Origin of the sequence: Microbacterium sp. KR10-403 (genome assembly GCF_040196215.1) — a bacterium.
In the GTDB taxonomy this organism is placed as follows: domain Bacteria; phylum Actinomycetota; class Actinomycetes; order Actinomycetales; family Microbacteriaceae; genus Microbacterium.
Genome location: NZ_JBEGDC010000001.1, coordinates 112296 through 168968 on the forward strand (window position 1 = coordinate 112296; position 56673 = coordinate 168968).

The 56673-nt window shown below is 71.0% G+C and carries 52 protein-coding genes; 33 read left to right on the plus strand and 19 right to left on the minus strand.

What is annotated here, in order from left to right; all coding sequences use genetic code 11:
- Positions 1-93: 93 nt before the first annotated feature.
- The gene (locus tag ABMQ42_RS00555; protein WP_349720634.1) at positions 94-795 is read right to left on the minus strand and encodes a FadR/GntR family transcriptional regulator; all 702 of its coding nucleotides are present in this window, start codon (positions 793-795) and stop codon (positions 94-96) included.
- Positions 796-872: 77 nt separating this feature from the next.
- Positions 873-2108 carry an ROK family protein gene (locus ABMQ42_RS00560; protein WP_349720636.1) on the minus strand — a complete coding sequence of 412 codons (1236 nt, stop codon included), beginning with the start codon at positions 2106-2108 and terminating at the stop codon, positions 873-875.
- A gap of 123 nt (positions 2109-2231) precedes the next feature.
- On the opposite strand from ABMQ42_RS00560, the gene ABMQ42_RS00565 reads away from it, so the two are divergent.
- Entirely contained in the window at positions 2232-3491 is a 1260-nt protein-coding gene (locus ABMQ42_RS00565) for an MFS transporter (protein WP_349720637.1), read from the plus strand.
- On the plus strand, positions 3491-4945 hold the full coding sequence (locus ABMQ42_RS00570; protein WP_349720638.1) for a carboxylesterase/lipase family protein: 1455 nt from the start codon (positions 3491-3493) through the stop codon (positions 4943-4945). The genes ABMQ42_RS00565 and ABMQ42_RS00570 overlap by 1 nt, the downstream gene beginning before the upstream one ends.
- A gap of 88 nt (positions 4946-5033) precedes the next feature.
- Here ABMQ42_RS00570 and ABMQ42_RS00575 read toward each other — a convergent pair whose 3' ends face one another.
- Positions 5034-5927 carry an Lrp/AsnC family transcriptional regulator gene (locus ABMQ42_RS00575; protein WP_349720639.1) on the minus strand — a complete coding sequence of 298 codons (894 nt, stop codon included), beginning with the start codon at positions 5925-5927 and terminating at the stop codon, positions 5034-5036.
- Between the two features lie 214 nt (positions 5928-6141).
- Here ABMQ42_RS00575 and ABMQ42_RS00580 point away from each other — a divergent pair, with 214 nt between their 5' ends.
- The 5 genes from ABMQ42_RS00580 (at position 6142) to ABMQ42_RS00600 (ending at position 13353) form a co-directional block, all read left to right on the plus strand.
- Complete coding sequence (locus ABMQ42_RS00580) at positions 6142-7482, plus strand: MFS transporter (protein WP_349720640.1); 1341 nt, start codon at positions 6142-6144, stop codon at positions 7480-7482.
- Positions 7482-9152 (plus strand): amidohydrolase, encoded by a 1671-nt coding sequence (locus ABMQ42_RS00585; RefSeq protein ID WP_349720641.1) that lies wholly within the window; start codon positions 7482-7484, stop codon positions 9150-9152. The genes ABMQ42_RS00580 and ABMQ42_RS00585 overlap by 1 nt, the downstream gene beginning before the upstream one ends.
- Positions 9149-10753, plus strand: a complete 1605-nt coding sequence (locus ABMQ42_RS00590) for a thiamine pyrophosphate-binding protein (protein WP_349720642.1) — start codon at positions 9149-9151, stop codon at positions 10751-10753. The genes ABMQ42_RS00585 and ABMQ42_RS00590 overlap by 4 nt, the downstream gene beginning before the upstream one ends.
- On the plus strand, positions 10746-11693 hold the full coding sequence (speB, locus tag ABMQ42_RS00595; RefSeq protein WP_349720644.1) for an agmatinase: 948 nt from the start codon (positions 10746-10748) through the stop codon (positions 11691-11693). Before ABMQ42_RS00590 ends, speB begins: the two co-directional genes overlap by 8 nt.
- A gap of 136 nt (positions 11694-11829) precedes the next feature.
- Positions 11830-13353, plus strand: coding sequence for a S53 family peptidase (locus ABMQ42_RS00600; protein ID WP_349720646.1), 1524 nt, complete (start codon positions 11830-11832; stop codon positions 13351-13353).
- Between the two features lie 35 nt (positions 13354-13388).
- Here ABMQ42_RS00600 and ABMQ42_RS00605 read toward each other — a convergent pair whose 3' ends face one another.
- A complete protein-coding gene (locus ABMQ42_RS00605) occupies positions 13389-13682 on the minus strand; it encodes a hypothetical protein (protein WP_349720648.1) in 294 nt (97 codons plus the stop codon).
- Positions 13683-13843: 161 nt separating this feature from the next.
- Positions 13844-17071 (minus strand): ExeM/NucH family extracellular endonuclease, encoded by a 3228-nt coding sequence (locus ABMQ42_RS00610; RefSeq protein WP_349720649.1) that lies wholly within the window; start codon positions 17069-17071, stop codon positions 13844-13846.
- A gap of 278 nt (positions 17072-17349) precedes the next feature.
- On the opposite strand from ABMQ42_RS00610, the gene ABMQ42_RS00615 reads away from it, so the two are divergent.
- Positions 17350-18519 (plus strand): acyl-CoA dehydrogenase family protein, encoded by a 1170-nt coding sequence (locus tag ABMQ42_RS00615; protein WP_349720650.1) that lies wholly within the window; start codon positions 17350-17352, stop codon positions 18517-18519.
- A 256-nt stretch (positions 18520-18775) separates the two neighbouring features.
- A complete protein-coding gene (locus ABMQ42_RS00620) occupies positions 18776-19072 on the plus strand; it encodes a DUF503 domain-containing protein (RefSeq protein ID WP_349720651.1) in 297 nt (98 codons plus the stop codon).
- A gap of 2 nt (positions 19073-19074) precedes the next feature.
- Here the strand turns inward: ABMQ42_RS00620 and ABMQ42_RS00625 are convergent, their stop codons facing one another.
- The 4 genes from ABMQ42_RS00625 to ABMQ42_RS00640 form a co-directional block, all read right to left on the minus strand.
- Positions 19075-19440 carry a DUF5615 family PIN-like protein gene (locus ABMQ42_RS00625; protein WP_349720653.1) on the minus strand — a complete coding sequence of 122 codons (366 nt, stop codon included), beginning with the start codon at positions 19438-19440 and terminating at the stop codon, positions 19075-19077.
- Positions 19437-19859: a hypothetical protein gene (locus ABMQ42_RS00630; protein ID WP_349720654.1), complete on the minus strand. Its 423-nt coding sequence runs from the start codon at positions 19857-19859 to the stop codon at positions 19437-19439. The genes ABMQ42_RS00625 and ABMQ42_RS00630 overlap by 4 nt, the downstream gene beginning before the upstream one ends.
- Positions 19860-19945: 86 nt before the next feature.
- Positions 19946-20539 (minus strand): acyl-CoA-like ligand-binding transcription factor, encoded by a 594-nt coding sequence (locus tag ABMQ42_RS00635; protein WP_349720655.1) that lies wholly within the window; start codon positions 20537-20539, stop codon positions 19946-19948.
- Positions 20540-20691: 152 nt separating this feature from the next.
- Positions 20692-21348 (minus strand): GntR family transcriptional regulator, encoded by a 657-nt coding sequence (locus tag ABMQ42_RS00640; RefSeq protein ID WP_349720657.1) that lies wholly within the window; start codon positions 21346-21348, stop codon positions 20692-20694.
- Between the two features lie 107 nt (positions 21349-21455).
- Between ABMQ42_RS00640 and ABMQ42_RS00645 the strand changes: the two genes are divergently transcribed.
- The 10 genes from ABMQ42_RS00645 to ABMQ42_RS00690 all read left to right on the plus strand — a co-directional run bounded on the left by ABMQ42_RS00645 (position 21456) and on the right by ABMQ42_RS00690 (position 35283).
- Positions 21456-22745: an MFS transporter gene (locus ABMQ42_RS00645; RefSeq protein ID WP_349720658.1), complete on the plus strand. Its 1290-nt coding sequence runs from the start codon at positions 21456-21458 to the stop codon at positions 22743-22745.
- Between the two features lie 133 nt (positions 22746-22878).
- Positions 22879-25269, plus strand: coding sequence for a hypothetical protein (locus tag ABMQ42_RS00650; protein WP_349720660.1), 2391 nt, complete (start codon positions 22879-22881; stop codon positions 25267-25269).
- A 118-nt stretch (positions 25270-25387) separates the two neighbouring features.
- The gene (locus tag ABMQ42_RS00655) at positions 25388-26887 is read left to right on the plus strand and encodes an IS1096 element passenger TnpR family protein (protein WP_349720661.1); all 1500 of its coding nucleotides are present in this window, start codon (positions 25388-25390) and stop codon (positions 26885-26887) included.
- Between the two features lie 124 nt (positions 26888-27011).
- Entirely contained in the window at positions 27012-28286 is a 1275-nt protein-coding gene (locus ABMQ42_RS00660) for a M18 family aminopeptidase (RefSeq protein ID WP_349720662.1), read from the plus strand.
- Positions 28287-28503: 217 nt separating this feature from the next.
- A complete protein-coding gene (locus tag ABMQ42_RS00665) occupies positions 28504-28995 on the plus strand; it encodes a bifunctional nuclease family protein (RefSeq protein ID WP_349720663.1) in 492 nt (163 codons plus the stop codon).
- A 111-nt stretch (positions 28996-29106) separates the two neighbouring features.
- The gene (locus ABMQ42_RS00670) at positions 29107-30483 is read left to right on the plus strand and encodes an FAD-binding oxidoreductase (protein ID WP_349720665.1); all 1377 of its coding nucleotides are present in this window, start codon (positions 29107-29109) and stop codon (positions 30481-30483) included.
- Between the two features lie 190 nt (positions 30484-30673).
- Positions 30674-31849 carry an ROK family transcriptional regulator gene (locus tag ABMQ42_RS00675; protein WP_349720666.1) on the plus strand — a complete coding sequence of 392 codons (1176 nt, stop codon included), beginning with the start codon at positions 30674-30676 and terminating at the stop codon, positions 31847-31849.
- 144 nt (positions 31850-31993) lie between these two features.
- Positions 31994-33112 (plus strand): ABC transporter substrate-binding protein, encoded by a 1119-nt coding sequence (locus ABMQ42_RS00680; RefSeq protein WP_349720668.1) that lies wholly within the window; start codon positions 31994-31996, stop codon positions 33110-33112.
- A 69-nt stretch (positions 33113-33181) separates the two neighbouring features.
- On the plus strand, positions 33182-34000 hold the full coding sequence (locus tag ABMQ42_RS00685; RefSeq protein WP_349720670.1) for an ATP-binding cassette domain-containing protein: 819 nt from the start codon (positions 33182-33184) through the stop codon (positions 33998-34000).
- Positions 33997-35283, plus strand: coding sequence for a sugar ABC transporter permease (locus tag ABMQ42_RS00690; protein WP_349720671.1), 1287 nt, complete (start codon positions 33997-33999; stop codon positions 35281-35283). The genes ABMQ42_RS00685 and ABMQ42_RS00690 overlap by 4 nt, the downstream gene beginning before the upstream one ends.
- Positions 35284-35576: 293 nt before the next feature.
- On the opposite strand, the gene ABMQ42_RS00695 is transcribed toward ABMQ42_RS00690, so the two are convergent.
- Positions 35577-36737, minus strand: coding sequence for an ROK family protein (locus tag ABMQ42_RS00695; RefSeq protein WP_349720672.1), 1161 nt, complete (start codon positions 36735-36737; stop codon positions 35577-35579).
- A 112-nt stretch (positions 36738-36849) separates the two neighbouring features.
- On the opposite strand from ABMQ42_RS00695, the gene xylA reads away from it, so the two are divergent.
- The 8 genes from xylA to ABMQ42_RS00735 all read left to right on the plus strand — a co-directional run bounded on the left by xylA (position 36850) and on the right by ABMQ42_RS00735 (position 42447).
- Positions 36850-38037: a xylose isomerase gene (xylA, locus tag ABMQ42_RS00700; protein ID WP_349720673.1), complete on the plus strand. Its 1188-nt coding sequence runs from the start codon at positions 36850-36852 to the stop codon at positions 38035-38037.
- Between the two features lie 148 nt (positions 38038-38185).
- On the plus strand, positions 38186-39469 hold the full coding sequence (locus ABMQ42_RS00705) for a xylulokinase (protein ID WP_349720674.1): 1284 nt from the start codon (positions 38186-38188) through the stop codon (positions 39467-39469).
- 317 nt (positions 39470-39786) lie between these two features.
- Positions 39787-39954, plus strand: coding sequence for a hypothetical protein (locus ABMQ42_RS00710; RefSeq protein WP_349720675.1), 168 nt, complete (start codon positions 39787-39789; stop codon positions 39952-39954).
- Positions 39926-40408 (plus strand): SRPBCC family protein, encoded by a 483-nt coding sequence (locus ABMQ42_RS00715; RefSeq protein WP_349720677.1) that lies wholly within the window; start codon positions 39926-39928, stop codon positions 40406-40408. Before ABMQ42_RS00710 ends, ABMQ42_RS00715 begins: the two co-directional genes overlap by 29 nt.
- Positions 40401-41093, plus strand: coding sequence for a DUF4166 domain-containing protein (locus ABMQ42_RS00720; RefSeq protein ID WP_349720678.1), 693 nt, complete (start codon positions 40401-40403; stop codon positions 41091-41093). The genes ABMQ42_RS00715 and ABMQ42_RS00720 overlap by 8 nt, the downstream gene beginning before the upstream one ends.
- Positions 41090-41719, plus strand: a complete 630-nt coding sequence (locus tag ABMQ42_RS00725) for a DUF4166 domain-containing protein (RefSeq protein ID WP_349720679.1) — start codon at positions 41090-41092, stop codon at positions 41717-41719. Before ABMQ42_RS00720 ends, ABMQ42_RS00725 begins: the two co-directional genes overlap by 4 nt.
- A 41-nt stretch (positions 41720-41760) precedes the next feature.
- Positions 41761-42039 (plus strand): hypothetical protein, encoded by a 279-nt coding sequence (locus tag ABMQ42_RS00730; RefSeq protein WP_349720681.1) that lies wholly within the window; start codon positions 41761-41763, stop codon positions 42037-42039.
- Positions 42040-42042: 3 nt separating this feature from the next.
- Positions 42043-42447, plus strand: a complete 405-nt coding sequence (locus ABMQ42_RS00735; RefSeq protein WP_349720683.1) for a PIN domain-containing protein — start codon at positions 42043-42045, stop codon at positions 42445-42447.
- Positions 42448-42463: 16 nt separating this feature from the next.
- Here the strand turns inward: ABMQ42_RS00735 and ABMQ42_RS00740 are convergent, their stop codons facing one another.
- Positions 42464-43897, minus strand: a complete 1434-nt coding sequence (locus ABMQ42_RS00740) for a hypothetical protein (RefSeq protein ID WP_349720685.1) — start codon at positions 43895-43897, stop codon at positions 42464-42466.
- Positions 43897-44274, minus strand: coding sequence for a hypothetical protein (locus ABMQ42_RS00745; protein WP_349720686.1), 378 nt, complete (start codon positions 44272-44274; stop codon positions 43897-43899). The genes ABMQ42_RS00740 and ABMQ42_RS00745 overlap by 1 nt, the downstream gene beginning before the upstream one ends.
- 22 nt (positions 44275-44296) lie before the next feature.
- On the opposite strand from ABMQ42_RS00745, the gene ABMQ42_RS00750 reads away from it, so the two are divergent.
- Together ABMQ42_RS00750 and purB are read left to right on the plus strand one after the other, a co-directional pair.
- Positions 44297-44803, plus strand: coding sequence for a low molecular weight protein-tyrosine-phosphatase (locus tag ABMQ42_RS00750; RefSeq protein ID WP_349720688.1), 507 nt, complete (start codon positions 44297-44299; stop codon positions 44801-44803).
- A 30-nt stretch (positions 44804-44833) separates the two neighbouring features.
- Positions 44834-46210: an adenylosuccinate lyase gene (gene purB, locus ABMQ42_RS00755; RefSeq protein ID WP_349720690.1), complete on the plus strand. Its 1377-nt coding sequence runs from the start codon at positions 44834-44836 to the stop codon at positions 46208-46210.
- Positions 46211-46416: 206 nt separating this feature from the next.
- Here the strand turns inward: purB and ABMQ42_RS00760 are convergent, their stop codons facing one another.
- The 3 genes from ABMQ42_RS00760 to ABMQ42_RS00770 all read right to left on the minus strand — a co-directional run bounded on the left by ABMQ42_RS00760 (position 46417) and on the right by ABMQ42_RS00770 (position 48796).
- Positions 46417-46896, minus strand: coding sequence for a hypothetical protein (locus ABMQ42_RS00760; RefSeq protein WP_349720691.1), 480 nt, complete (start codon positions 46894-46896; stop codon positions 46417-46419).
- Positions 46893-47543, minus strand: coding sequence for an acyl-CoA synthetase (locus tag ABMQ42_RS00765; protein ID WP_349720693.1), 651 nt, complete (start codon positions 47541-47543; stop codon positions 46893-46895). The genes ABMQ42_RS00760 and ABMQ42_RS00765 overlap by 4 nt, the downstream gene beginning before the upstream one ends.
- A gap of 89 nt (positions 47544-47632) precedes the next feature.
- Entirely contained in the window at positions 47633-48796 is a 1164-nt protein-coding gene (locus ABMQ42_RS00770) for a trans-sulfuration enzyme family protein (protein WP_349720695.1), read from the minus strand.
- Between the two features lie 258 nt (positions 48797-49054).
- On the opposite strand from ABMQ42_RS00770, the gene ABMQ42_RS00775 reads away from it, so the two are divergent.
- The gene (locus ABMQ42_RS00775; RefSeq protein ID WP_349720696.1) at positions 49055-49834 is read left to right on the plus strand and encodes a sulfurtransferase; all 780 of its coding nucleotides are present in this window, start codon (positions 49055-49057) and stop codon (positions 49832-49834) included.
- Positions 49835-49839: 5 nt separating this feature from the next.
- Here the strand turns inward: ABMQ42_RS00775 and ABMQ42_RS00780 are convergent, their stop codons facing one another.
- The 4 genes from ABMQ42_RS00780 to ABMQ42_RS00795 are packed head-to-tail and all read right to left on the minus strand — an operon-like array spanning position 49840 to position 53926.
- Entirely contained in the window at positions 49840-50622 is a 783-nt protein-coding gene (locus tag ABMQ42_RS00780) for an ABC transporter ATP-binding protein (RefSeq protein ID WP_349720697.1), read from the minus strand.
- A complete protein-coding gene (locus ABMQ42_RS00785) occupies positions 50622-51641 on the minus strand; it encodes an ABC transporter substrate-binding protein (protein WP_349720698.1) in 1020 nt (339 codons plus the stop codon). The genes ABMQ42_RS00780 and ABMQ42_RS00785 overlap by 1 nt, the downstream gene beginning before the upstream one ends.
- Positions 51642-51671: 30 nt before the next feature.
- Positions 51672-52499, minus strand: coding sequence for an ABC transporter permease (locus tag ABMQ42_RS00790; protein WP_349720699.1), 828 nt, complete (start codon positions 52497-52499; stop codon positions 51672-51674).
- Positions 52496-53926: an LLM class flavin-dependent oxidoreductase gene (locus ABMQ42_RS00795; protein WP_349720700.1), complete on the minus strand. Its 1431-nt coding sequence runs from the start codon at positions 53924-53926 to the stop codon at positions 52496-52498. Before ABMQ42_RS00795 ends, ABMQ42_RS00790 begins: the two co-directional genes overlap by 4 nt.
- A gap of 161 nt (positions 53927-54087) precedes the next feature.
- Here ABMQ42_RS00795 and ABMQ42_RS00800 point away from each other — a divergent pair, with 161 nt between their 5' ends.
- From ABMQ42_RS00800 to ABMQ42_RS00810, 3 genes are all read left to right on the plus strand, one after another.
- Positions 54088-54702 (plus strand): NAD-dependent epimerase/dehydratase family protein, encoded by a 615-nt coding sequence (locus tag ABMQ42_RS00800; protein ID WP_349720702.1) that lies wholly within the window; start codon positions 54088-54090, stop codon positions 54700-54702.
- A gap of 90 nt (positions 54703-54792) precedes the next feature.
- Positions 54793-55341: a flavin reductase family protein gene (locus ABMQ42_RS00805; RefSeq protein WP_349720703.1), complete on the plus strand. Its 549-nt coding sequence runs from the start codon at positions 54793-54795 to the stop codon at positions 55339-55341.
- A 188-nt stretch (positions 55342-55529) separates the two neighbouring features.
- Positions 55530-56552 (plus strand): zinc-dependent alcohol dehydrogenase family protein, encoded by a 1023-nt coding sequence (locus ABMQ42_RS00810; protein WP_349720704.1) that lies wholly within the window; start codon positions 55530-55532, stop codon positions 56550-56552.
- The last annotated feature ends 121 nt before the right edge of the window (positions 56553-56673 follow it).

Sequence of the window (56673 nt, forward strand, 5' to 3'; positions counted from 1 at the left end):
GCCGGAACCGATGTTACGACGATGTGGTGCGATTCGTCAAGATTGGTTTAACCAATTTGCGGACGGCCCGCGCGCGACGTGACCTCTCGGTCGTCAGTGGACCGCGGGAATGCCCAGCGACAGCCAGTTCTCGAAGTGCTCGCGCATCGCGCGCCGCGCGGCCTCCGGGTCGCGCGCGGCCAGGGCATCCACCACGGCGTAGTGCACACTGTCAGTGCGGCGCACGCCGTCGTCGTCGACGGGCTCGACGGCGACCGCCTCCAGGCGACGAATCCGGATGGCTTCACGCAGCACATGGCTGAGACCCTCGTGCACGAGACGAAGAACGGGGTTGTCGATCATCCCCTGCAGCCGGCGGTGGAATGCGACGTCTGCCTCGAACGCGGCGTCGTGGTCGTCGCGACGGGTCGCAGCGATCATGCGGTCGACGTCGTCGCGCAGCGCCGCGATGTCCTCGTCCGAGGCCTCGGTGGCGGCGACCTCGGCGATGGCCTCTTCGAGCAGCATCCGCGACTCGGCGAACTGCGCATCGCTGAGATAGCCGAACGCGCGCGCAATCGTGAAGTAGGCCCGGACGAACTCATCGGACGGGGTCTCCAGGTACGTGCCGCGACCCTGAGTGCGATGCAGGAAGCCGAGGCTCTCGAGCACCGACAGCTGTTCACGCAGGGCACCACGACTCATGCCGAGCTTCTCGCCGAGCTCGCGCTCAGGGGGAAGCCGGTGCGCCGTGCCTTCTTCGAGCGTGGTCAGCGCGAGAAGTCGGGAGACGAAGCTCTCGATCGGTTCCGGCATAGTGGCCCTCCGATTGGCTGGACCATTCGATCGTAGTCGTGACGCGCGCCGCGTACCGACCCTGTGCTGACGTGCGCTCAGCCGATCAGCCCGCCCCGCCCGGGCGCCGCGAGCAGCCGACGGCGGCGCAGGGTCAGCGCACCGAGCAGGGGTGCGACATCGCCGAGACGCGCGGGCACGATGGCCTGCGGTCCGGTGAGCCCTCCGACGCCGATCGTGTCGAGGGTCGCCTCGGGCATCTCGCGGACGCGATCGCACACGTCGGCGAGGTAGCCGCCGAGCACCACCATCTGGGGGCCGGCCAGCATGATCGCGGTGTCGACGATCATGCGGATCCACATGACCGCGTCGTCCAGAACCGCACCGGCCGGCTGCGCGCCGGCCGCGGCCCGCGTCACCATCTCGGTCAGCGCGGCCGGCAGCCCCGACGCGCGGCGCAGGTCGCCGAGGCCTGCGCGATCCACGAGCAGCTCGGGGTCGGCCACGGTCACGAGGCATCCCCGTCGGCCGCACTCGCACTGCTTGCCGCGCGGGTCGACGATCGTGTGGCCGGGCACGAACACGGTGCCCTTCGATCCGCCGAAGATCTCGCCGTCGGCGATGACGGCGCCGCCGATGCCGGTGGCCGACCGGATGTAGACGATGCTCTCGAGGTCGGCCGCGGCATCCGTCGCCTTCAGGGCGCTGTACTCCGCGAACGCCGCATACTGCGTGTCGCCGGCGAGATGGATGCCGTCGGGGAACGGCGCGATCCGCTCGGCGACCAGGCGCTTGAGCGGCACATCGGTCCAGCCGAAGTCGAGCGCGTAGCGCACCGCATCCGACCCGCGCATCACGAACCCGGCGATGATGAGGTCGAGGCTGCGCACGGCGACCTTCTCGGCGGCGAGCGCGCCGCGGCACCGCTCGATCGCCTCGCACAGCTGTGCCACCACCGGCTGCGGGTCGCCGGTCGGGGTAAGGGCGTCGACGCGGCTCTCGTAGCGCACGCGTCCGCCCAGGTCGACGGCGAGCGTCACGATCGCGTCGAGCTGCAGGTAGACGCCGGCCAGCACGATGTCGGAGCCATCGAGTTCGAGCCGCTCGAGCGGGCGGCCAACGCCGCGCTCGGCCTGCGCGGCCGACACCCGCACCAGCCGGTTCTCGAGCAGGACCGCCGACAGGTTCGACAGGGCGCTGCGGGCCATGCCGGTGGCGGCGGCGAGCTCGGCGCGCGCGGCGGGACCGTCGTGGTCGAGCGCCGTCAGCACGAGGCCCAGGTTGTGATCGCGGACGTCCTCGTTCGCCAGCGCCGTCTTCTCGTGTACCGCCACGGTTTCATCCTGCCACCCCGCACCGCGGCATCCCGTATTTAATTCAAAGCTTGCATTAAGACCGGATGCTGTGGTTCACTCATTCGGTCGCGTTCCCGCACACCCGCTCAAGGAGGAGCCCCCATGTCCACCGACACCGACGTCGCCGTCGAACCCGCACCCCTCTCGGCCACCAGACGATCCGTGCTGTTCGGATCGATGCTCGTCAACAACCTGATCCTGTTCATGGTCTACGCGGGCGTCATCGCCGTGCTGCTGCCGCAGCAGGTCGCGCTCATCGACGACGCGAACAAGGTCAACAACTTCGCGATCGTCACGGCGGTCTCGGCCTTCGCCACCCTGTTCGTACAGCCTCTGGTCGGCGCGTTCTCCGACCGCACCCGGTCGCGCTTCGGACGACGCTCCCCCTGGATCGTCGTCGGCGGCGTCGGCGGCGGCCTGCTCGTGATCGCCCTGCAGTTCGCGAGCGTCATCCCCGTGCTCGCCTTCGTCTGGGTGCTCGCGCAGATGCTGCTGAACGCCCTGCAGGGACCGACCACCGCGATCATCGCCGACCGCGTCGAGATGAGCCGCCGCGGCTTCGGCTCGGCGTTCGTCGGCGTAGGCACCGCCGTCGGCGCGGCCATCGGCATCACCGTCGCCGGCGCCCTCATCACCCGGCTCGGTCTCTCGTACACGATCTTCGGCATCGCCGTCATCGTGATGTCGATCCTCTTCGTGATCGTCAACCCCGACCGATCGTCGGCCGATCTCGAGGTACCGGCCTTCCGCTGGGGGCGGTTCATCCGCGGCTTCTGGGTGAATCCCATCAAGCACCCCGACTACGCGTGGGCCTTCGCCGGACGCTTCTTCATGGTGCTCGGCTACCAGGCCATCCAGAACTACGGTCTTTACATCCTCACCGACTACATCCACCTGCCGCTGGCCGACGCGGGCACGCTCTACGGCCGCATGTCGATGATCACCGCCGGCACCACGATCGTCGGCACGCTGATCTTCGGGCGGATGTCGGATGCCCTCCGCCGCCGCAAGATCTTCGTGTTCGGGGCATCCCTGCTCATGGCGATGGGCGTCGCGGTGCCGCTGATCAACCCGACCGCCGGCGCGATGATCGTGTACGCCGTGCTCGTGGGCATCGGCTACGGCGCCTACATGTCGGTCGACCTCGCGCTGATGATCGACGTGCTGCCCTCGACCGGCGACATCGGCAAGGACCTCGGCATCCTCAACGTCGCCTCGAACATCCCGCAGACGCTGACGCCGGTGATCGCCGCCGTGCTGCTGGGGATCTTCGCCGGCAACTACGCCGCCATCTTCGTGTTCGCGATCATCGCGGTCGTGTTCTCGTCGTTCCTCGTGTTCCCGATCAAGAAGGTCCGCTGATGCCCGTCGTCTCCACATCCCACGGTCCCGTCGAAGGATTCTGGCGCGACGGATCCGCCGCGTTCCTCGGTGTTCCGTTCGCCGCTCCCCCGGTGGGCGAGCTGCGGTTCGCCGCCCCGGCGCCGCCGACCCCGTGGACGGCGGTGCGCCCGGCGACCGCCTACGGCCCCACGCCCCAGCGGCGCCCGTTCGGTGAGACCACGGCGATCCCCGAGCCGTCGATCCCCGGCGAGCAGACCCTCAACGTCAACGTGTTCACGCCGGCACCGGGGCGGGATGCCGCGCTCCCGGTACTCGTCTGGATCCACGGCGGCGGCTACTTCGCCGGGTCGCCGGCCAGCCCCTGGTACGACGGTGCGGCGTTCAACCGTGACGGCGTCGTGACCGTGACGATCTCGTACCGACTCGGCTTCGACGGATTCGGCCTGATCGACGGGGCGCCGCACAACCGGGGCATCCTCGATCAGATCGCCGCGCTGGAATGGGTGCGCGACAACATCGCGGCGTTCGGCGGCGACCCTCGGCGCGTCACGATCGCCGGCCAGTCCGCCGGCGGCGGCAGCGTGCTCACGCTGCTCGCGTCGCCGGCGGCCGACGGCCTGTTCCACGCGGCGATCAGCGCATCCGGCGTGCTCACGACCCGCACGGCCGACGACGCGCGCCGGATCACCGCACAGGTCGCCGCCGCGGCGGGCACCGGCGACTGGCGGTCGCTGAGCGAGGACGAGCTGCTCGACGCCGAGCGCGCCGTGTTCTTCGCGCCCGCGCCGCCGGCCGCGTCGATCGGCGAGGTGCTCACCGCGGGCCTCGAGCCGCCCATCGGCCCGTACATCGACGGCGAGGTCGTCGATGACCTCTTCGAGCGACTGGGCCGCGGCATCCATCACGACACCCCCCTGATGCTGGGCACGACGGCCAACGAGTTCGCGTTCGCTCCGTCTCCGGACGCGCCGCCGAGGGAAGAGGTGGATGCCGCTCTCGCCGCCGCGGGCGCCTCCGAGCGGGCACGCACGGCGTTCTGGCACGAGATCGACCGGATCGGCGACGGTCGCATCGAGGGGCAGCTGCACTCGACCGGCGGGTTCCGCACCGCGGTGCCACGCATCGCCGCCGCCCGGATCGAGGCGGGGTCGGGGGAGCGCACGTGGGCGTACGACTTCCGCCACCACGCGCCGAGCATCGGGATCGCAGGGCACTGCTTCGAGCTGCCGTTCGCCTGGGACCTCGGCGACGCCGAGGGCGTGCAGGCGCTGCTCGGCGAACCCGCGCCGCAGCAGCTCGCCGATGACGTGCACGGCTCGTGGGTGCGGTTCATCTCCTCGGGCTCGGTCTCATGGCCGAGTTCGAGTGAGGAGGTCACCGGCGCCCAGGTGTTCGACCTGCCCGAGTCGGGCTACGCAGCCGATGCGTATCTGCTCGAGGCCGAGGTGAGCGGGGCCGCCGCCCGGGTGTGACGGGGCGGCCCCCCACCCGGCGCCTCGGTACGAGGTGGATGCCGCTGGCCACGATGCGCCGGCACGATGGCCCGCGGCATCCCCTCCCCTACGACACCGCCATGCGGGTGAGGCTGCGCGCGTAGTCCTCCTTGAGCACCCGCAGATGGAACCACGACTCGGTCGCGGCGACCCCCGGCAGGGCGCGGAGTCGCTCGAGGTCGGCGAACAGGTCGCCCGCCGTCGGCTCGACCAGGGTCGCGATGACGTCGAACCGCCCCACGGTGCGGGCGGCGAAGTCGACGCAGGGCCAGTCCTCCAGGGCCGCGACGGCCGCCTCATCGTCGGTGAGGGTCAGCCCCACGCCCAATGACAGCTGGCGTCGCGCGGCGCCGCGGGCCTCGACCGCGCTGATCCGGATGACGCCGGCGTCGACCAGTCGCTGCACACGGGTCGCCACCGCCGACGGCGACAGGCGCACGGTCTCGCCCAACGCACGGTAGCTGCGGCGCCCGTCGCGCTGCAGCTCTTCGATGAGCGCCCGATCGGTCTGATCGAGCGTGATCTCGCCACGGAAGTGCGACATGAAGAAACCCTTGATCACCGACTCGTAGATGAGCGTGTTGACCTCGACCACACCCGGGATCTCACGGATCTGCGCAGTCATCGCGCGCAGCCGGGCCATCGAGCCGACGCGCACCTCGGCGATGAGGTCATAGACACCGCCGACACCCGAGACGAGCACGGTCTGCTCGAGCCCGCGCAGCCGCTCGGCGATGGCCTCCACCTGCCCGTCGGCGCGGATCGAGACATGCGCGAGCACATGCTGCCCGAGAAACCCCGGGTCGACGGCCGCGACCACCCGCACCGTGCCGTCGCGCAGCAGCGCCGACAGACGCGCCGACACCGCGGCACGAGGACGCCCCACGATCGCGGCGAGCTCCTGAATGCTCGCCCGGCCGTCCACCTGCAGCGCGCGGATCAGCTCGGTGTCGACATCCATCTCGGGCCTCCTTGGGAGAGATTCCCGCAACTGCACGGGTGAGCGTTCAAAAAGTCAGTGGAAACACCCTTTCAGCTCAGATAGTACCCATCCTGCAGCACCACAGAATCAGAACACCGGCCAGAGACCGTCATCACTGGAGTTGTTCGCTGGACGCGCCGCCGCAACCGGGGCTAGCATCCATCGCAATCCAGCACCCCGCAAAGGAGCGGTCATGTCCACGCCTTCCGTCCATACCCGCGCACGCCGCGCCGGCATCGCCGCGTTCGTCGGCACCACGATCGAGTGGTACGACTTCTACGTCTACGCGACGGCCGCCGCCCTCGTGCTCGGCCCGCTGTTCTTCCCCAGCTCCGACCCCGTCGCCGAGACCGCCTCTGCCTTCGCCACGTTCGCGGTCGCCTTCATCGTGCGGCCGTTCGGCGGCATCCTGTTCGGGCACATCGGCGACAAGCTCGGCCGCCGCCTCTCACTGGTGATCACCCTGCTCGCCATGGGCACGGCCACCGTGCTCGTCGGCGTGCTGCCCACCTACGGCGCGATCGGCATCTGGGCGCCGATCCTGCTGATCACCCTGCGTGCCGTGCAGGGTCTCGCCGTCGGCGGCGAGTGGGGCGGCGCGGCGCTGATGAGCGTCGAGAGCGCACCCGAGAAGCACAAGACCTTCTACGGCGGCTTCACCCAGCTGGGCAACCCCGCCGGCGCCCTGCTGGCCTCGGGCATCTTCGCGATCATGTCGCGGTTCGGCGACGACTTCATCATGAACGGCGGCTGGCGCATCCCGTTCCTGCTGTCCATCGTGCTGATCGGCGTCGGCATCTGGGTGCGCTACCGGGTCGAAGAGACCGAGGTCTTCGAGAAGAAGGTCGAGGGCCGCAAGCAGGCGATGCCGCTCGCATTCGCGATCCGCGTCAACTGGAAGCCGATCCTGCTCGGCATCGGCCTGCTGCCCATCTCGACCGGCGGCTACTACCTGGCCACCACCTTCGCCACCGCCTACGCGGTGGGCGAGCCGATCAAGCTCGATGAGAGCGTGATCCTCGATGCCATGACCATCGCCTCGTTCGTCGAGTTCCTGGTCACCCTGCCCGTCGCCTGGCTCGGCGACAAGTGGGGCCGCAAGACCGTCATGTACGTGGGCTTGGTGACCTCGGTGCTCGTCTTCGCGCCGTTCCTGCTGATCATGCCGGGTCGTGTGGAACCGCTCATCTTCCTGTTCGCATCGCTGATCCGCGTCACGATGAGCGCCACCTACGCGCCGTTGGCCACGATCCTCACGCAGATGTTCCGTCCGCAGGCCCGGTACACCTCGGTCGCCCTCGCCTACGGCGTCGGCGCGGCGGTGTGGGCCGGGTTCTCCCCCTGGTTCGCCACGCAGCTGGTCGCCTGGACCGGCAGCATCTGGTCGGTGATCGCGATGTTCACCGCGATGGCCATCCTCGCGATCTTCTGCACGAAGTTCGCTCCTCAGCACTCCGATGAGGCTCCGGTCACCGACAGCTTCGTCCCCCGCACCGACACCACGACGGCCCGCACCGTCCGAGGAGCCCGCTGATGCGCACCCTGGTCCCGTTCGACACCCCGGCGCAGCAGGCACCGCGCATCATCACGGCCCGGCTGATCCGCACGGTCGACGACGCACTGCCTGAGGCGCGCGCGATGCTCATCGACGCGGGCCGGATCCTGGCGATCGGCACCGTCGAGGAGTGTCGGGATGCCGCATCCGCCCGCCGCCTCGACGCCGAAGAGATCGATCTCGACGATGCGGTGGTCGTGCCCGGGTTCATCGACCCGCACAGTCACCCGCTGATGTACGGCCAGATGATGACCTGGGTCGACTGCGGCCCGGAGAAGGCCGGATCGATCCCCGAGATCGTCGCGCTGCTGAAGGCGGCCGCCGCAGACCTCCCGGCCGACCGCCCCGTGCGCGGGTACGGCTACGAGCAGCGCAATCTCGCCGAGAAGCGGCATCCCACCCGCTTCGAACTCGACGAGGTGGCCACCGACCGCGAGGTGTACCTCATGAACGCGTCGGGGCACGGCGGCGTCGTGAACTCGTACACGCTCGAGATCAACGGCGTCGATCGCGACACACCGAACCCCGACGGCGGCGAGTTCTTCCGCGACGCCGACGGCGAGCTCACCGGCGAGCTGTCGGACGCCGCCTGCAACATCCTCACCGGCGTGCACGGGGTGAAGATCGGGCATCACGGCCCGAATTTCCACCTCGCCGACGAGCCGGCCGAACATCTTCGACAGCTGGATGCCGCGACCCGTCGCTTCCTCGCGGGCGGCGTCACCGCGCTCGGCGACTGCCAGGTCACCCGCCGCGAGTTCGACATGTACCTGCGGCTGGCCGAGAAGGACGGACTGCCGCTGCGGGTGTCGATGTACCTGCTGTCGCACCTGCTCGACGAGGCCCTCGACATGGGCCTGGTCGGCCAGTTCGGCAACGCCTACCTGAGCTTCGCGGGCATCAAGCTCTACGCCGACGGCACGCTCGGCGGGTGGACGGCCTACTTCCCCGACGGATACGTCGGCGATCCCTGTCGCACCGGGCAGCTCTACCACGAGCCCGCCGAGTACACCGCGCTCATCCGCAAGGCGCACGCTGCGGGGCTGCAGACCGCCACGCACGCGCAGTCGCCGACCGCGATCGAGATGGTGGTCTCGGCGATCGAGCAGGCGCTGGCCGACCGCCCCGACGACGACGCGCGGCACCGCATCGAGCACTGCGGCCTGCCCACACCCGAACAGATCACGCGGATGGCCGCCGCCGGCATCCGTCCCGTCAACCAGACGCAGCACTACTACAACTGGGGCGAGGGCGTCGAAGAGGCCATCGGCACCCCCGGCGAGCGCTTCAACCCGCTCGGCGAGTTCGCCGCCGCGGGCGTGCCGATCACGCTGTCGTCCGATGCCCCGGTCGCCGAGCCGATCCCGCTCGAGGCCATCCAGACCGCGGTGACCCGTGTGACCCGTCGGGGCCACAAGCTCGGCCCCGACTCGCTGCGCATCTCGGCCGAGGCCGCCCTGCGCGCCCACACCTACGAGGGTGCCGTCTCGCTCGGGCGCGAACGCGATCTGGGCTCGCTCGCGGTCGGCAAGTGCGCCGACTTCGCGGTGCTGTCCGACGACCCGGTGACGGTGCCCGGCGACGAGATCGCGGCCATCCGAGTGCTGCAGACGTGGGTCGGCGGCGAACGGCGGTACGAAGGATCATGACCGAATACGACGACACCGCCGGCCGTGCCGTGCTGCAGACGCTGCGGTCCTACGGGATCACCACGGTCTTCGGCATCCCCGGCACCCACAACCTCGAGCTGTATCGGCCACTGGCCTCCCTCGGCATCCGCGCCGTCACGACACGGCACGAGCAGGGCGCCGGGTATGCGGCCGACGGCTGGGCGCAGCAGACGGGCCTGCCCGGTGTCGTCATCACCACCTCGGGCCCCGGGCTGCAGAACGCCATGAGCGCGGTGGGCACCGCCTACTGCGAGTCGCGGCCGATGATCGTCCTGTCGCCGGGGCCGGCGACCGGCGATGAGTTCGCCGACCGCGGCACCCTGCACGAGACGAAGGATGCCACGGCCATGGCGGGCGCGGTGGCACTGTGGTCGCGCCGTGCGGCATCCGCGGCCGAGGCCGTGCAGGCCGTGCACGACGCGTTCGAGCTGTTCCGCACCGGGCGGCCGCGCCCCGTGCACATCGAGATCCCACTCGATGTGCTGGAGGCGCCCGCCGATGTGCCGCAGGCCGAGCGCGAGGCGCGTGCGATGCCGCAGGCCACGGGCGGCGACGCCGCCCTCATCGCGCATGCCGCGTCGCTTGCGGCGACCGCCGACCGTCCCGTGATCATCGCGGGTGGCGGAGCGACGGGCGCGGGCGCCGAGATCACCACGCTGGCCGAACGGCTCGGCGCCCCGGTGCTCACGACCCTGAACGGCAAGGGCACCGTCGACGAGCACCACCCGCTCTCGCTGGGATCGAACCTGCGCCTGCCCTCCGCCCGCGCGGCGGCCGAGGCATCCGATCTGCTCATCGTCGTGGGGTCGAAGCTCGGCGAGGCGGAGCTGTGGGCACCGGCGCTGCACCCGCACGGCGATGTGATCCGCGTGGATGTCGCCGAGGCGCAGCTGCAGAAGAACCTGACCGCGGCCGTGGCGATCCGGGGGGATGCCGCGGCCGTGGTCGGCCGACTGGTCGCGGCGCTGCCTCACGACGTGCGGCCTGCGCCCGACCTCGCCGAGGTGCGCGCACGGATCGCCGCCGAGATCGCTGAGGCCCTGCCCGACACCGCCGCGCTCGGTGCGCGCGTCGTCGACGCGCTGCCCGACGACGCGATCGTCGCCGGCGACTCATCGCAGATCGTCTACATGGCCGTCGCGAACCAGCTGCAGGCCGCCGTGCCGCACACGCTGCTGTACACGCCGACCTATGCGACGCTCGGCTACGGGCTGCCGGCGGCCATCGGCGCGCGGATCGCCGATCCGTCGCGCCCGGTCGTCACCGTGATCGGCGACGGCGCGCTGATGTTCTGCGTGAACGAGCTCATCACCGCCATCGAGCAACGCCTCGATCTGACGGTGGTGTGCGTCGAGAACGGCGGATACGCCGAGATCAAGCAGAACGAAGTGGATCGCGGCATCCACCCCATCGGTGTCGATCTCGTGCAGCCCGACTGGCCGGCGCTCGCGAGCGCGTTCGGCGCGACCGGACGCGCGGTGGACGCCACCGGCGACGTCGAGGGCACCGTGCAGGCCGCGATCTCGGCGGGCGGGGTGCAGCTCGTGCACATCCGACAGGAGGAGACACATCATGAGTGAACCGATCGGACCGGTCGACGCCTCGACGAGCCCGCGCTATGCGGGGATCGCGACGTTCGCCCGCCTGCCGCGCATCGAAGACGTGCCGACCGTCGACATCGCGGTCGTCGGCGTGCCGTTCGACAGCGGGGTCAGCTACCGTCCGGGTGCCCGGTTCGGTCCGTCGCACGTGCGCGAGTCGTCGCGACTGCTGCGTCCCTACAACCCCGCGCAGGATGTGTCGCCGTTCGCTCTCGCGCAGATCGTCGACGCCGGCGACATCCCGGTCAATCCGTTCGACATCACCGAGGCGGTCGACGAGATCGGGCGTGCCGTCGACGCCCTGCACGAGCGGGCGCAGCGGGTCATCACGATCGGCGGCGACCACACCATCGCGTTGCCGCTGCTGCGCTCGGCCGCCAAGCGCCACGGACCGGTCGCCGTGCTGCACTTCGACGCGCACCTCGACACGTGGGACACCTACTTCGGCGCCCCGGTCACGCACGGCACACCGTTCCGCCGCGCATCGGAAGAGGGGCTCATCGACCTGACCGCGAGCTGCCACGTCGGCACGCGCGGGCCGCTCTACTCGAAGCAGGACCTGCTTGACGACGAGCGGCTCGGGTTCTCGATCGTCTCGAGCGAGTACATCGAGGAGTCGGGGGTCGCCGCCGCCATCGACCGCATGCGGGGCCGCCTGGGCGACAAGCCCGTGTACGTGTCGATCGACATCGACGTGCTCGACCCGGCCCACGCTCCGGGGACCGGCACGCCGGAGGCGGGCGGCATGACCAGCCGGGAACTGCTGCGCATGCTGCGCGCCCTCAGCGACCTGAACGTCGTGGGCGCCGATGTCGTCGAGGTCGCCCCCGCATACGACCACGCGCAGATGACGGGGGTCGCGGCCAGCCACGTGATGTACGAGCTGATGTCGCTGCTGTCCGCGCAGGTGTCCCGGTAGGGGGTGGATGCCGCGGGCCGCGGCTCGAGCGGCGGCTGCGCGCGGGCGGCGCGTGTAGCCGCTCACAGCGCGGGCAGCGGCCCGAGGCATCCACCATTCCGGCGCCACTGTCCCAGAACGGACGCACCATGAAGACATGGACACTCCGACGCCGCGCACCCGGCTGACGGGAAGCTATCGACCCGTGGGCGAGGGCGCGCGCCTGCTCGGTCCGCTCGGCGACGACGAGCAGGTCGCCGCGACGCTCGTGCTGCGCCGCCGCGGCGAGGCACCCGATCCCACGGTCCGCGGGCTCTCGACCGAACAGCTCGGTGACCGGTACGGCGCGGATCCGGCCGAAGTCGACGCCGTGCAGAAGGCGCTGACGGATGCGGGCATCGACATCGTGCAGGTGGATGCCGCGACCCGTCGCATCCGGATCTCCGGCCCCGCGGCGCGGATCAATGCCCTGCTCGGCATCCACCTCCAGCGATCGACCGGCGCCGACGGCAGCACGTTCCGGCACTGCGATGACGACGTGACGCTGGCGGATCCGTTGGCCGGGCGCGTCACCGCGGTGCTCGGCCTCGACGATCGCCCGCAGGCGCGCGCACACAGTCGCCGCGCGGCGGCGGCATCGACCTCATACACGCCGCCGCAGGTCGCCGCGAAGTACGACTTCCCCGACGGCGACGGCTCCGGGCAGCACCTCGCGATCATCGAGCTGGGCGGCGGGTTCCGCACCGACGACCTGCAGGCGTACTTCTCCGATCTGGAAGTGCCGCTGCCACAGGTCGCCGCGGTCGGGGTCGACGGCGCCACGAACGATCCGGGGACCGACACCGACAGCGACGGCGAGGTCATGCTCGACATCGAGGTGGCCGGATCCCTCGCGCCCAGAGCCACGGTCACCGTATACTTCGCGCCGAACTCCGACGCCGGGTTCCTCGACGCGATCGCCGAGGCCACGCGTGCCGACCCCGCCCCGACGGCGATGAGCATCAGCTGGGGGCAGAGCGAAGACCAGTGGTCGGCGACCTCGCGCACGTCGATGGATGACGCGATCGCCGACGCCGCCGCCCGCGGCACGACGGTGGCCGCGTCGGCGGGTGACAGCGGCAGCAGCGAGGGCGAGTCCGACGGCGCGGCGCACGTCGACTTTCCGGCATCCAGCCCGCACGCGCTCGGCTGCGGCGGCACCCGGCTGCCGTCGTCGGGCGCCGAGACCGTGTGGAACGACGGCTCGTCCGGCGGGGCGACCGGCGGCGGGGTCAGCGACGTGTTCGCGCTGCCGTCGTGGCAGACATCGGTCGGCGTGCCCGACCGGTCGGGTGGCGGGCCGGGACGCGGCGTGCCCGACGTCGCGGGCGACGCCGATCCCGACACCGGATACCGGGTGCGCGTCGACGGACAGTCCGCCGTCTTCGGAGGCACAAGTGCCGTCGCACCGCTCTGGGCCGCGCTCGTGTGCCGCCTCGCGCAGGGCGCGGGGACCTCGTTCGGGATGCTGCAGCCGCAGCTCTACGCGGGTGTCGGTGCCGGGGCGGTGCCCGCCGGCTTCCACGACATCACCGCCGGTGACAATGGCGCCTATTCGGCCGTCCCCGGCTGGGATGCCTGCACCGGCCTGGGCACCCCGATCGGCACGGCGCTGGCCGGGGTGCTGAGCGCGGGTTCGTAGGGACGGGTGGTGGTGATCCGGCACGGGCACGGGCCTCACTCGTCCCAGCGGATGACCCCCGCGACACTCTCCTCGGCGTGCGCTATCGCGGCCTCGAGCGTGGGGAAGCCGATCGAGTCGGGCTTCGGCTTCTTCGTGCCCGCGCCTTCGAGGCGCACGTAGTAGAGCAGCCGATCGGTGCCGAAGAAGAGCGTGGGCATCTGCCCCTTCTCGAGGGTGCCTTCGAGCGCAGCGAGCTCGTACCAGTAGTCGTACGGCATCCCGGTGATGTCGATCGGGCGGCTGGTGCCGTCGGCGTCCGTCCAGGTGCCGCTGCGCAGAATCTTCACATGTACCAGGATGCCGCGGGCCGCGGCATCCACCGACCGTGCGACCTCGCGAGATTCCGTGCGACCTCGCGAGATTCGGTGCGACCTCGCGGGAGTCGGTGCGACCTCGCGAGATTCGGTGCGACCTCGCGGGAGTCGGTGCGACATCGCGAGGGCCGATCTCACCCCACCTTGACCCACGGGCCCCAGAGAGCCCCGGGCGCCTCGTTGCGCGTGTACCAGCGTGCCTCGAACCTCGACCCCTGGTACGAGACGACGTCGCCGGCGTGGAAGATGCGCGACGGCGTCCAGATCGCGGTGCCGTCGGGCGCCGTGGCCATCTCCTGCCACGGACCCCAGACGTCGCCCGGCTTCTGGTTGCGCGTGTAGTACAGCGCCTCCCAGGTGCGGCCGTCGAACGTCACGGTGTCACCGGCGTTGAACACGCGCGACGGCGTCCAGACGGCGACACCGTCGGGCTCGGTCACGATCTGCTCCCACGCACCCCACGGGTCGCCGGGCTTCTGGCCCTTCGTCCACCAGAGCGCACGCCACTCGGACCCGTCGTACATCACGACATCGCCCTTGTCATAGGTGGTCGAGGCGCTCCAGGCGGCGGGAGCCGGCAGCGTCAGCCCGACCACGACCGGGTCGTGGTCGGAGGCCGCGAACGGATCGGACGCGTCGAACAGCTGGGTCACGTTGTAGTTGTAGCGGCTGTATGCGTAGGCGACCGACTCCTGCGCGTTGATCTGCCAGACGTCGGCGCCCGTCACCATCTTCAGTGCGGCCGGGTTGGCCAGCACGTGGTCGAGCGAACCGGCCAGGCTGTTGTACGAGTACGTGGCCTCGGTCGGGTCGTACGTGCTGCCCAGGTCGGTGTATCCGGCGTCGTAGAGCGCCTCCATCGGATCCTCGTGCGTGTACGCGTTGAAGTCGCCGAGCAGGAATACCTTGTCGGTGCCCGCGTTCGCCGCCGCCTCATCGGCGAAGGTCGCGAGGTCTTGCGCCTGATGCACGCGGGTGCAGTTGAACGCCCCCTGGTCGTAGGCCGGGTCGGTGTTCTCGGCATCGCCGCCGTTCGCGCAGTCGTCGAACAGTCCGTCGGCGTCGGCGCCCTTCGACTTGAAGTGGTTCGCGATGACCACGAACGAGTAGTCGGCGCCCAGCCCCTTCTGCACGAACGCCTGCGCCAGCGGCTCACGTGCGATCGAGAACGACTGCCCCGCCCCCGACTTGTCGGCGAGCACCTGCGAGGCACCCTCCGGGCTGACGTCGGCCGGCTTGTAGATGAACGCGGTGCGGATCACGTCCTGCTGGTCCAGCGACGGCAGCGCCGACGCGGCGGGCGAGGGAACGTACGCCCAGACGCTCGAACCCGCGGCCGTGTTCAACGCGTCGACGAGGCCCGCGAGCGCGGCATCCCGATCTTGACCGAACTTGGCGGAGTTCTCGATCTCTTCCAGCGAGACGATGCTCGCGTCGAGCCGGTTGATGCCGGTCACGATCTTGGCCTGCTGGCGGGCGAAGCTCTCGGCGGTCGCGGCTCCGCGCGGTCCCGAGTTGCCGTCGGCATCGGCGCAGCGGTTGTCGCCGATCCGGTTGCCGTCGCGGTCGGTGTACCAGGTGCAGGTGCCCAGTCCCTGCGCCACGTAGTCCTCGCCGGTGAGGGCGAAGTAGTTCTCGACGTTGAAGGTGGCGAGCCGGATGCCGCTGCCCACGTCGGCCGGATGCTCATTGGCCGCCCGCCGGTCGGAGAAGGTCGCGACATCCGTGCCGGCGTCGGTGACCTGGTGCGTGGGCTGGAAGTTCCAGGTGTCGAACCGGTACTCGAGGATCACGCCGCCGGTGAAGGTGACGGCCGATCCCACGCTCGGGTGGTTGTCGGCGGTCAGCCACGGCACCGGGTCACCGGTGTGCGTGCTGAACACGGCGTAGTTCCACGTCGAGCCGTCGTCGAGCGTGATCGCGCGGCGCGCGTTGTCGGCGGCCGCGGCCTGCGCCGCAGCGCTGCCCGCGGTGCCCGCATCGGTGGGCTGCACGAGCGGGGTGGTGCCGGCGGCGAGCACGAACGAGCCGTAGTAGTTGGTGTCGTAGTTGTCGGAGACGGTGAAGTCGCCCTGCGGGGCGAGCAGCTCGCCCTCGTGCGCCTCGCGCTCGGCGGCGGTGTCGAGCGCGTCCCATGGCAGCGCCGCAGGAGTGACGGCCGGCAGCGGTTCGTCGAGTGCGGTGACGGTGGGCGAGGTGATCTCGGTGGTGCCCTCGTACTCCTGCACCTCGCCGGTCACGCTGACGCTGTCGCCGATCTTCACCTGCGCGGCCGACCGCGAGCCGTAGACGAAGACCGCGTCGGAGGCGCCGGGCGTGGCATCCTTCACCCCGCCCGTTCCACCGGTCTGCAGGTAGAAGCCGTTGAACCCTCCGGTCGGATACGCGGCCGTGACGACGCCCGTGGTGGTGACCATCCGGTTCGCGTAGGGCGAGGTGTCGGTGTCGGTCCCCTGGATCGCCGCAATCGTCACGGTCGGCGTGGGACCTGCCACGTCGATGGTGAAGGATGCCGTCGCACCGGCGTCGTTCGCGTCGGTCACGGTGACGGTGACCTGGCTGCTGCCCGCCTGCGTCGGGGCGCCCGAGATCACGCCGGTGGCGGGTGCGAGGGTGAGTCCGGACGGCAGGCCGTCGGCCGTCCAGGTGACGGGATCGGCGCCGCCGGTCTGCTCGAGGGTCAGTGAGAACGCCTCGTCGACGGTGCCGTGCTGGGTGCCGGGGTTCGTGACCGTGATGGTCGGGGCGGCCGCGCCGCTGTTCTGCGGGTCGGGTGCGCCCGCGGTGAAGTCGGTGGCGTTCTGGTCGCTGTCGGCACCGTTCGTGCGCGCGTCGGCCGTCGTGTTCGACAGGGTGGGCGCCGCGGCGTCGCCCTCGAAGTCGTTCGCCCCGCCGAAGCCGACGAAGTCGACGACCGCGTCGGTGCCCGCACACGTCGCGCCGCAGATGAGCGCCGCGGCCGAGGAGACCAGCGCGACCTTGCCCTGCGTGCCCGACATGGCCAGGGTGCCGGTCGCGTCGGGCGTCGGCAGCGCCTCGGTACCGCCGGATCCCTTGGCCTCCTGCACCAGGTAGTGCCCCTTGCTCGGGATGCTGCCGCTCAGCGCCGTCGGCGTCCAGCTGGTGCCGGTGGCCGAGGCGTACTGCACGCTCCACCCGTCGAGGCTGATCGCGGCGCCGGTCGGGTTGTACAGCTCGATGAAGTCGTTCGTGTAGGTGGCGCCGGAGTTGCCGCCGCCCCCGTAGACCTCGCTGATCACGACGTTCGTGCCGCCCGTGTCTGCGGTGGCCGGTGCCGCGAGCGCGAGGCTCGTGGCGGCGGCCGTGATCAGACAGACGGCGGCGGTGGCGATGCGGTTCATTCCGACACTCCCTTGCAAGGAAACAGATCCGTGAGGAACCTGCTTGTGAGGAACCGGTCTTGAGACACTGCGGAGCGCGCTGTGGAGTTCCGATGCGCGCGCGATTCCCCCACCTTGGCACGGGCCTCGGACACGCACCACCCCCTGTGCGAAGTCGTCTCCGGACGTGCACGAAGTGTTCACCGGGCTGCGCCGGCACCGGGGTCAGCGAGCGGCGTTTGGCCGTGGCATCCCCCACCCGGCACACTCGAAGAAGACGACGCGAAGGAGCATCCGCCATGGCTGAGATCCCCGGCACCAGCGACATCCTGCGGCTCGACGACGAGCTCACCGACGGCGAGCGCGCGCTGCGCGACACGGTCCGGGAGTTCGTCGACCGGCGCATCCGTCCGCACATCGCTCAGTGGTTCGACCAGGCCTACTTCCCCACCGAGATCGTGCCCGAGATGGCGCAGCTCGGAGTGCTGGGCATGCACCTGCACGGCTACGGATGCGCCGGCCGCAGCGCCGTCGAATACGGGCTGGCGATGCAAGAGCTCGAGGCGGGCGACTCGGGCATCCGCACCTTCGTGTCGGTGCAGGGGTCACTGGCGATGTCGGCGATCTCGACGTTCGGCTCGGAGGCGCAGAAGCAGCACTGGCTGCCGCGCATGGCCGCGGGCGAGGCGATCGGATGCTTCGGCCTCACCGAGCCCACCGCCGGCTCCGACCCGGCCCACATGCTCACGACCGCACGGCTCGAGGGCGGCGAATGGGTGCTGAACGGCGCGAAGCGCTGGATCGGACTCGCCTCGATCGCCGACGTCGCGATCATCTGGGCGCGCACCGACGAGGGCGTGCGCGGGTTCGTCGTGCCGACCGAGACGGCCGGGTTCACGGCGACGCCCATCCCGCAGAAGCTGTCGATGCGCGCGTCGATCCAGTGCGACATCGTGCTCGACGATGTGCGGCTGCCGGCCGATGCCGTGCTTCCCGACGCGAAGGGGCTGCGCGGCCCGTTCTCGTGCCTCAACGAGGCGCGGTACGGCATCGCATGGGGCGCGGTCGGCGCCGCACGCGACAGCTACGAGGCGGCGCTCGGCTACGCGCTCGAGCGCACGCAGTTCGACCGGCCGATCGCGGGGTTCCAGCTCACGCAGTCGAAGCTCGTGGACATGGTGCTCGAGATCCAGAAGGCGCAGCTGGTCGCGCTGCGGCTGGGGCGGCTGAAGGACGCCGGGAAGCTCGAGCCGCAGATGATCTCGCTCGCGAAGCTCAACAACACGCGCATCGCGATCGAGATCGCCCGGCAGGCGCGCACCGTGCTCGGCGGTAACGGCATCACTCTGGAGCACTCGCCGCTGCGGCACGCCGCCAACCTCGAGTCGGTGCGCACCTACGAGGGCACCGACGAGGTGCACACGCTCATCCTGGGGCAGCACATCACCGGCATCGCGGCGTTCCGCTGAGGGGTGGATGCCGCCTCGCCGGCCTACCCGCGGGTGCCCCGTACGTCCCATCCTCGCCTCAGGCGAGGAAAAAGGCCGAGCCGAGGGCGTTTCCGCGCGATTCGGCCCTCGCCCCGGCAGATCTCCTCGCCCGGGGCGAGGAGCGGGCGGTGCCGCGAGCCGTGCGACCTCGCGGATTCCCGTGCGACCTCGCGAGGTCGCACCGTATCTCGCGAGGTCGCACCGCGCCGCGGCATCCACCTGCCATACTCACGGCATGTGGATCGGGTGGATCGAGTTCGACCTGCTGCTGGGTGACGTGCAGTCTTTGAAGGAGAAGCGGGCCATCGTGCGGCCGATCCTGGCCGATCTGAGTCGGCGCACCGAGGCGGCGGCCGCCGAGGTCGGGTCGCAGGATCTGCGGCGGCGCGCACAGCTCGGCGTGTCGGTCGTGGGGTCGGATGCCGCGCACATCCGCGATGTGCTCGACCGCGCCGAGCGGCTGCTGGCCGACGACCATCCCGAGATCGTGCTGCTGTCGGCCCGGCACGGGCTCAGCTCGAGCGACGACTGATCTCAGACCAGCCAGTCCTCGAGCGGGCGTTCGCCCGCGTCGCGCGCGGCCAGCCACTCGTGCAGCGCGGCGATGATCACCGCCGAGCGATCGCCCCGGCCACGAGGAAACCGGCGCGGCGGCACGAGAAGCAGCGCCGCGAACGGCGCGCCCTGGGCCGCAGCATCCATCAACAACGGACGGAAGTCCTTGATGTTCTCCGTGACGATGCGGCGATGGGATGCTGCAGCCACCCGGAACACGTCGGCATCGGGCGCGCCGCGCAGCTCGTCATCGGCCACGACCGACACGACGTCATGGCCGCGTTCTCGCAGCGCGATGGCGATCGCCTCGCCATAGTGCTCGTCGAGCAGCAGCGCATTCGTCATGCCAGAAGCCGACGCTGCGACTCCCACGAGGCGAGCGCCTCTTCGGCCGTGCGCTCGTTTTCGGCGATCTCATCGTCGATCTCGGGCCCGTTCGAGCCGTAGTACGCCAGGACCACCCGCACAGAACCCACCGGCAGGTCGAAATCCGCCGCCACGCGTTCGAGCGCTCCCTCACCACGCGGCTCGCTGTCGCGCAGGGCGGCGACGACCTCCCAGACATCGGGACCCGTGGCAAGACCTGCGCGCCTGCCACTCGGCCCGTCGCGGAAGACGATGCCCGGGAACTCCTGCGACCGCAGCCCCTCGTCGACGAGCCGCTGCGCCCAGCCCGACGGGGTGGTGTCACGTGCGGCGGCGCCGCGCCGCAGACGATCGAGCACGACGTCGTCGAACCTGATGGACAGCGGAGAAGAAGTCATGCGCTACAGTGTAGCGCATCGCATACGGATTGTTCGCCGCGCGGCGCTCCACGTGCACGTCAGTCGCAGGCAGGTGGATGCCGCGGCTACTCCCCCACGCGGATGCCGTCGCCGAGCGCCCCCAACGCGCGACGCGCGACGTCGCCCGGAGCTCCGGCGTTCTCATGCGTGGCCCACCAGGTGAGCGCGACGAGGGTCGCCGACTGCGTGGCCGACGCGATGGCCGCCGGCACGACGTCGTCGGGATCGAGCCCGAGGCGCGCAGCCGCGAAGGCGATGAGATCGCGCCGCCATAGCTGGAACGGCTCGGACTGGTACTCGTGCAGCTCGGCGGTCGTCGCGATCAGCTGCAGGCGCGTGCGCTCGGTCTCATCGGCCTCGACGAGCGGGTCGAACACCGAGACGACGGCCTCTTCGATCGCCGTGAGCAACGGCACATCGGGGTCGGCGGCCGCCAGCGCGTCGCGCAGCTTGGTGACGGCCTGACTGAGCGATCCCCACACCACATCGGCCTTCGAGGGGAAGTATCGGTGCAGAGTGCGCACGCTCACACCCGACTCCGTGGCGATCTGCCCCATCGTCACCGCAGCGTACCCGTGCTCAGCGATCACCGCGAGCGCGCGGCGCCCCAGCTCTTCCGGGTCGACGAGAACCGGCCTGCCGCGACGCCTGGTTTCCATGCGGCAAAGCTACCGCTTGTCACTGCATGATTTCTGGCAGGGTGTGCCGCAAGCCGTGGCATCCACCCCTCACAGCGCGAGGTGCAGGCGCACCGCCGTGTCGAGCTCGGCTATCAGGTCGGCCGTCATACCACTCCTGCCACCGTGAACCGCTACGCCCCCACGATGCGCAGCCCGCGCGCGCCGAGGGCACGCCGGTCGGCGCGCAGCGAGGTCAGCAGGCGGTCGAGGTTCGCCTGCGTGTGGCGGGAGAGGGCGGATGCCGCGGCCTCCGGATCGCGGGCCCGCACCGCCTCGACGATCGCGGCGTGCTCCTGCCACGCGGCATCCCGCCCCTCTTCACTGCGCAGCTCGAGCCAGCGCGCCCGGGCCATGCGCGTGACCGCATCGCGCACCGCCTGCGTGAGGAAGGGGTTGCCGCCCAGCGCGGCGAGGCCCACGTGGAAGTCCGAGCCGAGCACCATGCCGGCGTCTTCTCCGGCCGGCACCTCGTCGGCCGACAGGCTCGCGAGCTCGGCGTCGGTCGCGCGCTCGCACGCCAGGCGCGCGGCGGCGATCTCGACGGCCTCGCGGTACTCGGCGAGCGCCGCGACCTCGTCGAGGTCGATCGGAGCGACCAGCCACGCGCGTCCGTCGCGGGCGACCAGCCCTTCTCCCTCGAGCCGCATCAGCGCCGCCCGGACCGGGGTGCGGCTGGCGCCGTGCTCGGACTCGAGCCCGCGCTCGCTCAGGTGGGCGCCGGGCACGAGATCGAGCGAGAGGATCGCGCGGCGCACCTGCGCGTAGACGTGGTCGGTCTGTGAGGGCATCGGGGCTCCCGTCTGGCTGCGCGTGGCACCGGGCGAACCGGCACGTGGGCTCTCAGTATGCGGCGCGAGTTGGCGTCCACCTTGGTATACCACTACGGTATACCAACATGAGCACGTCGATCGATGGCACACGACCTCTGGGCGCACGCCCCTGGATCATGCTCGTCGTCGCCGTGCTCGCCCAGGCCGCGGGCACCGTGCTGCAGTCGGCGCCGGCGTTCCTCATCCCCCTGCTGCACACCGAGCGCGGCATGTCGCTCGCGCAGGCCGGACTGCTCGCTTCCGCCCCGACGCTCGGTCTCGTCATCACGCTCGTCGCGTGGGGCGCTCTGACCGACCGGATCGGCGAGCGCTGGGTCATCGCCGGCGGCATGGCGCTGACCGCGCTTGCGGCGCTGGGCGCGATCTTCGCGTCGGGATACCTCGGCCTCGGCGCCTTCCTGCTGTTGGGCGGCGCCGCCTCGGGCAGCACGAACGCCGCGAGCGGACGCGTGGTGATCGGCTGGTTCCCGAAACACTGGCGGGGGCTGGCCATGGGCATCCGGCAGATGTGCCAGCCGCTGGGCGTCGCGGTCGCGGCCCTGGCGATCCCGTCGCTGGCTTCGTCCGGAGGCGTCGGTGCCGCCATGGCGCTGCCCCTCGTGCTGACGGCGGTGCTGGCCGTGGCCAGTGCCGCGCTCATCGTCGATCCGCCGCGGCCGGCGCGGGCCGCGGCATCCCCCCACCAGTCCAACCCGTATCGCTCGCGCCTCGGACTCGTGCGCATCCACACGGCGTCGGCGCTGTTGGTCGTGCCGCAGTTCACCGTGTCGATCTTCGGGCTGGTCTGGCTGACCGTCGATCGGGGCATGAGCGCCGCCGCTGCGGGCATCGTCGTCGGCATCTCGCAGTTCGTCGGAGCCCTCGGCCGCGTCGCCGTCGGCGTGCTCTCCGACCGGGTCGGCAGCCGGCTGCGACCGCTGCGGTGGGTCGCGTGGGCCGCGGCGGCGGTCATGGTGGTGCTGGCGCTGAGCGAGCTCGCGCCCGTGTGGGCGGGAGCGGCCGCACTCATCGTGGCCGCGACCGCCACGGTCGCCGACAACGGGCTCGCCTACACCGCGGTCGCCGAGATCGCCGGCCCTTTCTGGTCTGGACGGGCCCTGGCGACCCAGAACACCGGGCAGTTCCTCGCCGCGTCGATCGTCGGTCCCGCGGTGGGCGCACTCATCACGGTCGCGGGGTATCCGCTCGCGTTCGCGGCGGTCGCCCTCGCGCCGGTGGTGGCGGTGCCGATCATCCCTCGCGATGCGGGGTGGGATGCCGCGGGCACGGCGGATGGGAGGGATGCCGCGGGCGCGGCTTCTGCGCCGGACGCGGCCGCGGCATCCACACCGTCCGCCGACGCCGCGCGGCGATAGATCTGGCGCCATTGCGCGGTCTCAGCCCGCCGTATGCGCAACAGCGACAGATCTGCGACGCGAATTCACTCCGTGCGCACGTCCCCGCGCGGTCAGTAGCATTCGGTTGACCGCCGATGAGAAGGGGCCGCCGATGAGCGACCAGAGCCCGCCGCCCACGCCCGAGCAGCCGCGTCCGCCCGTGCCTCCGCGTCCGCCTCTGCCGCCCGTGCCGCCCAGCCCACCCGCGACCCGGCCCCCGGAGCAGCCGGCCGTCGCCGAGCTGCGCGCACTCGTCGCCCCGGCGGGATGGCGCCTGACCGCGCTCCTGGCCGCCTCGGTCGTCGGCGTCGGGCTGGTCATGGCCGTCATCGCCTACCTCGCCGTGGGCCTGCGGCAGGGTGACGGCAGCATCGAGATCGCCTCGCCGCTCGGGTGGATCGCACTCCTCTGGGTCGCGCTCCTGGGCGGTGGCGTGGCGGCGAGCGCGGGTGCCGAGACCTCCGGGCAGTTCGTCACCGCGGCATCCGCCGATCTCTCACTCATCGCCGTCGGCGTCTTCGCCACCATCGCGGCGCTCGCGGTCCTGCTCACGCGTCTGCTCGGTGAACGGCGCCCGCCGCGACCATGGTGGGCGCTGCTCATGCGCTCGGCGGCCGAAGCGGTCATGGTCTCGGTGGTCGTGACCGTCCTCGCGGCCGTCGTGCGCGTCGGCGGCGAGAGCACGAACGCGTTCTTCACGGCATCCTTCACCATCACGGCGCACCCGTTCCGCGTGTTCGCGCTCGTGTTCGTCACACTCACCCTCGCCACCCTCGGCGCACGCCTACGCAGCGTGCGCCCGTCCCGCGGGCTGTCGATCTTCCTGTTCCATCTGCGCGAGGCGGGCACGTATGCCGGCGTGCTGCTGGGTCTGTTCTCGCTCGCGATGCTCGTCGCCTTCATCGTCGGTGCCATCCGTGCCGACGCGCCCGAGGCCTTCCTGCTCTGGGCGCCGCTCGGGGTCAACGCCGCCGCGCTCGCACTGGGTATGGCGCAGTTCGGCGCCGTGCGGGTGTCGGCGCTGATGGCCGAGCCGCGCACGTATCACCTGTGGGACCTCACCGGCACCTGGAGCATCGCGATCATCGTCGTCACGGTTCTCGTCCTCGCGTTCCTGTGCGTGTTCCTCGGTGCGAGGCGCGTGCGCACGGGACGCGTCGAGGTCGTGCGGGTGTGGCCGCTGCCGGTCATCGTGCTGGGCGTCTCGCTGGTGATGTATCTCCTGCTGCTGATGATCCGCGTCACCGCGAACCTCTTCGCCGTGGGCGGCGACATCCTCATCACGCCGACGTGGGAGACGCCGTTCCTCATCGCGGTGTTCGCGCTGCTGGTCTCACTCGGCGCCGAGGTCGCACCGGGTGTGCTCCATGGAGCCGGCCCGGCTCTGTTCGGCGTGCTGGCGGGCCGCCGCGCCGCGGCCCGCTGGGTCGCCGGGCCCACTGCCGCCCCTCTGCCGGGGAAGGAGGCGATGGATGCCGCTGCCTCTGTGCCCGCGGCATCCACCCCCACCCCTCCCGTGTTCAGTCGCGCCGCCAGACGCGGCGTGATCATCGGCGGATCAGCGATCGTCGGGCTCGGCGTGCTGATCGCGGCGGGGTTCGGAGCCGTGGCGGTCGTCAACGGTCAGAACGGACCCGACGCTCCGGTGCGCGCTTACCTCGATGAGATCGCCGACGGGCGCGCCGATGCGGCCTCGCGGCTGCTCGACCCGGGCATCCGCAACGACGAGCGGACGCTCCTCACCGACGCCGCCTTCGCCGACGCTGCCCAGCGCATCGTCGTCTCCGACGTGCGGACGACCGAGAAGGCCGACGGGCGCGCCACCGTCACCGCGACGTTCTCGCTCGACGGCGAGGCGTTCACGCGAGACTTCTCGGTCGTTTCGGGCCCGAAGAAGTGGCTCGTGCTCGACACCTGGAAGCTCGCCGGCGACCCGTTACTCGTGCCGGTCACCGTCAGCGGGGACGTGCCCGACGTGACCGTGGGCACCACGAAGATCGAGATGCCCGGCGGCGAAGAGACCCTCGCCTACCCCAGCGTTCAGGTGTATGCGTATCCAGGCATATACCGCGTGACGATCGGCGGCACCGGGACGTTCTTCGATGCGACCGGCGGCGGAGATCTGCGGGTCGTGCCCGATGGATACGCGACCGTGCAGGCGTCGCTCACGCCCACCTCTGCGCTGAAGGACGCCGTCCTCGCCAAGGTCGAGGAGCGCGCGAAGGCGTGTGTGACCGTGCCGACGAACATGGATGACGCATGCCCGTACGCGGTGCGACAGGATGACCTCGCGGCCATGAAGCTGCTGAGCGCGCCGAGCGGCTTCTCGGAGTTCGACGCGTCATCGTTCAGCACCCAGTACGACGGATCCGTGTCGGTGACCGAGGAGCCCACGGACTGGAACCCCGATCCAGACGCCCGGGAGTACGAGTTCGGCCTGCAGGGCACCTATACCGTCGACGGCGACACGGTCACCGTCTCGTTCAGCGACAGCTGGTGGTGAGCCCCGGGCCGCCGCCTCCCTCATCGGTTCCTCCCCAGGCGGGGGTGCCGGACGAGTTGTCCACGGATCTGCGAACCCGTGGTCGGCGGGTGTTCCGGCGCGCGTAGCGTCTCGGGACATGACCACCACGACCGTCGAATCCGCCCTCTCCCTCACCGTCGTGCTGCGCGGAGTCGATCCGCCCGTCGAGCGCACGCTCGCGGTCGGTGCGCACCACACGCTGGCCGACGTGCACCGTGCGATCCAGATCGCGTTCGACGGCGACACCGACGCACGGCACGTGTTCAGCGATCAGGAGCCGTTCCCCGGCGGGTTCCCCGCCTCGCCCGAGTACGAGCGCGACGTCTGCGCCTGGTATCGCGGGCAGGAGCACTACGGCTGGCGACCGCGGCGGCGATGGGGCGACACCTGGACGATGATCGACTGGCGCGATCCCAATGTGCTGAGCGAGTCGACCGCAGGGGTGACCGATGCGTTCGCGGGCTCGTCGCGACTGCACTACCGGTGCGACGACCCGTGCGGACGCGGCGACGACGCCTGGTTCACGATCGATGCGCGGGAGTCGGCCGCTGACCCGTCGGCGCTGCGCGTGGTGAGCGGGCGCGGGCGCTCACCCCTGTCGCTGTTCGCCGTCGCCGAGTACGCACAGCTGCTGCGGGAGTACTCCGATGGGCAGCATCCCGAGCACGACGCGGCCGTCGCGCGGCTGACGCGGGCGTGCGGCCCATGGGACGGCTTCGATCCGCGAGGTTTCGATCCGCGCTGGGCACAGCAGCGGCTGGACCGTCTGCACGATTACAGCGGCACGCGCGAGCGGACGGTGCTGGATGCCGTGGCCGAGCAGCTCCCGTCGTCGAACGCCTCCGGCCTGCAACGGCACCTCCTCTCGCACGGTCTGCATGTGCCGCCGACGGTGACCCCGGGCGACGCCGCCCGGTTCGTGCGCCCGTACTCGTGGTTCATCGAGCACTGCCGCGAAGGCCTGCCGCTCGAGGACGGGCTGCTCACGCCCGAGCACCAATGGGAGTGGGTGGATGCCACGGAGTGCGACCCGGCACGGTTCGCCGTCTTCCAGGCATCGGCGCGGGCGCTCAAGCTCGTGCGCACCTTGCAGGGGCGCCTGCTGACGCTGAAGGGGGCGCTGCCGCTGGCCGATGATCCGCTCGCGCTGTGGGAGCGGGTCGCGCGCGAGTTCCCGGAGGGACGGCGATACACCGTGCGGCTGGCGGAGGTCCTGTTCTTCCTGGCGATCGTGGACGGGTCGATCTCTCGCGAGGGCGACGACGGCGGGCTGCAGCGCATCGCCCGCGTGCACGACCTGCTCGAGCGCCCCGATCGAACCCGGCATCCGCGCCACTGGGCCGAGCCGTGGAACGAGCTCTGGGACGACGAGCCCGCCGCGCTCCCGAACCGACCGGTGGCCGTCGACACCTCGGCCGTCGGCACGCTGATCGCGCCCTTGGCCGAACGTCTCGAACCGCTCGGGCTGACGCCGGTCACCCCCGGCACGTGGACGGCGACGCCGCTGCTGAAGGAGTTCGCGCGCAGTGTGCTGACGATGCGCACGACGGCGTCGGTCGCGTCGCGCACGTGGGAGTACGGGCGGGCGGACTTCTGAGGGGTGTTGCGCGCAACGACGACGGATGTGCCGGCGGGCGGCGAGCCGCGGCATCCATCCACCCCAGCGGGATGCCCCGCGTACGATCGAAGCACCGCATCCGCTCTCGCAGGGAGGCCCACCCGTGCCCACACCCGACGCCCTCGCCCACGCCGAAGACCTCGCCGCGTTCGTCGCCGCGTCGCCGTCGAGCTACCACGCCGCCGCCGAGGTCGCGCGCCGGCTCGAGGCCGCCGGGTTCACCCGGCTCGACGAGACCGATGCGTGGCCGGCGCAGGCCGGCGGCCGGTTCGTCGTCGTGCGCGACGGCGCCGCGATCGCCTGGGTCGTGCCCGAGGGCGCCGCCGCGACGACCGGGGTGCACGTGTTCGGGGCGCACACCGATTCGCCCGGATTCAAGCTCAAGCCGCAGCCGACGACCGGCTCGCACGGCTGGCTGCAGGCGGGCGTCGAGGTGTACGGCGGCCCCTTGCTGAACTCGTGGCTCGACCGCGAGCTGACCCTGGCCGGCCGGGTCGTGCTCGACGACGGCACGCAGGTACTGGCATCCACCGGGCCGCTGCTGCGGCTGCCGCAGCTGGCCATCCACCTCGACCGAGGCGTCAACGACGGGCTCGCCCTCGACAAGCAGCGGCACACCCAGCCGGTCTGGGGCCTCGGCGAACCGCAGTCCGCGGACCTGCTCGCCGCCGTCGCCGCATCGGCGGGGGTGGACGCTGGGCGCATCCGCGGATACGACCTGGTCGCCGCCGACACCGCGCGCGGTGCGGTGTTCGGGCACGACGACGCGTTCTTCGCGGCCGGACGTCTCGACGACCTCGCCTCGGTGCACGCCGGCGTCGTCGCGCTCGCGCAGCACACGGCGGGCGAGCACATCGCGATGCTGGCGGTGTTCGACCACGAAGAGCTCGGGTCGTCGACACGCTCGGGCGCTGCCGGGCCGTTCCTGGCAGAGGTGCTCGAGCGGGTCTGGCTGGGGCTGGGCGCCGACCGCGAGCAGCAGCTGCGGGCGCTGTCGGCGTCGTGGTGCGTGTCCAGCGACGTCGGGCATTCGGTGCACCCGAACTATCCGGAGAAGCACGACCCCGTGGTGCAGCCGCTGCTGGGTTCGGGTCCGATCCTCAAGATCAACGCGAACCAGCGCTATGCGACCGACGCCCCGGGCGCCGCCGCGTGGCACGCGTGGTGCGACGCGGCGGGCGTGCACAGCCAGGAGTTCGTCTCGAACAACGCCGTGCCGTGCGGCTCGACGATCGGGCCGATCACCGCGACGCGGCTGGGCATCCGCACGGTCGACGTGGGCATCCCCATCCTGTCGATGCACTCGGCGCGCGAGCTGGCCGGTGTCAGCGACCTCGCCGCACTGTCCCGCGTTGCGGGCGCGTTCTTCGCGGCGTAGCCGCGGGGCCGCGGCATCCCGCACCCGCCGCGCCCGGTGCACCGCACGCGGCACACCGTGAGGGTGCAACGGGTGGACGAGAGCGTGGGTGGTTCCCTACGCCTCGTCCACCAGCTGCACTCTCAGCGCCGAGTGCCGGGGAAGGGGCGGGATGCCGCGAGCCGCCCGGCCCCGCGCGCCCGGGCACGTGCGTACCATGGCGAGACGGGAGGGAATCATGGTCCAGGTCCGCGTCGCCGGTGTCGCGCTCGACGCCACGGGGCAGCATGTGATCCTGCTGCAGCCGATCGACGCCCTGCCCACCGAGAGCCGGCTGCTGCCGATCTGGATCGGCGCCATGGAGGCCACCTCGATCATGGTCGCGATCGAGGGCGCCGAGACGCCCCGCCCCCTCACCCACGATCTGCTGCGCACGATGCTCGAGACGCTCGGCGCCACCGTCGAGCGCGTCGAGGTCACCCGCATCGACGACGGCACGTTCTACGCCGAGATCACCGTGAACGCGGCCGGCGCCGTGCACCGGATAGACGCCCGTCCGTCGGATGCGGTAGCCCTCGCCTCGCGCACGGCGGCACCGATCTTCGTGGCCGACGAGGTGCTCGAAGAGGCCGGCGTCGAGGACGTCATCACCGAGGCCGAGGCGGAGGCCGACGTCGAAGAGTTCTCGAAGTTCATCGACGAGGTCGACCCCGACGACTTCAAGGAATAGACCGCGCGCACGTCCGCCATGTATCGCCGGGCGTGCGCCGCGCCTCTGCGCAGAGGGGATCGCGCCGTCCGCTGGGGATGGACCGCGACATCCCTCTGATGGAGACGATCGATGATGACTGTTCTGACGACCGCCGACGATGCCACCGCGCGACTGCGCGAGGTGCTCGGCGAGAGGCTTTTCGCCGCCGGCGACGACGGGTACGACGCGGCGCGACAGACCTGGAACCTGGTGACCGACCAGCGTCCCTTCGCGGTCGCCGTTCCGCGCACCGACGAGGAGGTGGCCGCGGTCGTGGCAGCGGCCGCGGCGTCGGGTCTGCGCATCGCGCCGCAGGCGACGGGACACGGCGCGGGCCCGCTGCGCGGCGCCGACCTCGGCGACACCGTCGTCGTCTCGCTGCGCGAGATGCGCGGCGTGACCGTGGATGCCGCCGCGCGCACCGCGACCGTGCAGGGCGGGGCGGTCTGGCACGACCTGCTCGCCGCCTCGTCGCCGCACGGGCTGACCGCGCCGCACGGCAGCGCCGGTGACGTCTCGGTCGTCGGGTACACGCTCGGCGGCGGCGTCTCGTTCTACGGACGCGCCCACGGGCTCGCGGTCAACACCGTGCGCCGTGTGCGCGTGGTCACGGCGACGGGCGAGACGGTGACCGCCTCCGCCGACGAGAACGCCGAACTGTTCTGGGCGCTGCGCGGTGGGGCCGGCGCGTTCGGCGTGGTCGTCGAGATGACGATCGACCTGCTGCCCTACGCCGACGTGTTCGCGGGGCTGCTGCTGTGGGACGGGTCACGCGCCGGCGAGGTCGCCCGCGCGTGGGCGGCGTGGACCGCGACCGCACCCGAGACTGTGACGACCGCGCTGCGGGTCATGCACTTCCCGCCGGTGCCCGAGTTGCCGCCGTTCATCTCCGGGCGCTCGGTCGTCGCGATCGACGGGGCGATGCTGGAGGAGGATGCCGCGGCCGCCGAGATCCTCGCACCGTTGCGCGCCCTCGGACCTGAGATGGACACGTTCGGGCGGATGCCGGCGGCCGGCCTCACCGGGGTGCACATGGATCCGCCCGAGCCGTCGGCCGCCGTGTCGGAGCACGCGATGCTCACGGCGCTCGACGAGGCGTTCGTCGACGCGTTCGTGGAAGCGTCGTTCGCGGCGCGGCCGATGATCAGCGAGGTCCGGCACTGCGGCGGCGCGCTTGCGCGCGAAGCCGCCGATGCCGGCGCGGTCAGCGCCCTGGAGGGCGAGTACCTGTTCTCGTCGCTGGCCCTCGTGCCGGTGCCGCAGGCGGTGCCCGGCGGGGTCGCGGCGTGCGGCGCCGTGGCCGATGCCGTGCGCCCGTGGCAGGGGTCCGGTCTCGCCCTGACCTTCGTCGACCTGCCCGAACGCGACCTCGCGGCGGGCTTCGGCGCGAGTGCCGCGCGCATCGCCGCGCTGCGCCGCGCGCACGACCCGGCGGGAGTCTTCGTCTCGGCGCGCCCGGTGGGGTGAGGCCGGGATCGGGCACGGGCACGGTGGCCCGCGGCATCCACACCCCTCCCCCGATCGGTGAGAGTGCAACTGGTCGCCGAGAGGTAGGGAACCACCCACGCTCTCGTCCACCCACTGCACTCTCACGGTCTCCGGGAGGGCGCACACACCCGACCATGGCGAATCCGCACCGCACCGGTAATGTGTGCTCGTGGCAAACCAACGGCGGACTCCGGGCTCGCAGACTTCACTTCGTGAAGCCAACCGGGCGCGAATCATCGCCGCGATCAAGAAGCACGGCAGCCTCACCCAGGTCGAGCTGGCCGGTGTCACGGGGCTGTCTCCGGCGTCCGTCTCGAACATCGTGCGCGAGCTCGTCAGCGTCGGCGTGCTGCGCACGAGTCCCAGCACGCGCAGCGGACGCCGCGCCACCCTCGTCTCCTTCGCCCGCGCGGTCGGCCTGGTCGCCGGCATCCACGTGTCGGCCCGTCACATGCGCGTCATCGTCGCCGACGTCAACTGCACCGTGCTGAGCGAGCACCACATGCCGTTGGCCCGCGATCACCGCGCCGACAACGAGCTCGACCGTGCGTCGCTGATGCTGGCCGACATGCTCGGCGACCTCGACTCGGCCATCGACGAGCTGGTGGGCGTGGGGCTCGCCGTCTCGGCACCGATCGAGCGCGCCACCGGCCGGGTCGCCGGCCGCGGCATCCTGCGCGGGTGGACCGGCGTCGACATCCCCGACGTCATGCACCGCCGCCTGCGCCGACCCGTCTATCTCGACAACGCCTCGAACCTGTCCGCCCTCGCCGAAGCGCGACTGGGCGCTGCGCGCGGCAAGCAGAACGTCGTGTTCCTCGACGTCGGCGAGGGCATCGGCTCGGGGCTGCTCCTCGGCGGCCAGGTGCTGCACGGGCACAACGGCACGGCCGGCGAGCTCGGTCACACGATCATCATGGAGGACGGCCCGCTCTGCCGCTGCGGCAACCGCGGATGCCTCGAGGCCATCGCCGGCGGCCCCGCGATCATCGACCGGCTCGACGTCCCCGGCGGCACGATGAAGCTCGGCGACATCGTGCTGCGCGCGATGGTGAACGACGGGCCGAGTATCCGCGCCCTGGCCGAGGCCGGGCGGCACATCGGCCTGGCCACCGGCAATCTGTGCAACCTCTTCGACCCCGAGCGCATCGTCGTCGGCGGCGACCTCGCCCGCGCCGGCGAGCTGCTGCTCGGCCCGATCCGCGTGGCCATGGAGCACGCGGTCATCGTCGATCCGACGCGCGCCCCGGACGTCGTCCAGGGACAGCTGGGACTGGATGCCGCGGCCATGGGCGCGATCGTCCACGCGATCGACGAGACCAATGTGAGGGCGGCTGCCATGTGAGGGCGGGATGCCGCGCGGCGCCGCCGCCGCGGCATCCACCATCGCCGTTGCCAAACTGTTGCGTTCAAGTCTTGACGCCAAGACTTCATTCCTGGCATGCTCAGGGAGTCGCCACAGCGGTCGACACAGCAACGGAGGATTTCAATGAAGAAGATCAGCATGAAGAGGGCGCTCGTCGCGACGACCGCGTTGCTCTTGTCTGCGGGCATGCTCTCGGCGTGTTCCAACGGCGCGCAGAAGGCGACCGACAACGGCTCGGCCGCCGCCGGCAACGCGAGCTCGGCCAAGATCGGCCTGCTCCTGCCCGACAACGTGACCGAGCGCTACGCGAGCGCCGACAAGCCCTACTTCGAGGCCAAGGTCAAGGACCTCTGCTCGGGCTGCTCGGTCCTGTACGCGAACGCCGACGGCGACGCCGCCAAGCAGCAGCAGCAGGCCGAGTCGATGCTCACCCAGGGCGTCGACGTCCTGGTCCTCGACCCGTTCGACGGCAAGGCCGCGGCCGCCATCGTCAACCAGGCGAAGGCGAAGAACATCCCGGTCATCTCGTACGACCGCCTCGTCGACAGCGCCGACGTCTCGTACTACGTGTCGTTCGACAACGAGAAGGTCGGGCAGCTGCAGGCGCAGGCGCTCGTCGACCGCATGAAGGAGCTCGGCCTGCCCAGCGACGCCGGGATCATCATGGTCAACGGCTCGCCGACCGACCCGAACGCGGCCCAGTTCAAGAAGGGCGCGCACAGCGTCATCGACTCGTCGGGCCTGAAGGTGCTCGCCGAGTACGACACACCCGGATGGGAGCCCGCCAAGGCCCAGGACTGGGTCTCGGGCCAGGTGACCAAGTTCGGTGACAAGATCCAGGGCGTCTACGACGCGAACGACGACACCGCCGGTGGCGCGATCGCGGCGCTGAAGGCGGGCGGCATCTCGCCGCTGCCCCCGGTGACGGGTCAGGATGCCGCGCTCTCGGGCATCCAGCGCATCATCTCGGGCGACCAGTACATGACCGTCTACAAGGCGTTCAAGCCCGAGGCCGACCAGGCCGCCGAGCTCGCCGTCTCGCTGGCCAAGGGCGAGAGCCCGAAGGCCGACACCACCGCCGACACCGCGAGCGGGGCATCCATCCCCTCGTTCCTGCTGACCCCGGTGGCCGTCACGGTCTCGAACATCATGGACACGGTCGTGAAGGACGGGCTGTACACGGTTGACCAGATCTGCACGTCGGCGTACAAGTCGGCATGTGAGAAGAACGGCATCCAGTAACATCCCCTCCGCGCGTGCCGGCCGGCGCCGCCCGGCCGGCACGCGCGCACCCGAAACGAAGGAGACGCCGTGACCTCGGCATCCACTCTCGACGAAAAGCAAGCCCCCGCCCGCGAACCGGTGCTGTCGATCCGCGGGATCTCGAAGGGCTTCGGCGCGGTCCGCGCCCTCACCGACATCGACATGGATGTCTACGCCGGCGAAGTCGTGGCCCTGGTCGGCGACAACGGCGCCGGCAAGTCGACGCTCGTGAAGATCCTCGCCGGCGTCCACGGCGCCGACCACGGCACGATCACGTTCAACGGCGAAGCCGTCTCGATCCCCTCGCCGACCGCGTCGCGCGAACTGGGCATCGCCACCGTGTTCCAGGACCTCGCCCTCTGCGACAACCTCGACGTCGTCGCCAACCTCTTCCTCGGGCGCGAGCTCGGCAGCCTCGGCATGAACGAGGAGGCCATGGAAGAGCGCTCCTGGGAGCTGCTGCGGCAGCTCTCGGCCAAGATCCCGTCGGTGCGCATCGCCGTGGCATCCCTGTCGGGCGGCCAGCGGCAGACCGTCGCCATCGCCCGCTCGCTGATCGGCGAGCCGCAGATCGTCATCCTCGACGAGCCGACCGCCGCCCTGGGCGTCGCGCAGACCGCCGAGGTGCTGAACCTCATCGAGCGGCTGCGCGAGCGCGGGCTGGGCGTCATCCTGATCAGCCACAACATGGCCGACGTGCAGGCCGTCGCCGACCGCGTCGTCGTGCTGCGGCTGGGCCGCAACAACGGCGTGTTCCGCACCGCCGACGTCAGCTACGAAGACATCGTGGCGGCCATCACCGGCGCGACCGACAACCCCGTGAGCACCCGAAGCGCGGCGCACCAGACCGAGAAGGACGCACTATGAGCTCGCCAGCGACCCCCCAGACGACTCCCCAGCCGAAAGACAATTCGGCGCCCACGACCGTCGCCGCCGACCTGCAGGACGAGCGCCTCATGCGCAACGAAGGGGTGGGCGGTGCGATCCGGGCGTTCGGAACGCGCGTGCGCACCGGCGACCTCGGGTCGCTCCCGGTCTTCCTGGGCCTCATCATCATCTGGATCGTCTTCCAGGTGCTCAACCCGCGGTTCCTCTCGGCGACCAACCTCGTCGACCTCACCCTGCAGTGCGCGGCGTACGGCACGATCGCGCTCGGCGTCGTCGTCGTGCTGCTCGTCGCACAGATCGACCTGTCGATCGGCTCTCTCGCGGGCTTGGCCTCGGCCATCCTCGGCGTGACGTTCGTCAACTTCGGGTGGCCCGCCTGGGTGTCGATCCTCGCTGCGCTCGCTCTCGGCGCACTGATCGGCCTCTTCTACGGCGTGCTGTTCACGCGGTTCGGCGTTCCGACCTTCGTCGTGACCCTCGCCGGCCTGATGGGCTTCCTCGGCCTGCAGCTGTGGGTTCTGGGCCCGACCGGCACGATCAACCTGCCGTACAACTCGTGGATCGTTCAGTTCGCGACCTCGTGGTTCCTGCCGCCGTGGCTCGCCTACACGATCGCGGGGCTCGTCGTGATCGGCGTCGTGCTCAACGACATCGCCCGTACGAGGCGCCGTGCCAAGGCGGGCCTGTCGACGGGGTCGACCTCGCTGATCGTGATCAAGGCCGTCGTCATCGCGATCGTCGCCGGTGCGGCGATCGCGTGGCTGGCCACCAACCGCGGCGTCGCGGTGTCGTTCCTGCTGTTCCTCGTGCTCGTCGCGGTGCTCGCGGCGCTGCTGACCCGCACCCGGTGGGGCCGCTGGATCTATGCGGTCGGCGGCAACGAGGAGGCGGCCCGCCGCGCCGGCATCAACGTCAACATGATCTACATCTCGGCGTTGATGGTCGGCACGGTGCTGGCGACCCTCGGCGGGCTCATGCTCGCGGCGCGCCTGACCGCGGCGAGCATCTCGACCGGCGGCGGCACGACGAACCTCATCGCGATCGCGTCGGCCGTCATCGGCGGGACGAGCCTGTTCGGCGGACGCGGCTCGGCATGGTCGGCCCTGCTGGGCATCTTCGTGATCCAGTCGATCTTCAACGGCCTGACCCTGCTGAGCCTCGACTCGGATGTGCAGTTCATGGTCACCGGCGCCGTGCTGCTGATCGCGGTGATCATCGACGCGCTGTCGCGCCGCTCGCGCGCGAGCCACGGCACGGCCTAGTCCGATTCGCTCACCTCTTGATAACTCTGGCTTATCAAGAGGTGAGGCACGCGGCGCTCACCTCTTGATAACTCTGGCTTATCAAGGGGTGAGCGTTTCGCGGGGCGGGATGCCGCGGCATCCGTCCCCGCCACACCCGGCGCCGCGGCATCCGTCCCCGCGACACCCGGCAAACTCACGTGAATCTGTCGGGTGCACATCAATTCTGCGGTCAGGATCATGTGCACCCGACAGACTCATATGAGTTCGGCGTACCGCACGAGGTTCGGCGCGGCGACCTCAGCGCGCGAGGTTCAGTGCGCGAGCGCGGCGATCGGGTCGTGCAGCAGCTCGGCGAGCGCGGCCTCGGCCGCGCCGATCAGCAGCCGGTCGTCGGCGAGGGTCGCGAGGCGGATGTCGATGCCGTCGCCCGAGGTCGGCATCGACTGCGCGCGCACATCGACGAGAAGCCCCCGCAGATCGTGCGCGGCGAGGGTCGCGAGAAAGCCGCCCAGCACGAGCACCGACGGGTTCAACCCGTTCACGGCGTTGGCGAGGGCGGTGGCGAGGATGCGGCGCTGCCGCGTCACCTCGTCGGCCACGGCCGCATCGGCCGACGCTTCCAGGGCCGCGGCCAGCTCGGCCTCGTCGGCCGAACGCAGGCCGACGGCATCCAGCAGCCGTCGTCTGCTCACCTCGTCCTCGAGGGTTCCGACCGCGCTGCGGCGGTCGGCGTCGCTCGCGACGGCCGGACGGCTCTGCCCGAACTCGCCGGCGTAGCCGCCGGCACCGGTCAGCGCATGGCCGCCGGCGATGATCGCGCCGCCGATGCCGCTCGCGCCGCCATTGAGGTACACGACGTCGTCGACCCCGCGCGCGGCACCGAACAGGTGCTCGGCCACCGCGCCCATGTTCGCGTCGTTACCGACCACGACCGGCAGCTCCGTCGCGTCCGCGATGAGCGGGCCGAGCGCGGCATCCGCCCATCCCAGATGCGGAGCGACCCGCACCAGACCGTCGGCGGCGCGCACCGGGCCGGGCACGGCCACCCCGACCGACAGCACCCGCGCGTCGGCGAGCGGCCCGTCGCGCCAGGCGTCGATCTGCACGGCGATCAGGCGCGCGGTCTCTTCAGGCGTCAGCAGCTCGTCGCGCGCGATGCGCACACGAGCGCGGATGCCGCGGTCCAGACCCACCGCGGCGAGGGTGAGCGCATCGACCTCCGGGTTCGCGGCGATGACGACCGGGCGGGCGTCGGCGGCGACCACCGGGGACGGACGACCGACGCGACCGTGTGCGGCGGGCTCGCCCTCGAGCACGAGACCGGCGCCGGTCAGCTCGGTCACGAGGTCGCCGACGGTCGAGCGGTTCAGCCCCGTGCGGGCGGTGATCACCGCACGCGAGAGCGGCCCGTCCAGATGCACGAGCCGCAGCACGTGCGAGAGATTCGCCTCGCGCACACCGGTCTGTCTCACCCGACCACTGTAAAGGATTTGTTGTGCGAAGCGACGAACCAGTGGACACGGCGCGCAATCTGATATAGGTTGTCGTCAGCAACATTTGATCTCTGCGCCGCGAAGGAGCGTCATGGTCACCCCCACCCCCGCCGACAAGTTCACGTTCGGCCTCTGGACGATCGGCTACAACGGAACCGACCCGTTCGGCGGTCCGACCCGTCCCGCCCTCGACGTCGTGCACGCCGTCGAGAAGCTCGCCGAGCTCGGCGCGTACGGTCTCACGTTCCACGATGACGACCTGTTCGCGTTCGGCTCGACCGACGCCGAGCGCCAGACCCAGATCGACCGCCTCACGCAGGTGCTGGCCGACACCGGCCTGGTCGTGCCGATGGTCACCACCAACCTGTTCAGCCCGCCCGTCTTCAAGGACGGCGGCTTCACCTCCAACGACCGCGCGGTGCGTCGCTACGCGCTGCGCAAGGTGCTGCGCCAGATCGACCTCGGCGCCGAGCTGGGCGCCAAGACGCTCGTCATGTGGGGCGGCCGCGAGGGCGCCGAGTACGACGCGGCCAAGGACATCCGCCAGGCGCTCGAGCGCTACCGCGAGGGCGTCAACCTGCTGTCGGAGTACGTCATCGACAAGGGCTACGACATCCGCTTCGCGATCGAGCCGAAGCCGAACGAGCCCCGCGGCGACATCCTGCTGCCGACCGTCGGGCACGCGCTCGCGTTCATCGGCTCGCTCGAGCACCCCGACATGGTGGGCCTGAACCCCGAGGTCGGGCACGAGCAGATGGCCGGCCTGAACTTCGCCGCCGGCATCGCGCAGGCGCTGTACCACGACAAGCTGTTCCACATCGACCTGAACGGCCAGCGCGGCATCAAGTACGACCAGGACCTCGTCTTCGGCCACGGCGACCTGCACAACGCGTTCGCGCTGGTCGACCTGCTCGAGAACGGCGGCCCGAACGGCGGCCCGGCGTACGAGGGCCCGCGTCACTTCGACTACAAGCCTTCGCGCACCGAGGACGAGAACGGCGTCTGGGACTCGGCCGCCGCGAACATGCGCACGTACCTGCTGCTCAAGGAGCGGGCCGCGGCCTTCCGCGCCGACCCCGAGGTGAAGGAGGCCCTGGCCGCCGCACGCGTGCCCGAGCTGACCCAGCCGACCCTGGGCGAGGGCGAGGGCTACGCCGAGCTGCTGGCCGACCGGTCGGCGTTCGAGGACTTCGACCCGTGGGTGTACTTCGGCGGCAAGGGCTTCGGCTTCGTGCGTCTGCAGCAGCTGGCGACCGAGCACCTGCTCGGCGCGCGCTGAGGCCTGCGGTGGGGCACCGTGACGCGGCGCCCCACCCCGACCCGCCCGTGAGAGTGCAGCTGGTGGACGAGGAGTAGGGAAGCACCCGCTCCCTCGTCCACCCGCTGCACTTTCACCGAGAAGGACCCGACACGGGGAGAGGACAGACATGGCGCTGGTCGCAGGAGTCGACTCGTCGACGCAGTCGTGCAAGGTCGTGGTGATGGATGCCGCGACCGGCGAGATCGTGCGCCAGGGGCGCGGCACGCACCCCGACGGCACCGAGGTCGACCCGTCGGCCTGGTGGCAGGCGCTGCAGGCCGCGATCGCCGAGGCCGGCGGTCTCGACGATGTCGAGGCCTGGTCGATCGGCGGCCAGCAGCACGGCATGGTCGTGCTCGACGAGGCCGGCGAGGTCATTCGCCCCGCCCTGCTGTGGAATGACACCCGGTCGGCGGGTGCGGCATCCGACCTCATCCGCGAGTTCGGCGCCGACGAGCTCGCCGCCCGTACCGGCCTCGTGCCCGTCGCGTCGTTCACGATCACCAAGCTGCGCTGGCTGCGCGATGCCGAGCCCGAGAACGCCGCGCGCGTCGCCGCCATCGCCCTGCCGCACGACTGGCTGACGTGGCGGCTGCGCGGCTTCGGCCCCGAGAACCCCGACTTCGGTGAGCTGGTCACCGACCGCTCCGACGCGTCGGGCACCGGATACTGGGGCCCCGACGGATACGACCGCGAGCTCCTCTCCGCCGCGCTCGGGCATGACGCGGCGCTGCCGCGCGTGCTCGGACACGACGGGTGGGTGCAGGATGCCGCGGGTCGCCGCGTCGCGCCCGGAGCCGGCGACAACGCGGGCGCGGCGCTGGGCGTCGGCGCGGGCCCGGGTGACGCCGTGGTCTCGATCGGCACGAGCGGCACCGTGTTCGCCGTGAGCGGTTCACGCGTGATCGATGCGAGCGGCACCGTGGCGGGGTTCGCCTCGGCCGACGGAAACTGGCTGCCCCTGGTGGCGACGATCAACGCCTCGCGGGTGCTCGAGGCGATCGGACGCGTGCTGGGCGTCGATCACACCGGGCTCAGCGCGCTGGCGCTGGCGGCGTCACCGGGGGCGGACGGACTGCACCTCGACCCGTACTTCGAGGGCGAGCGCACGCCGAACCTGCCCGACGCGACGGCCACCCTGAGCGGGATGACGCTCGCATCGACGACCCGCGAGAACGTCGCCCGCGCCGCGGTCGAGGGGATGCTGGGCGGCCTCGCCTACGGGTTGCAGACGCTTCGCGACCTCGGCGTCGACGTGCAGCGCGCGCTGCTGATCGGCGGAGGTGCGCAGTCCGAGGCCGTGCAGCGCATCGCGCCGCAGGTGCTCGGGGTTCCCGTCGCGGTGCCCGCGCCCGCGGAGTACGTCGCGCTGGGCGCGGCGCGGCAGGCCGCCGGCGTGCTCGCGGCCTGAGCTCTTGCGCTCGCGCAGGCCCAGGCGCAGACCCACGCGCAGGCGTAGACCGCCAAATTCACATGAAACTGTCCCGTGCACACCAATCCTCCGGAGGTTTGGGGTGCACGGGACAGTTTGATGTACAGCGGGCGCGACTCGGCGCGCGAGTGCCCGGGTTCGGAGCCCTCACCAGTTGATGCTCCAGAAGCATCAAGACGTGAGCGCCCTCACCACCGGTTGATCAGCCAGGCTTATCAAGACGTGAGCGCAGCGAGAGGTGCTCCCGGCCGGCCGCGGGCCGCGGCATCCACCCGCCCTTCGATACGGTGAACCGTATGGGGGAACGCCGGCCGCTCTACGTCGAGACCCTGATCCGTGCCCCCATGGAGCGGGTGTGGGAGCTCACGCAGAACACCGACGAGCACCCGCGCTGGGACGCCCGGTTCTCGGCGATCATCCCGACGGGGCGGCGGGATGACGGGGCTCAGACGTTCCGGCTATGAGCTCGACCTCGGCATCCACACCATCCGCGGCACCGGCGTCTCGCTCGGCGAGAAGAGCCAGGCGGGCGGCGCGCGCACCTCGGCGCTGCTGTTCGACACCGACGACCGGCTCTCGCCGCTGGGCGCGGGCCGCGGGTACTGGCGCTACGTGCCCCATCCCGAGGGGGTGCGCTTCATCACCGGCTATGACTACGAACCCGGGTACGGCGCGATCGGGCGGGTGCTCGACCGGCTGCTGATCCGGCGCATCGTGTGGCGCATGACGGCCTGGAGCTTCGACCGCCTGCGGCTGTGGGCCGAAGGCGAGGCCGAACCCGAGCAGATCCGGTGGTGGCGGTTCGGCGGGCCGCGCGCCCGCGCACGCAACTGCCTCTCCGAGCCCGAAGGGCGGTCGACCCGGCACGTGATGACCGACGCCCCCGAGGCCCTGACGCGAATCGAGGACCATGACTGACGGGAAGGCACCGGGCGTCTTCGCACGCGGCATCGGCGCCGACTTCGACAAGCTGCACCCGATGATGCAGAGGCGGTTCGGGGTGAGCGTCGCGAACGGGCGCGCGTGCGTCGGCACCGGCGTGATGCACGAGATCCGACGCAGCCCCTGGTGGGCACGGCCCTTTCTGCTGCTGGGCGCGACCCGCAACATCCTCTTTCCCGAATCGGGGTCGGAGGTGCCGTTCCGCATCGACAACGATCCGTACATCGACGACTTCGGTCGCGAGACGGTGACGTTCATCCGCACGATGCAGGTGCGGCCGGGGCGGCGGCGCCGCTTCGACGCCACCATGATCTACAGCGAGCGCCGCAATTGCGTGGTCGACTACCTCGGCACGCACCAGCACCTGCCCGTCGACCTCGGCCTGTCGGTGACCGAGCACGGCGGGCTGCGTCTGGTCTCGGGCGAGCAGCGCTTCTACGAGGGGCCGATCGCGTTTCGCTTCCCCCTCTTGCTCAGCGGTCGCGCCCACCTCACCGAGCACTACGACGACGAGCGCGGGTGCTACGTGATCGATCTCGAGGTGCGCAATCGCGTCGTCGGCCTGCTGTTCGGCTATCGCGGCGAGTTCACGTGTGAGTTCCCGGATGCCGCAGACATGCCGGTATCGCTGAAACCGTACCGCGAGGAGCTGCGCGAGTGACCGGCCGCTCCGCGAGGTCGGTCTTCTTCGCGGCGCTCGGCCCGGCGGCCGACGGGCTGCGCCCGGAGTGCCGCGACTATGCGGCCGGACCGGTCGACCGGATCGTCGGCGCGGGGGTGTTCGAGGTCGTCGGCAGCCGCTTCGGCCGGCTCGGGCTGCTGATGCGTCCGTTCGTCGGGCCGCGGCTGCTGATGACCGCGCACGGGTATGACGTGCCCTTCCGTGTCGAGAACCGCCTCGTCGAGACGGCCGACGGTGCGGTCGAACTGCACGCCACCCGCACCGTGCACTTCGCACGCGGAGACCAGGAGTTCGTCGACCTGCTGCGCGGGGGCGACGAGCCCGGCACGCTCACGAACGTGCTCGGTGACGCACGCCGCGTCGAGCTGCGGCTGCGGGTCTCGGTCACCGATGAGGGGTACCTTCGCCTGCGCTCCGAACGCGCGTGGCTGCGGCTGGCCGGACTGCGCATCCCTCTTCCGCGCGTGCTCTCCGTGCGCGTCGAAGTGACCGATGGCTTCGACGCGGCGACCGGCCGGCAGACCGTCGCGGCTCGCGCAGCGAACCCGCTGCTCGGCACCGTCCTGGAGTACCGCGGGTCGTTCGTGTGGCGACGGGAGCCGTAGCGGCCACTCTCGTTGTCAGACATAGGTAGTACAATCGTCGTATGCGAAGCGTGACCAAGCGCGAGCTCAATCAGAACACGGCGGCGGTCCTCGCTGAGGCCGCGTCAGCGGACGGCCTCGTCGTCACCGAACGCGGCAAGCCGCAGTGGCGCATCAGCGTCTTCCGCGAAGAGGAGTCGCCGCTCACCCGCCTCGAGAGCGAGGGCCGCTACACGCCACCGTCGGCCTCCCCTGCACCGTGGCCGGAGACACCGGGCGGCCCCGCGTACACCGACGCCGACGTCGAGGCCCTGCTCGACGAACTGCGCGGAGACCACTGACCGGTGGAACTCGTCTATCTGGACTCTTCGGTCGCCCTGCGCACGATCCTCGATGTGCCGGAACGCATGCGGCTCCAGTCATGGATGGCGCGTGCCGACACTGTCCATGTGTCATCCCGGCTCCTGCGCACCGAGATTGTTCGGGTGCTCCGGCGCGACTCGCGACCGTTGAGAGACGCAGCGCCCCTGCTCGACCGCGTCGGCCTGCTCGACATCACGCGAGAGACGCACAGCATCGCCGAATCCATTGAGCGCCACGTCAAGACCCTCGACGCGCTGCACGTGGCGACCGCGCTGCTCATCGGCGAGCCCGTGACCGTCGCGAGCCACGACAGCACGATGAAGAATGTCGCCGCGCACCTCGGGCTGGCGGTCGTCGACCCCGTCGAAGATTCTCCGCGAGGCTGAACAGGGCGAAGGACGGCTAGCGCGACGGCCCGGGTGAAGGTGCCGGACTCGGGCTCGGCGCCGCGCGCTTCGTCGCCTCCCCCTTCGACGGTGACGGCGGCGTTACCCGCGTCGCGTCATACTCGACCGCAGTGACGGAGGTCGCGCCGCGCAGCTCACCGAGCACGGACCGCATGCGCGTGGCGCGGGGGTCGGCCGTGGCATCCACCATCTTCGCGGTCGCGACGTAGGCGGTCAGGTGATGCGCGGCGTCGGTGAGATCGCCCAGCTGAGCCCCCGGCGTGCCCGCCCGCTCGACGACCATGCTGCCCTCGCCGCCCACGCGCGCGTCGGATCCGCCGCCGGCCAGGCTCTGCACGACGTCATCGGTGTGCCGCAGCTGCACGCTCAGCGTCTCGTCGCCGACCGCCGCCTCGGTGGGCGAACCCGCGGTCGCCAGGAGCGGCACCTCGTACCCGCCCTGCACGGTGAGCCAGTCGGCGATCAGTCCGCCCTGCGAGTGCCCGAACAGGTAGACGCGCGCGCCGGCCGGAACCCCCGCATCCACCATCGCGGCCTTCACCGCCTCGTACGCCGCCGAGTCTTGCCCGAAGTACATCTGGAGGTTCGAGGTCATGTCCCACGGGTCCGTGCCGTCGGCGAGCGGCGAGAACTCGCGCGTCCCCGCGAGATACACGGCGTAGCGCATGGTGCCGTCGGGCATCGTGTACGTCTCGATGCGCACACGCGCATCGTCGTGCGGAATGCGCCCGAGCGCGTCGGCGAGGCCGTCGGGCGAAGCCACATCGGCCTCGGTCGCCGTCCGTCGCACGCGCGCCGCGGCGCCGCTGGGCACCAGCCGCGAACCGGGCGCGATCGTGCCCGCGTGCAGCCGCCGGATCAGCGCCTGCGCGCCCTGCGCGATCTCGGGCAGCGCACCCGCCGCGCCCAGCAGCGCGAGCGCCGCGAGCGGCGACACCATCGCGGTCATCGCCCCCACCGCGGGAGTGCCGAGGTTGTCGTCATCGGTGAGCGCGGCACCGACCTCGAGGTCACGCGCGGCCGAGGCCTCGTCGGCGCGCGCGACGGCGTCGGGATGCCGCAGCCCGAACGCCAGCAGTGCCGTCGCCGCCCCCGCGACCCGCCCGGGGGTCGCCCGGATCGCGGCCCGCGCCCGCAGCTCGACCACCTCGTGGGTGTCGGCCGCCGCACGCAGATCGGCGGCGATGGCATCGAGGTCGTCGAGCTGCGCATCGGTGATCCACGATGACTGCTGGATCTCGTGCGCGGTCGTCCGCACCGGGCCGCCGATGGCGCCCAGCGCGTCGATGCGACGCGCCGCATCGCCCAGCCGATCGCGGGCGTCACGGACGCGCGCCGACAGCGCGGCACAGCGGGCGGCGGCCGCGCGCAGCGTCTGCGTGTCGACCGCGACCACCCCGCCGTCGCGGATGTCGATGTCATCGCTCATCACCCGGCTCCGGCGAGGGATGCCGCGCGCCCGGCCCGCGCGACGCGCAGGCTCTCGCACTCGTCGGCGAGCCGCGCCGCCAGCTGCGCCATCGCGTCGTCCCACGCGCCGAGGCGCCGGCGGAACCGGCGCATCGTGTCGCACTCCCACGCGGTCGCATCGGCGATCGCGATGCCCTCGGCGCGCATCGCCGGCAGTGTCTCGACGACCTCCCAGAGTGCGGCCAGCGCGGCATCCAACGTCATCAGCACGGGGTCCATGTCTTCGAGGCTGACAGCGGCCGCGGCATCCCGAACCGTCCACTCCCGGATCTGTGGACAACCCGCCCCGATGCCGACGGTGGGGAGGAACCGGCCCGAAATCCGGGGCCGCGGCATCCCGACTCACCAGAATGGAAGCATGACCAGTGGTTCCGCTCCGTTCCGGGTGGTGTTCGTCTGCACCGGGAACATCTGCCGCTCGCCGATGGCCGAGGTGGTGTTCCGCTGGTTCGCCGAATCGGTCGGGCTCGGCGACCGCGTGGTCTCGTCGAGCGCGGGTACCGGCGACTGGCACGTCGGCGAGCGCGCCGACCGACGCACCCTGGCGGCGCTGCAACGGCACGACTTCGACGCATCCACGCACCGGGCCCGCCAGTTCTCGTACCGCGACTTCGACGACAACGATCTCGTCGTGGCGCTCGACACGGGGCACGAGCGCGTGCTGCACGAGTGGGCGCGCGACGACGAGGACGAGGCGAAGATCGCCCTGTTGCGCTCGTTCGATCCGAATGCGCACGGGGCGCTCGATGTGCCCGACCCCTACTATGCGGCTCCCGAGATGTTCGACGACGTGCTCGGTATGATCGAGAGTGCGTGCCGGGCGCTCTTCCGGCAACTCGAACCCGCGATCCGCGCCACCGATTGAGTCGTGGCGCGCCGGCCGGACGGGAGACCCGTGACCACTCTGCCCCCTCAGCCCCTGAGCCCTCTCGACGGCCGTTACCGCGACGTGGTCGCAGGCCTCGCCGAGCACCTGTCGGAGGCGGGCCTGAACCGCGCCCGCGTCGAGGTCGAGGTCGAGTGGCTGATCACGCTCACCGACCGTTCACTGTTCGGCACGACGCCGCTCGCGGATGCCGACAAAGAGCGCCTGCGCGCGCTCTATGAGGACTTCGGCCAGGCCGAGATCGACTGGCTCGCCGCGAAGGAGGCGGTCACCCGCCACGACGTGAAGGCCGTCGAGTACCTCGTGCGCGACCGCCTCTCGACGCTGGGGCTCGACGCGGTCGCCGAGCTCACGCACTTCGCCTGCACGAGCGAAGACATCAACTCGACCTCGTACGCCCTCACCGTGCAGCGCGCGGTCACCGGTGTGTGGCTGCCCAAGCTGCGCGAGGTCATCGCCCGGCTGCGTGGCCTCGCCATCGAGCACGCCGACGCGCCGATGCTCTCGCGCACCCACGGGCAGCCGGCCACCCCGTCGACCATGGGCAAGGAACTGGCCGTGTTCGCGTGGCGCCTCGAGCGCGTGGCCGCCCAGATCGAGAGCGGCGAGTACCTCGCGAAGTTCTCGGGGGCGACCGGCACCTGGTCGGCGCATCTGGCCGCCGAGCCGTCCGTCGACTGGCAGGCGCTGTCGAAGGGGTTCATCGAGGGGCTCGGCATCGGCTTCAATCCGCTGACCACCCAGATCGAGTCGCACGACTGGCAGGTCGAGCTGTACGACCGCGCACGGCATGCCGGCGGCATCCTGCACAACCTGGCGACGGACGTCTGGACGTACATCTCACTCGGATTCTTCGCGCAGATCCCGGTGGCCGGCGCCACGGGCTCGTCGACGATGCCGCACAAGATCAACCCGATCCGCTTCGAGAACGCCGAGGCGAACCTCGAGATCTCGGGCGGACTGTTCACGACGCTCGCCTCGACGCTCGTGACCTCGCGCATGCAACGCGACCTGACCGACTCGACCACGCAGCGCAACATCGGCGTCGCGTTCGGGCACTCGCTGCTCGCGCTCGACAACCTCCTGCGGGGGCTTGACACCATCTCGCTGTCGCGCGAGGTGCTGCTGGCCGATCTCGACGCGAACTGGGAGGTGCTCGCCGAGGCCATCCAGACCGTGGTGCGCGGCGAGATCGCCGCCGGACACTCGTCGATCACCGACCCGTACGCGCTGCTGAAGGACCTGACCCGCGGCCACCGCGTCGGCGCCGAGCAGCTCGCCGAGTTCGTGCAGGGACTGGATATCTCGGATGCCGCGAAGCAGCGCCTTCTCGCGCTGACGCCCGCGACCTACACGGGCGTCGCCGAGCAGCTCGCGCGGGGCTAGGTTCTCGCGCGGGGCTCGCGGACCCGGACTCCGTCGCGCTACTGAGATTCGCAAACGCGCATGAGAATCGCGGGCGCGAACGTCAAAAGCGACAGCGCGAGGAGAGGAGCCGCGTCGAGAACGGGCGCGAACGCAGGAAACGGGCGCGAACGCAGGAAAGAGGCGCGCGAGCGCAGGGGAAGCGGAGTGGATGCCGCGCCCAGGGCTCAGCGACCGGGCTGAGAGTCGCCCTCGGTCGACCCGCCGTCGTCGGGCTTGCCCGCACCGGCCTGACCAGCACCGGCCTGACCAGCACCGGCCTGACCCGCAGCATCATGGCCCGCGGCATCCCGCGCCGCGGCATCCCGGCCCGCGGCATCCCGGCCCGCGGCATCCCGCGCCGCAGCCTCCCGCTCGACGGCCTCATCCCGCGCGACGAGCACGGGCTTGTCGACGGGGTGGGCGATCTGGTCGGGCTGCACCACGAGCAGCAGCAGCGCGATGACGACGACCGTGACGACGAACGTGATGCCCGCGACGATGCCGCCCACGACGAGCGCGTGAGCCGATTCGCCGGGGTACCGCTTCTGGAAGAAGCCCATCGACACGAGGGTGACGACGCCGGCGAACAGCGCGGCGATGAGGGCGAGCCCGAGCAGCTGCGCGGGCTTCATCAGGTCACGACGGGTGGGGCGCTGGTCGCTCACGCGGCACCTCCGGATTGCTCATCGGACACGGCCGCGACCGGGTCCTTTCGGGGAGAGAAGCCGGCGATCCCGAGGTAGACGGCAGCGATCGCGGCGTAGGCGCCGAAGATCCCGACGCCGATGGTGATGCCGGTGAGGGTGAAGGTCTGGTGCGCCTCGGCGACCGTGTAGTTCAGGGCATAGCCGGCCGGCACGCACAGCAGGGCGAGCGCGAGCACGACGCCCAGGGCACCGACGAAGATCGCGTCGCGCGCTTCGGAACGGGTGGATGCCGCTTCGGCACGTCGATCGCGCAGCCCGATGATGCCCTCGACCACGCCGATGAGCACACCCCACACGGCGATCAGCACGAAGAACGTCGTGTCGCTGCGCAGCGTCGCGACACCCGCGACCATGCCGGCGACGAGGTCGACGGCGCCGAGCAGCACGATGCGGCCGCGACGTCCGGACGGGTAGACGATCCACGCGGCGGCGATCATGATGAACGCGCTCAGGATCGCGAACCCGCTGAACACCGACAGGCCGAGCGCCGCCGAGTGGTCGGACGAGAACGTGATCATCGCGGCGGCGATCGCGGCAACGACCGCGCGCGCGATCTGCAGGTGGCGCACCTCGAACGGGCGGCGCGCGGCGGAGGCAGAAGACACGGCGGATCCTCGAGGGAAGGGGCTCGCAGAGCGCGAGACGGACCCCACCAGTCTAAGTCGTGCGCCGCGACCGGGGGTTCAGCAAGGGATCAGGCCAGCGCGTGCTCGAGGTCGGCGACGAGGTCGCCCGCATCTTCGAGCCCGATCGACAGCCGCACGATGTCGGCGCCGGGCCGCGCGTCGGGCGCGACATGCCGGTGGCTGATGGCGGCCGGATGCTGCACGAGCGAGTCCACTCCCCCGAGCGAGACCGCATGCGTGAAGATCCGCAGGCGCGAGGTGAACCGCTCGGCGGCGTCGTATCCGCCGCGCAGTGCGATCGCGACCATGGCGCCCGGCCCGCGCAGCTGCGTGCCGAGGATGCCGGTGGTGTCTTCGTCGGGATAGTAGACGTGCGAGACGGCGGGATGCCGCCGCAAGAACGCCGCCACGGCGCGCGCGTTCTCCTGCTGGGCGCGCATGCGCACCGGCAGGGTTGTCAGTCCGCGGTGGAGGAGGTATCCGGCCAGCGGATGCAGCACCGACCCCGTCGCCGTGCGCACCCGGCGCAGCGCGATCGCGGTCTCGGCATCGCACGCGATGGCGCCCGCGATCACGTCGCCATGTCCGCCGATGTACTTCGTCGCGCTGTGCAGACTCAGGCGCGCCCCGTGCGCGAGCGGATTCTGCAGCACGGGAGTTGCGAACGTGTTGTCGACGAGCACCGGCACCTCCCCCGCCTGGGCGACGACCGCCGCGATGTCGACGAGGTCGAGGGTGGGGTTGGCGGGGGTCTCCATGATGACGAGGCCGGTGTCGGGGCGGATCGCCCGGCCCACGGCATCCACTCCGCAGAACGTGTGCTCGATGCCCAGCAGCTCTCCCGCGAGCAGCGAGTCGGTGCCGCCGTACAGCGGACGCACCCCGACCACGTGCCGCTTGCCGGTCGCCGCGCACAGGGCGAGTACCGCGGCGGTGACCGCGGCCATGCCCGACGCGAACGCCACGGCCTCGTCGCCGCTCTCAAGGGCGGCGAGCGCCTGCTCGAAGCGGGCGACCGTCGGGTTCCAGAGGCGCCCATAGACGTTGCTGCCGTCTTCGGGCGGACGCCGCCCACCCGTGAGCGCCTCGTATGAGTCGCCGCCGCGCTCGATGTCGGGCAGCGGGTTGGTCGACGACAGGTCGATCGGCAGCGCGTGCACGCCGAGCTCGGCGAGCCCCTCGCGCCCCGCGTGCACGGCCACGGTGTCGGGGTGGAGATCGGGCTCGCTCATGCGACAACGATATCCGGGGGTGGATGCCGCGCCCCGGCGCCCGCGTCACACCGTGACACCCGGCATCCCGGCCCGCCTGCCCCACGGCGGGGCCCGCATCTGTCGCTCCTGCACGGCCGCCGCGCAAACCGTGCGCAACAGCGACAGATCTGCGCGCCTCGGCCCGGGACTTCCCTCCTACGATCGGCGGATGACGAAAAACGACATCACGTTACCGCCGTCGCGCGGGCTGCCGCCGGGCCCTCCTACTGTCTCGTCATGACATCCCTCTCCCCGCGCTCGCGCGTCCTCATCGAGGCCGACGAGACCGTCCCGGTCGATGCGCTGTTCGTCGAGGCGCGCTTCCACTCCCCGGACGGCGAATGGTCACCGGCCATCCCCGGCGCCGTGCTCGCGACGCTCGACAACGGAGTGCTCGCCGGGCGGCCGCGGCCGGATGCCGGCCGGTACCCGTTGCCCGACCCCGACACGCTCGCAGACGCGCTCAGCCGATGGGGCGCGGATCCCGAGCGCCCCGTCATCGTGTATGCCGTCGACCTCGACCCCGACGACGCGAAGACGGCCGCCCGCGGGTGGTTCGTCTTCCGCAACGCGGGCCTGCGCGACGTCCGTGTGCTCGACGGCGGCGCGGCCGCCTGGAGTGCCGCTCGACGCGCACCGGCGTCGGCCGGAACGCCGGCCGCGGGGCCGGCCGACGTCACGCCGATCGACGCCGCACAAGCCGCCGAGTTCGGCCGCGCGGCGACCCTTCTCGACGCCCGCCCCTACCGCGCATTCGCCGAGGGGCACATCCCCGGCGCCACCAGCGCTCCGGGTGGCGAGGTGTTCGACGACGGGCGCCTGCTGCCGCCCGAGCGCCTTGCGGAGTGGGCTGCCTCGGTGGGCGTGCGGGGCGGTGCGCCGGTGGCCGCGTACTGCGGCGGCGGCGTCGCGGCCGCCGGCACGGTCTTCGCGCTGGCGGCCCTCGGGATCACCGCCCCGCTGTACGTCGGCTCGTGGTCGCACTGGTCCCGGCAGGGGCTGCCCTCCGAGGCCTGACCCGGTCAGAGGAAGTACTCGGGGTCGTCGAGCGGGTCTTCGAACTCACGCAGGATCCGATACACCTCCGACTCCAGGGCGATGAGCTCGGGGTCGCCGTGCAGCCGCGGGCGCGCGGCCCGCACCGGCAACTCGGCCCGGATGCGCCCGGGGCGCGCGGAGAGCACCACGATCCGGTCGGCCAGGTACACGGCCTCGCCCACGTCATGCGTGACGAACACGACGGTGCGGCGCTGCTCGGACCAGAGCTCCAGCAGATCCTCCTGCAACTGGACCCGGGTCAGGTGATCGAGCGCTCCGAAGGGCTCGTCCATCAACAGCACGTCCGGCTCCTGCGTCAGTGCGCGGGCGATTCCCGCCCGCTGCCGCATCCCACCCGAGAGCTCTCCCGGATAGCTCTCGACGAAGTCGCCGAGCCCCACGCGCTCGAGCTGCCGCCGGGCGCGCCCCTCCCGTTCTCGGCGCGGCACCCCCGCGATCTCCAGAGGCAGGGCGACATTGCGCAGCACCGTCCGCCAGGGGTACAGCGCGGCATCCTGGAACACCACCCCGACATCGGGCCGTGGCGCCTCGACGGTCTCACCGCCGAAGGCGACCCGCCCCGCGTCGGGGCACTGGAGGCCGGCGAGCAGCTCCAGCAGGGTGCTCTTGCCGCAGCCGCTCGGGCCCAGAAGCACGAGGAACTCGCCGTCCTGCACCTCGAGATCGATGTCGTCGAGCGCGAGGGTGGTCCGTGCCGCCGATTCGAACCGGCGCGTGACGCCCGAGACGGTGAACACGGCGCTCATCATTCACCCGCCGTCTGGGGGTCGGGGTACGTGAAGGGCTTCACGAACTCCTTCGGGATGAAGTCGAGGTCGACGTACTTGCGCGTGTCATACCGCTCCTTCTGGTGACCGACCTCGATCTCGATGTCCTGGCTGGCGTCGATCGCGTCGAGATCAAGGTTCGCGTTGTCCTCCCAGATCACGTCCTCGAGGGAGATCGCCTTCGCCACGGCGTCGGGGTTGATCGACGGCAGATGCTTCTTCAGCCACGGGAGGTACTCGTCGTAATGCGCCTTCGCGTAGTCATACGACTCGTAGTAGGCCTTCAGTGTCTTGCGCAGCAGCTCGGGCTGGTCGGCGATGGTCTTCGTACCGGCGATGAGATCACCCGTCTGATAGGTGGGCAGGTACTCCCAGCCGCGCGCGAGCGTCGTCGTGGTCCCCTCGATCTCGCCGAGGGCGGCGAAGGGCTGATGGATGATCGTCGCGTCGACGCGGCCCGTCGTGACGGCGCCGTACGCCGTCTCGTTCACGCCTGATGCGACCGTCGTCACATCGGACGCCGACAGGCCGTGCGCCTTGAGGATCTCGAGCGCGTACGTCTCCATCCCCGATCCCGCGACCGCGATGCCGACCGTCTTCCCCTTGAGGTCTTCGATGCTGTTGATGCCCTTGCGCGCGATCAGCCAGAAGGGCCCCTTGGTGCGGAATCCGGCGCCGACGATGCGGATGGGGGCGCCGGATGCCGCGGCCCGCAGGTGGCTCGTGGTCGGGCCGAAGGCGATCGTGACGTCGCCGGCTCCCGCGGAGACGACCGTGTCGTCGGTCTGGACCCAATCGACCGTGAGCCCGTTCTTCTTGAAGATGCCGTGCTCCTCGCCGTACCGCAGGGGAAGCTGCGAATACTCGGTGGCGTCGGGCAGGCGGACGGTCTGCAGCCCGTCCGCGGGGGCCGCCTCGGCGGCGGCGCAGGATGAGAGGGCCAGGGCGGTTGCCGCGGCGAGGACGATCGCGCCGAGCGCGCGTGCAGGTCGGAACATGGTGACTCCTTGGTGTGGTGGTGCAGTGGGTCAGCGATGCTTCCAGCGAAGGAAGAACCGTCGTTCGAGGGCGTTCACGATGCCGATGATCGCGACCGCGAAGAGGGTGACGTAGATGATGAGCGCGAACAGGCTCGGAGTGTCGTAGAGCCCGACCGCACGTTCGACGAGGTAGCCCAGGCCGCCGGTGGAGGCGACCATCTCGGCGAAGATCGTGATCACGAGGATGCCGGCGGCCTCGATCCGCACGGCCGTCACGATCGACGCCGTGGCCGAGGGCAGGATGACCTTTCGCACGATCTGCGCACGGGTGGCGCCGGCCGCCCGCGCGACCTTGACGTGCTTCTCATCGACGTTCTTGATGCCGGCCATCGTGTTGAACAGCGGCACGAACAGCGAGAAGAGGAACACGACCGCGATCTTGTGGCCGATGCCGAGGCCCAGGTAGAGCGTGAGCAGCGGAATCAGCGTGACCTTCGGCACCGCGTACACGGCGCTGACGAACGGGCTGAAGAACTGCTCGGCCCTGCGTGCGAGCCCGAACCAGATCCCCAGCAGCACGCCCACCGTGACGCCGAGCGTCGTCCCCACGACACCGGCGAACAGCGTGATGCCCGTGTGCAGCAGGAGGTCCTGCTCGGTGAACAGCACCGGGAACTGCGCCAGGACCTGCGTGGGCGAGGCCAGGTACACCGCGGGGACCGTGTGGCTGTCGACCAGCCACTGCGCGAAGGCGAGCAGTGCGACGACGACGAGAACCTGGCCGAGCACCCGGGTGACGGTGGCGCGGCTGACCGCCGGAGTGCGCCGGCGCGCGGTCGGGGCGGCCGCCACCCGCTCAGCCGTCGCCGCCGTCATGCCGCATCGCTCTCGGCCAGGCCGCCCGGCGTCGGGACGAGCGCGTCGTCGGCGGTCCCGAGGTTGCCGGCGAGCGTGTCGGACTCGTACTCGGTGCGGAAGATCCCGCGCTGCTGCAGGAGCGGAACGACCTGATCCACGAAGACGTCGGCGGGACCGCGGTGGTACGGCGGGAACACCTGCACACCGTCCAGCGCCTGCTCCTCCAAGTGGGTTTCCAACCACTGGGCGAGGTATGCGGCATCCCCCACCACCGCCCCCTGCGCGTACCGGTGGTTCACCGTGAACCGGTACAGGTCGGCGAGCGTCAGATCCTCGCCGAGGGTCGGGATGACGACATCCCTCAACCACAGCCGATCGTCGTCCTGCAGGCGGTGCTGCCCGGCGATTCGCGTCGACTGGTCGCCGACCAGATCCTTGAGCGTGTCGGGGCCGACCGTGTCGAAGTCGATCAGCGCGGTCACACGCTCGTTCTCGTCGATCTCGCGGAGGTCGAGGCCGAACGCCCGCGAATACGCGGCCGGGAGCTGCGTGGTCACCTGGAACGCCTGGATCTCGCGGAACTTCTCGCGCGCCTCCCGTCGTGTGCCGCCGATGAACGGCGTGATGCCGGGAATGATCTTGAACGCCTCCGGGTCGCGCCCGAGTGCCGCGATGCGATCTTTGTGGGCACGGTACTGCCGGCGGCCACCCTCGAGGCCGAAGTACGGCGAGAACCGCACATGCGCGAGCTCTGCCCCGTATGAGAGGGACTCGCCGGAGGTTCCCACGTGCACGTTGGGGATCTGCGCCTGCACGGGCGGCGGCGCGTTGAGCGGCCCGCGCACCGAGAAGAAGTCGCCGCGGAAGTCGATGCGCCGCCACGATCCCGGACGCACGAGGGTCCCGCCCTCCTTGTCATCGAGGATGAAGTCGCGATCCCAGCTGCCCAGCAGCTGATTGAGCGCGACGGTGAACTCGCGGGCACGCGTGTACTTGGTCTGCTCGGTCGGGATGTTCTCGCCCTCGTAGTTCAGCTCGGGTCCGCCCGACCGGTCGATGCCGAACACGATGTTGAGCGCGGCACGGCCGCGCGAGAAGTTGTCGAGTGTCGCGATCTGCCGCGCGACCGTGAACGGGTGCTCGAACGACGAGTTCACCGAGATGAGGAATCCGACGTTCTTCGTGACCGCGGCGGCGAAACCGCCGAACACGTTGCTGTCCCAGCGATGGATGCGCTGCACGCTGTCGGGTTCGCTGCCCAGCGAGCTGCCCGCGAAGATGTAGTCGAGCTTGCCGCGCTCGGCGATGCGGGCGATGTCGGTGATCACGCTCGGATCGATGAGTCCCTGATTGTTGGCCTCGGGCAGTCGCCAGGCCCGCAGGTCCCAACCCGTGCCGTACGCGGCCAGTCCGATCCGCAGCTTCTTGCGCGTGTGAGCGGTCATGTCCTTCTCCCGTCGTGAGGTGTGAGCTGCGAAGCTAGCCCCACGTCCGACAGGGTCGCGAGCAGTCGTGTCACGCGATGCGTCACTTCGTCATCGGGCGCCTCGCGATGAAATGTGCGCAGGCGGATCGTCATATTCGGCGACCGGCCTACGATCGGGGCATGCGCATCTTCCTCGCCGGGGCGTCCGGCGTCATCGGTCGGCGCCTCGTGCCGCTGCTGCGGGTCGCCGGGCACGACGTCGCGGGACTCACCCGCACCAGCGAGAACGCCGCGATCATCGCCGAGCTGGGCGCGAGCCCCGTCGTGTGCGACGTGTACGACGCCGCGGCGCTCACCCGCGCGGTCGCCGAGTACCAGCCCGACGCGGTGCTGCACGAGCTCACCGATCTGCCCGACGACGCCGCGCAGATCGAGGCGTACCGTGCCCGCCACGCGCGCATCCGCATCGAGGGCACGCACAATCTGCTCGCGGCCGCGCGGGCCGCGGCGACCGCACGCATCCTCGCCCAGAGCGTCGCGTGGCCGATGCCTCCGGGGCCCGGTCAGGAGTCGGTCGCCGAGCTCGAGCGATCGGTGCTCGCCGCCGGCGGCGTCGTGCTGCGGTACGGCCAGTTCTACGGTGAGGGCACCTACCACCCCGACACGGTGCCGAACGAGCCGCGCATCCAGATCGACCGCGCCGCCGAGCAGACCGTCGACGCGCTGACCGAGCCCACCGGTGTGCTCGAGCTCACCGACGACGGAATGCGCCGGCTCGCGGCATCCATCGACTGAACATTCCCCCGTGACGCTGTGTTTCACGGGTGTGACGCTCTCCGTCACGACCGGTGCGAACGCGGGCGGGCGTCCGTACCGTCACCATGCATGAGCATTCCTGCAACCTCCGAGCCGATCGGCTTCGCGTCGCTCGGCTCGGACGAGTTCAAAGCCCTGTTCCGCGGACACCCGGGTGGCGTGGCCGTCGTGACGGCCGACGCCGGCGACGGACCGGTGGCGCTGACCGCCACCTCGGTCGCGTCGGTGAGCGCATCGCCGCCCCTGCTCGTGTTCTCGGTGTCGCAGCTGTCGTCGGCGTCATCGGTGCTCGTGCGCGCCGACACCGTCGTGGTGCATCTGCTCGACGCCGATGACCTGTCGCTCGCCCGGCTCGGTGCGACCAGCGGCGTCGACCGGTTCGCCGACACCGACCGCTGGTCGCGGCTGATCACCGGCGAGCCGGTCTACGCGGACGTGCGGGCGTGGGTGCGGTGCGCGGTGATCGGGAGGATGGATGCCGGCGGCTCGACGGTGATCGCGGCGCACGCCCTGCAGGCGCAGGTGACGCGGGATGCCGCAGACGGCGGCGCGCTCGTGTACCACGACCGGTCTTGGCACCGCCTCGGCGCGCACTCGCGGATCGAACTCAGCGCATAGCGGCGGCGCGACCTCGCGAGGTCGCACGTGTTCTCGCGAGGTCGCATGTGTTCTCGCGAGGTCGCATGTGTTCTCGCGAGATACGGCGCGACCTCGCGAAGTTCGGTGCGACCTCGCGAGATACGGTGCGACCTCGGCGGGTGAGGACGCGGCGCGCAAGAATGGGGAGGCGAACCGAGGAGGTCCCCATGTACGGAGCCGTCATCCACGCACCGGGCGATGTGCGCTACGAAGAGCGCCCCGATCCCACGATCGAGAAGCCGACCGACGCCGTGATCCGCATGATCGCGACGTGCGTGTGCGGGTCCGACCTGTGGACATACCGAGGCCTCAACCCGATCAAACGCCCGCTGCACATGGGCCACGAGTATGTCGGCGTGATCGAGGAGATCGGCTCCGACGTGCAGACACTGAAGCCCGGCGACGTCGTCGTCGGGTCGTTCATGGCCTCGGACGGCACCTGCGAGATCTGCCGAGCCGGGTACCCGTCCCGCTGCGTGAATGTGGTTCCGATGGGTTCCTTGGGCGCCCAGGCCGAGCGGTTGCGCGTGCCGTGGGCCGACGGCACGCTCGTCGCGGCCGACGGGGATCCCGATTCCGACCTGATCCCGTCGCTGCTGGCCGCGTCGGACGTGCTGGGCACCGGCTGGTTCGCCGCAGAAGCCGCCGCCGTCGAGCCGGGCAAGACCGTGGTCGTGGTCGGCGACGGCGCCGTCGGACTGCTCGGAGTGCTCGCCGCCAAGGCGCGCGGCGCCGAGCGCATCATCGCGATGAGCCGGCACGCCGACCGGCAGCAGCTGGCACAGCGCTTCGGCGCGACCGACATCGTCACCGAGCGCGGGGATGAGGGCGTCGAACGCATCAAGGAGATGACGGGCGGCCTCGGCGCGCACAGCGTCATCGAGGCGGTCGGCACGCAGGAGTCGATGTTGCAGGCGATCCGCTCGACGCGGGCCGGCGGGCACGTCGGCTTCGTGGGCGTCTCGCACGGGGTCTCGCTGCCGGGCGACCTGCTGTTCTCCAGCGAGGTGCACTTGTTCGGCGGACCGGCGCCCGTGCGGCGCTATCTGCCCGACCTCATCGATCGCATCGAACGCCGCGAGATCGAGCCGGGGCTCGTCTTCGACCTCACGCTCCCGCTGTCGGAGGTCGCCGAGGGCTACCGCGCCATGGACGAGCGGCGCGCGATCAAGACGCTGCTGATGCCGTAGCCCTGTGGAACGCCAGGCGCGACACCCCGCGGGGCTGTGTGAACCGGAAGTTCAATACCGAAAAACACTGTGTCGCGCCCCGCGCCTCGCGCCGCACACCCGAACCCGCGCCCCGCGCCTC

Bases quoted from the DNA above. Each gene is read 5' to 3' on its own strand.
- ABMQ42_RS00555 (WP_349720634.1), bottom strand. From the start codon at position 795: ATGCCGGAACCGATCGAGAGCTTCGTCTCCCGACTTCTCGCGCTGACC.
- ABMQ42_RS00565 (WP_349720637.1), top strand. From the start codon at position 2,232: ATGTCCACCGACACCGACGTCGCCGTCGAACCCGCACCCCTCTCGGCC.
- ABMQ42_RS00570 (WP_349720638.1), top strand. From the start codon at position 3,491: ATGCCCGTCGTCTCCACATCCCACGGTCCCGTCGAAGGATTCTGGCGC.
- ABMQ42_RS00575 (WP_349720639.1), bottom strand. From the start codon at position 5,927: ATGGATGTCGACACCGAGCTGATCCGCGCGCTGCAGGTGGACGGCCGG.
- ABMQ42_RS00580 (WP_349720640.1), top strand. From the start codon at position 6,142: ATGTCCACGCCTTCCGTCCATACCCGCGCACGCCGCGCCGGCATCGCC.
- ABMQ42_RS00585 (WP_349720641.1), top strand. From the start codon at position 7,482: ATGCGCACCCTGGTCCCGTTCGACACCCCGGCGCAGCAGGCACCGCGC.
- ABMQ42_RS00590 (WP_349720642.1), top strand. From the start codon at position 9,149: ATGACCGAATACGACGACACCGCCGGCCGTGCCGTGCTGCAGACGCTG.
- speB (WP_349720644.1), top strand. From the start codon at position 10,746: ATGAGTGAACCGATCGGACCGGTCGACGCCTCGACGAGCCCGCGCTAT.
- ABMQ42_RS00600 (WP_349720646.1), top strand. From the start codon at position 11,830: ATGGACACTCCGACGCCGCGCACCCGGCTGACGGGAAGCTATCGACCC.
- ABMQ42_RS00610 (WP_349720649.1), bottom strand. From the start codon at position 17,071: ATGAACCGCATCGCCACCGCCGCCGTCTGTCTGATCACGGCCGCCGCC.
- ABMQ42_RS00615 (WP_349720650.1), top strand. From the start codon at position 17,350: ATGGCTGAGATCCCCGGCACCAGCGACATCCTGCGGCTCGACGACGAG.
- ABMQ42_RS00620 (WP_349720651.1), top strand. From the start codon at position 18,776: ATGTGGATCGGGTGGATCGAGTTCGACCTGCTGCTGGGTGACGTGCAG.
- ABMQ42_RS00625 (WP_349720653.1), bottom strand. From the start codon at position 19,440: ATGACGAATGCGCTGCTGCTCGACGAGCACTATGGCGAGGCGATCGCC.
- ABMQ42_RS00630 (WP_349720654.1), bottom strand. From the start codon at position 19,859: ATGACTTCTTCTCCGCTGTCCATCAGGTTCGACGACGTCGTGCTCGAT.
- ABMQ42_RS00635 (WP_349720655.1), bottom strand. From the start codon at position 20,539: ATGGAAACCAGGCGTCGCGGCAGGCCGGTTCTCGTCGACCCGGAAGAG.
- ABMQ42_RS00640 (WP_349720657.1), bottom strand. From the start codon at position 21,348: ATGCCCTCACAGACCGACCACGTCTACGCGCAGGTGCGCCGCGCGATC.
- ABMQ42_RS00645 (WP_349720658.1), top strand. From the start codon at position 21,456: ATGAGCACGTCGATCGATGGCACACGACCTCTGGGCGCACGCCCCTGG.
- ABMQ42_RS00650 (WP_349720660.1), top strand. From the start codon at position 22,879: ATGAGCGACCAGAGCCCGCCGCCCACGCCCGAGCAGCCGCGTCCGCCC.
- ABMQ42_RS00655 (WP_349720661.1), top strand. From the start codon at position 25,388: ATGACCACCACGACCGTCGAATCCGCCCTCTCCCTCACCGTCGTGCTG.
- ABMQ42_RS00665 (WP_349720663.1), top strand. From the start codon at position 28,504: ATGGTCCAGGTCCGCGTCGCCGGTGTCGCGCTCGACGCCACGGGGCAG.
- ABMQ42_RS00670 (WP_349720665.1), top strand. From the start codon at position 29,107: ATGATGACTGTTCTGACGACCGCCGACGATGCCACCGCGCGACTGCGC.
- ABMQ42_RS00680 (WP_349720668.1), top strand. From the start codon at position 31,994: ATGAAGAAGATCAGCATGAAGAGGGCGCTCGTCGCGACGACCGCGTTG.
- ABMQ42_RS00690 (WP_349720671.1), top strand. From the start codon at position 33,997: ATGAGCTCGCCAGCGACCCCCCAGACGACTCCCCAGCCGAAAGACAAT.
- xylA (WP_349720673.1), top strand. From the start codon at position 36,850: ATGGTCACCCCCACCCCCGCCGACAAGTTCACGTTCGGCCTCTGGACG.
- ABMQ42_RS00705 (WP_349720674.1), top strand. From the start codon at position 38,186: ATGGCGCTGGTCGCAGGAGTCGACTCGTCGACGCAGTCGTGCAAGGTC.
- ABMQ42_RS00710 (WP_349720675.1), top strand. From the start codon at position 39,787: ATGGGGGAACGCCGGCCGCTCTACGTCGAGACCCTGATCCGTGCCCCC.
- ABMQ42_RS00715 (WP_349720677.1), top strand. From the start codon at position 39,926: ATGACGGGGCTCAGACGTTCCGGCTATGAGCTCGACCTCGGCATCCAC.
- ABMQ42_RS00720 (WP_349720678.1), top strand. From the start codon at position 40,401: ATGACTGACGGGAAGGCACCGGGCGTCTTCGCACGCGGCATCGGCGCC.
- ABMQ42_RS00730 (WP_349720681.1), top strand. From the start codon at position 41,761: ATGCGAAGCGTGACCAAGCGCGAGCTCAATCAGAACACGGCGGCGGTC.
- ABMQ42_RS00740 (WP_349720685.1), bottom strand. From the start codon at position 43,897: ATGAGCGATGACATCGACATCCGCGACGGCGGGGTGGTCGCGGTCGAC.
- ABMQ42_RS00745 (WP_349720686.1), bottom strand. From the start codon at position 44,274: ATGCCGCGGCCCCGGATTTCGGGCCGGTTCCTCCCCACCGTCGGCATC.
- ABMQ42_RS00750 (WP_349720688.1), top strand. From the start codon at position 44,297: ATGACCAGTGGTTCCGCTCCGTTCCGGGTGGTGTTCGTCTGCACCGGG.
- ABMQ42_RS00770 (WP_349720695.1), bottom strand. From the start codon at position 48,796: ATGAGCGAGCCCGATCTCCACCCCGACACCGTGGCCGTGCACGCGGGG.
- ABMQ42_RS00775 (WP_349720696.1), top strand. From the start codon at position 49,055: ATGACATCCCTCTCCCCGCGCTCGCGCGTCCTCATCGAGGCCGACGAG.
- ABMQ42_RS00780 (WP_349720697.1), bottom strand. From the start codon at position 50,622: ATGAGCGCCGTGTTCACCGTCTCGGGCGTCACGCGCCGGTTCGAATCG.
- ABMQ42_RS00785 (WP_349720698.1), bottom strand. From the start codon at position 51,641: ATGTTCCGACCTGCACGCGCGCTCGGCGCGATCGTCCTCGCCGCGGCA.
- ABMQ42_RS00790 (WP_349720699.1), bottom strand. From the start codon at position 52,499: ATGACGGCGGCGACGGCTGAGCGGGTGGCGGCCGCCCCGACCGCGCGC.
- ABMQ42_RS00795 (WP_349720700.1), bottom strand. From the start codon at position 53,926: ATGACCGCTCACACGCGCAAGAAGCTGCGGATCGGACTGGCCGCGTAC.
- ABMQ42_RS00800 (WP_349720702.1), top strand. From the start codon at position 54,088: ATGCGCATCTTCCTCGCCGGGGCGTCCGGCGTCATCGGTCGGCGCCTC.
- ABMQ42_RS00805 (WP_349720703.1), top strand. From the start codon at position 54,793: ATGAGCATTCCTGCAACCTCCGAGCCGATCGGCTTCGCGTCGCTCGGC.
- ABMQ42_RS00810 (WP_349720704.1), top strand. From the start codon at position 55,530: ATGTACGGAGCCGTCATCCACGCACCGGGCGATGTGCGCTACGAAGAG.